General features: G+C 36.9%; 50 protein-coding genes (2 of these 50 running past the window's edge). 24 read left to right on the forward strand and 26 right to left on the reverse strand.

Translation table 11 applies throughout. From position 1 onward, the window contains the following. On the forward strand, positions 1-1,381 hold the 3' portion of the coding sequence (locus ACFOOI_RS00385) for a thioredoxin-like domain-containing protein (protein WP_379833655.1). It extends 62 nt beyond the left edge of the window; 1,381 of the gene's 1,443 nt are visible here — the last part of the coding sequence; the start codon falls outside the window, past its left edge; its stop codon occupies positions 1,379-1,381. A 47-nt stretch (positions 1,382-1,428) separates the two neighbouring features. Here ACFOOI_RS00385 and aroQ read toward each other — a convergent pair whose 3' ends face one another. Beyond that, positions 1,429-1,845 (reverse strand): type II 3-dehydroquinate dehydratase, encoded by a 417-nt coding sequence (gene aroQ, locus ACFOOI_RS00390; protein ID WP_379833658.1) that lies wholly within the window; start codon positions 1,843-1,845, stop codon positions 1,429-1,431. Positions 1,846-2,023: 178 nt separating this feature from the next. Here aroQ and hemN point away from each other — a divergent pair, with 178 nt between their 5' ends. Then, a complete protein-coding gene (gene hemN, locus ACFOOI_RS00395) occupies positions 2,024-3,397 on the forward strand; it encodes an oxygen-independent coproporphyrinogen III oxidase (protein ID WP_379833661.1) in 1,374 nt (457 codons plus the stop codon). A gap of 1 nt (position 3,398) precedes the next feature. Here the strand turns inward: hemN and ACFOOI_RS00400 are convergent, their stop codons facing one another. Then, on the reverse strand, positions 3,399-3,713 hold the full coding sequence (locus tag ACFOOI_RS00400) for a hypothetical protein (RefSeq protein ID WP_379833664.1): 315 nt from the start codon (positions 3,711-3,713) through the stop codon (positions 3,399-3,401). Positions 3,714-3,767: 54 nt separating this feature from the next. Further along, positions 3,768-4,394 carry a hypothetical protein gene (locus ACFOOI_RS00405; RefSeq protein ID WP_379833667.1) on the reverse strand — a complete coding sequence of 209 codons (627 nt, stop codon included), beginning with the start codon at positions 4,392-4,394 and terminating at the stop codon, positions 3,768-3,770. Positions 4,395-4,639: 245 nt separating this feature from the next. Between ACFOOI_RS00405 and ACFOOI_RS00410 the strand changes: the two genes are divergently transcribed. Further along, positions 4,640-5,260 carry an ABC transporter ATP-binding protein gene (locus ACFOOI_RS00410; protein ID WP_379833670.1) on the forward strand — a complete coding sequence of 207 codons (621 nt, stop codon included), beginning with the start codon at positions 4,640-4,642 and terminating at the stop codon, positions 5,258-5,260. Further along, the gene (locus ACFOOI_RS00415; RefSeq protein WP_379833673.1) at positions 5,257-6,348 is read left to right on the forward strand and encodes a hypothetical protein; all 1,092 of its coding nucleotides are present in this window, start codon (positions 5,257-5,259) and stop codon (positions 6,346-6,348) included. Before ACFOOI_RS00410 ends, ACFOOI_RS00415 begins: the two co-directional genes overlap by 4 nt. 53 nt (positions 6,349-6,401) lie before the next feature. Here ACFOOI_RS00415 and ACFOOI_RS00420 read toward each other — a convergent pair whose 3' ends face one another. After that, a complete protein-coding gene (locus tag ACFOOI_RS00420; protein ID WP_379833676.1) occupies positions 6,402-7,025 on the reverse strand; it encodes a porin family protein in 624 nt (207 codons plus the stop codon). Positions 7,026-7,105: 80 nt separating this feature from the next. On the opposite strand from ACFOOI_RS00420, the gene radA reads away from it, so the two are divergent. The 5 genes from radA (at position 7,106) to ACFOOI_RS00445 (ending at position 10,436) form a co-directional block, all read left to right on the forward strand. Next, complete coding sequence (gene radA / locus ACFOOI_RS00425; protein WP_379833679.1) at positions 7,106-8,485, forward strand: DNA repair protein RadA; 1,380 nt, start codon at positions 7,106-7,108, stop codon at positions 8,483-8,485. Positions 8,486-8,518: 33 nt separating this feature from the next. Continuing rightward, positions 8,519-8,983, forward strand: coding sequence for an Lrp/AsnC family transcriptional regulator (locus ACFOOI_RS00430; protein ID WP_379833682.1), 465 nt, complete (start codon positions 8,519-8,521; stop codon positions 8,981-8,983). Positions 8,984-9,048: 65 nt separating this feature from the next. Then, positions 9,049-9,216: a DUF5522 domain-containing protein gene (locus tag ACFOOI_RS00435; protein ID WP_379833684.1), complete on the forward strand. Its 168-nt coding sequence runs from the start codon at positions 9,049-9,051 to the stop codon at positions 9,214-9,216. A gap of 94 nt (positions 9,217-9,310) precedes the next feature. Beyond that, on the forward strand, positions 9,311-9,550 hold the full coding sequence (gene rpmB, locus ACFOOI_RS00440) for a 50S ribosomal protein L28 (protein ID WP_379833687.1): 240 nt from the start codon (positions 9,311-9,313) through the stop codon (positions 9,548-9,550). Between the two features lie 73 nt (positions 9,551-9,623). Then, entirely contained in the window at positions 9,624-10,436 is an 813-nt protein-coding gene (locus tag ACFOOI_RS00445; protein ID WP_379833690.1) for a purine-nucleoside phosphorylase, read from the forward strand. A gap of 35 nt (positions 10,437-10,471) precedes the next feature. Here ACFOOI_RS00445 and ACFOOI_RS00450 read toward each other — a convergent pair whose 3' ends face one another. Further along, on the reverse strand, positions 10,472-10,897 hold the full coding sequence (locus tag ACFOOI_RS00450) for a GtrA family protein (protein ID WP_379840162.1): 426 nt from the start codon (positions 10,895-10,897) through the stop codon (positions 10,472-10,474). 402 nt (positions 10,898-11,299) lie between these two features. On the opposite strand from ACFOOI_RS00450, the gene ACFOOI_RS00455 reads away from it, so the two are divergent. Then, entirely contained in the window at positions 11,300-12,172 is an 873-nt protein-coding gene (locus ACFOOI_RS00455; RefSeq protein ID WP_379833693.1) for a M23 family metallopeptidase, read from the forward strand. A 4-nt stretch (positions 12,173-12,176) separates the two neighbouring features. Here the strand turns inward: ACFOOI_RS00455 and pssA are convergent, their stop codons facing one another. The 3 genes from pssA to ACFOOI_RS00470 all read right to left on the reverse strand — a co-directional run bounded on the left by pssA (position 12,177) and on the right by ACFOOI_RS00470 (position 17,302). After that, positions 12,177-12,869: a CDP-diacylglycerol--serine O-phosphatidyltransferase gene (gene pssA / locus ACFOOI_RS00460; protein WP_379833696.1), complete on the reverse strand. Its 693-nt coding sequence runs from the start codon at positions 12,867-12,869 to the stop codon at positions 12,177-12,179. Beyond that, positions 12,866-13,504: an MBL fold metallo-hydrolase gene (locus ACFOOI_RS00465; RefSeq protein WP_379833699.1), complete on the reverse strand. Its 639-nt coding sequence runs from the start codon at positions 13,502-13,504 to the stop codon at positions 12,866-12,868. Before ACFOOI_RS00465 ends, pssA begins: the two co-directional genes overlap by 4 nt. A gap of 81 nt (positions 13,505-13,585) precedes the next feature. Then, positions 13,586-17,302: a sensor histidine kinase gene (locus ACFOOI_RS00470; RefSeq protein ID WP_379833702.1), complete on the reverse strand. Its 3,717-nt coding sequence runs from the start codon at positions 17,300-17,302 to the stop codon at positions 13,586-13,588. Between the two features lie 303 nt (positions 17,303-17,605). Between ACFOOI_RS00470 and ACFOOI_RS00475 the strand changes: the two genes are divergently transcribed. The 8 genes from ACFOOI_RS00475 (at position 17,606) to ACFOOI_RS00510 (ending at position 25,831) form a co-directional block, all read left to right on the forward strand. Next, positions 17,606-18,100 carry a DUF7935 family protein gene (locus tag ACFOOI_RS00475; protein WP_379833705.1) on the forward strand — a complete coding sequence of 165 codons (495 nt, stop codon included), beginning with the start codon at positions 17,606-17,608 and terminating at the stop codon, positions 18,098-18,100. A gap of 21 nt (positions 18,101-18,121) precedes the next feature. Continuing rightward, positions 18,122-18,472 carry a YtxH domain-containing protein gene (locus ACFOOI_RS00480; RefSeq protein WP_379833708.1) on the forward strand — a complete coding sequence of 117 codons (351 nt, stop codon included), beginning with the start codon at positions 18,122-18,124 and terminating at the stop codon, positions 18,470-18,472. Between the two features lie 159 nt (positions 18,473-18,631). After that, positions 18,632-19,537: a dihydrodipicolinate synthase family protein gene (locus tag ACFOOI_RS00485; protein WP_379833710.1), complete on the forward strand. Its 906-nt coding sequence runs from the start codon at positions 18,632-18,634 to the stop codon at positions 19,535-19,537. Between the two features lie 9 nt (positions 19,538-19,546). After that, positions 19,547-20,554 (forward strand): 4-hydroxyproline epimerase, encoded by a 1,008-nt coding sequence (locus ACFOOI_RS00490; RefSeq protein ID WP_379833713.1) that lies wholly within the window; start codon positions 19,547-19,549, stop codon positions 20,552-20,554. Positions 20,555-20,566: 12 nt separating this feature from the next. Next, positions 20,567-21,841: an NAD(P)/FAD-dependent oxidoreductase gene (locus ACFOOI_RS00495; RefSeq protein WP_379833716.1), complete on the forward strand. Its 1,275-nt coding sequence runs from the start codon at positions 20,567-20,569 to the stop codon at positions 21,839-21,841. 263 nt (positions 21,842-22,104) lie between these two features. Beyond that, entirely contained in the window at positions 22,105-23,706 is a 1,602-nt protein-coding gene (locus ACFOOI_RS00500) for a TrkH family potassium uptake protein (RefSeq protein WP_379833719.1), read from the forward strand. Between the two features lie 27 nt (positions 23,707-23,733). Further along, positions 23,734-24,429, forward strand: a complete 696-nt coding sequence (locus tag ACFOOI_RS00505) for a potassium channel family protein (RefSeq protein ID WP_379833722.1) — start codon at positions 23,734-23,736, stop codon at positions 24,427-24,429. 88 nt (positions 24,430-24,517) lie between these two features. Then, positions 24,518-25,831 carry an OmpA family protein gene (locus ACFOOI_RS00510; protein ID WP_379833725.1) on the forward strand — a complete coding sequence of 438 codons (1,314 nt, stop codon included), beginning with the start codon at positions 24,518-24,520 and terminating at the stop codon, positions 25,829-25,831. Between the two features lie 71 nt (positions 25,832-25,902). Here the strand turns inward: ACFOOI_RS00510 and ACFOOI_RS00515 are convergent, their stop codons facing one another. From ACFOOI_RS00515 to ACFOOI_RS00530, 4 genes are all read right to left on the reverse strand, one after another. Beyond that, positions 25,903-27,426 carry a SusD/RagB family nutrient-binding outer membrane lipoprotein gene (locus tag ACFOOI_RS00515; protein ID WP_379833727.1) on the reverse strand — a complete coding sequence of 508 codons (1,524 nt, stop codon included), beginning with the start codon at positions 27,424-27,426 and terminating at the stop codon, positions 25,903-25,905. A 60-nt stretch (positions 27,427-27,486) separates the two neighbouring features. Next, a complete protein-coding gene (locus ACFOOI_RS00520) occupies positions 27,487-30,717 on the reverse strand; it encodes a SusC/RagA family TonB-linked outer membrane protein (RefSeq protein ID WP_379833730.1) in 3,231 nt (1,076 codons plus the stop codon). Positions 30,718-31,228: 511 nt separating this feature from the next. Next, a complete protein-coding gene (locus ACFOOI_RS00525; protein WP_379833733.1) occupies positions 31,229-31,741 on the reverse strand; it encodes a hypothetical protein in 513 nt (170 codons plus the stop codon). A 199-nt stretch (positions 31,742-31,940) separates the two neighbouring features. Further along, positions 31,941-35,186, reverse strand: a complete 3,246-nt coding sequence (locus tag ACFOOI_RS00530) for a glycoside hydrolase family 3 N-terminal domain-containing protein (protein WP_379833736.1) — start codon at positions 35,184-35,186, stop codon at positions 31,941-31,943. A 268-nt stretch (positions 35,187-35,454) separates the two neighbouring features. On the opposite strand from ACFOOI_RS00530, the gene ACFOOI_RS00535 reads away from it, so the two are divergent. Then, positions 35,455-37,299, forward strand: a complete 1,845-nt coding sequence (locus ACFOOI_RS00535) for a gamma-glutamyltransferase family protein (RefSeq protein ID WP_379833739.1) — start codon at positions 35,455-35,457, stop codon at positions 37,297-37,299. A 306-nt stretch (positions 37,300-37,605) separates the two neighbouring features. Here the strand turns inward: ACFOOI_RS00535 and ACFOOI_RS00540 are convergent, their stop codons facing one another. From ACFOOI_RS00540 to ychF, 10 genes are all read right to left on the reverse strand, one after another. Then, on the reverse strand, positions 37,606-37,896 hold the full coding sequence (locus tag ACFOOI_RS00540) for a hypothetical protein (protein WP_379833742.1): 291 nt from the start codon (positions 37,894-37,896) through the stop codon (positions 37,606-37,608). Beyond that, the gene (locus ACFOOI_RS00545) at positions 37,883-39,364 is read right to left on the reverse strand and encodes a cryptochrome/photolyase family protein (protein WP_379833744.1); all 1,482 of its coding nucleotides are present in this window, start codon (positions 39,362-39,364) and stop codon (positions 37,883-37,885) included. The genes ACFOOI_RS00540 and ACFOOI_RS00545 overlap by 14 nt, the downstream gene beginning before the upstream one ends. 76 nt (positions 39,365-39,440) lie before the next feature. After that, on the reverse strand, positions 39,441-39,617 hold the full coding sequence (locus ACFOOI_RS00550; protein WP_379833746.1) for a DUF2256 domain-containing protein: 177 nt from the start codon (positions 39,615-39,617) through the stop codon (positions 39,441-39,443). Continuing rightward, complete coding sequence (locus ACFOOI_RS00555) at positions 39,583-40,230, reverse strand: flavin reductase family protein (protein WP_379833748.1); 648 nt, start codon at positions 40,228-40,230, stop codon at positions 39,583-39,585. The genes ACFOOI_RS00550 and ACFOOI_RS00555 overlap by 35 nt, the downstream gene beginning before the upstream one ends. Beyond that, positions 40,202-41,671 carry a cryptochrome/deoxyribodipyrimidine photo-lyase family protein gene (locus ACFOOI_RS00560; RefSeq protein WP_379833751.1) on the reverse strand — a complete coding sequence of 490 codons (1,470 nt, stop codon included), beginning with the start codon at positions 41,669-41,671 and terminating at the stop codon, positions 40,202-40,204. The genes ACFOOI_RS00555 and ACFOOI_RS00560 overlap by 29 nt, the downstream gene beginning before the upstream one ends. Positions 41,672-41,674: 3 nt before the next feature. Continuing rightward, positions 41,675-42,370 carry an SDR family NAD(P)-dependent oxidoreductase gene (locus ACFOOI_RS00565; RefSeq protein ID WP_379833754.1) on the reverse strand — a complete coding sequence of 232 codons (696 nt, stop codon included), beginning with the start codon at positions 42,368-42,370 and terminating at the stop codon, positions 41,675-41,677. 49 nt (positions 42,371-42,419) lie between these two features. Next, entirely contained in the window at positions 42,420-43,406 is a 987-nt protein-coding gene (locus tag ACFOOI_RS00570; RefSeq protein WP_379833757.1) for an alpha/beta hydrolase, read from the reverse strand. A 23-nt stretch (positions 43,407-43,429) separates the two neighbouring features. Next, complete coding sequence (locus ACFOOI_RS00575; RefSeq protein WP_379833760.1) at positions 43,430-45,445, reverse strand: ComEA family DNA-binding protein; 2,016 nt, start codon at positions 45,443-45,445, stop codon at positions 43,430-43,432. Next, positions 45,438-46,199 (reverse strand): hypothetical protein, encoded by a 762-nt coding sequence (locus tag ACFOOI_RS00580; RefSeq protein WP_379833763.1) that lies wholly within the window; start codon positions 46,197-46,199, stop codon positions 45,438-45,440. The genes ACFOOI_RS00575 and ACFOOI_RS00580 overlap by 8 nt, the downstream gene beginning before the upstream one ends. 155 nt (positions 46,200-46,354) lie before the next feature. Next, positions 46,355-47,458 carry a redox-regulated ATPase YchF gene (gene ychF, locus ACFOOI_RS00585; protein ID WP_379833765.1) on the reverse strand — a complete coding sequence of 368 codons (1,104 nt, stop codon included), beginning with the start codon at positions 47,456-47,458 and terminating at the stop codon, positions 46,355-46,357. 117 nt (positions 47,459-47,575) lie between these two features. Here ychF and ACFOOI_RS00590 point away from each other — a divergent pair, with 117 nt between their 5' ends. Beyond that, positions 47,576-48,490 carry a serine hydrolase gene (locus ACFOOI_RS00590; RefSeq protein ID WP_379833768.1) on the forward strand — a complete coding sequence of 305 codons (915 nt, stop codon included), beginning with the start codon at positions 47,576-47,578 and terminating at the stop codon, positions 48,488-48,490. Between the two features lie 69 nt (positions 48,491-48,559). Here ACFOOI_RS00590 and ACFOOI_RS00595 read toward each other — a convergent pair whose 3' ends face one another. Beyond that, positions 48,560-48,832: an RNA recognition motif domain-containing protein gene (locus ACFOOI_RS00595; RefSeq protein ID WP_379833771.1), complete on the reverse strand. Its 273-nt coding sequence runs from the start codon at positions 48,830-48,832 to the stop codon at positions 48,560-48,562. A 401-nt stretch (positions 48,833-49,233) separates the two neighbouring features. Here ACFOOI_RS00595 and ACFOOI_RS00600 point away from each other — a divergent pair, with 401 nt between their 5' ends. The 3 genes from ACFOOI_RS00600 to ACFOOI_RS00610 all read left to right on the forward strand — a co-directional run bounded on the left by ACFOOI_RS00600 (position 49,234) and on the right by ACFOOI_RS00610 (position 53,382). Further along, complete coding sequence (locus ACFOOI_RS00600; RefSeq protein ID WP_379833773.1) at positions 49,234-51,288, forward strand: OmpA family protein; 2,055 nt, start codon at positions 49,234-49,236, stop codon at positions 51,286-51,288. Positions 51,289-51,330: 42 nt separating this feature from the next. Next, positions 51,331-52,248, forward strand: coding sequence for an alpha/beta hydrolase (locus ACFOOI_RS00605; RefSeq protein ID WP_379833775.1), 918 nt, complete (start codon positions 51,331-51,333; stop codon positions 52,246-52,248). Positions 52,249-52,353: 105 nt separating this feature from the next. Continuing rightward, a complete protein-coding gene (locus ACFOOI_RS00610; RefSeq protein WP_379833778.1) occupies positions 52,354-53,382 on the forward strand; it encodes a hypothetical protein in 1,029 nt (342 codons plus the stop codon). 57 nt (positions 53,383-53,439) lie between these two features. On the opposite strand, the gene ACFOOI_RS00615 is transcribed toward ACFOOI_RS00610, so the two are convergent. Genes ACFOOI_RS00615 through ACFOOI_RS00625 form a run of 3 tightly spaced genes read right to left on the reverse strand, consistent with a single transcriptional unit; the run spans position 53,440 to position 56,566 of the window. After that, the gene (locus tag ACFOOI_RS00615; RefSeq protein WP_379833781.1) at positions 53,440-54,510 is read right to left on the reverse strand and encodes a phosphotransferase family protein; all 1,071 of its coding nucleotides are present in this window, start codon (positions 54,508-54,510) and stop codon (positions 53,440-53,442) included. Next, positions 54,507-55,712: an acyl-CoA dehydrogenase family protein gene (locus ACFOOI_RS00620; RefSeq protein WP_379833784.1), complete on the reverse strand. Its 1,206-nt coding sequence runs from the start codon at positions 55,710-55,712 to the stop codon at positions 54,507-54,509. The genes ACFOOI_RS00615 and ACFOOI_RS00620 overlap by 4 nt, the downstream gene beginning before the upstream one ends. Positions 55,713-55,741: 29 nt before the next feature. Further along, positions 55,742-56,566, reverse strand: a complete 825-nt coding sequence (locus ACFOOI_RS00625) for an amidohydrolase family protein (protein ID WP_379833786.1) — start codon at positions 56,564-56,566, stop codon at positions 55,742-55,744. Between the two features lie 197 nt (positions 56,567-56,763). Here ACFOOI_RS00625 and mgrA point away from each other — a divergent pair, with 197 nt between their 5' ends. Beyond that, a protein-coding gene (gene mgrA / locus ACFOOI_RS00630) for an L-glyceraldehyde 3-phosphate reductase (protein ID WP_379833789.1) crosses the window boundary here: on the forward strand, positions 56,764-57,671 show its 5' portion. 88 nt of this gene lie beyond the right edge of the window; the window shows 908 of its 996 coding nt (coding positions 1-908); it begins with the start codon at positions 56,764-56,766; its stop codon lies beyond the right edge, outside the window.

Here is a 57,671-nt window from a genome sequence, read left to right on the forward strand (position 1 = left end):
AACTCCCACTAAAGGTTACGATTACAAAATAAAACTAAAAGGAGTAGATTCTGACAAATACATACATTTGGCCCATTATTTTGGTTATAATCAGTATATAAAGGTCGATTCTGCGAAATCTGAAAATGGCGTATTTAACTTTAAAGGTACCGAGCCACTAAAAGGCGGTATTTATCTGATTGTGTTAAATGCCAACAAATACTACGATTTTGTGGTAAGTGGCACCGAGAATAATATAACTATAGAAGCTGATACCTCAGACTTTGTAGGCACTGTGAAGTTTACGGGTAGTAAAGAAAACGATGTTTTGTTCTCATATCGTAAGTTTTTGAACGACAAGAGCCAAGAAGCCATGGAGTTGCAGAAAATACTTAAAACAAGTACTGATGCTGCCGAAAAAGAAAAAAGCAGAGCCAAACTAGGCGGTTTGCAGCAAGAAGTGGAGGCGTATATGAAAAACACCACAGATGTAAACAAAAATATGTTTGCTGGTAAAATCATTAAGGCAAATATGGAACCGGAGCTACCAAAAGAAGCTCCAACATTGCCAAACGGAAAAAAAGATTCTACGTATTTATTTAATTTATACAAAAAGAAGTTTTTTGAAAATTTAGATTTCAATGACGAGCGTTTTATTCGTACGCCATTTATTCAGTCTAAAGTAGAGAAATATTTCAAAGACTTGGTATATCAGGTTTCGGACTCAGTTATTGTTGATGCTGATAGAGTTTTGTCTCAAGTAAAGAAAAATAAAGAAACCTATAAATATGTACTTTGGTTAATTACCTCTAAATACGAAAACATTGAAATAGTAGGGCTAGACGGCGTATTCGTTCATTTGGCTGAAAATTATTACTTAAAAGATGCAGATTGGTTAGATAGCACACAGCGAGCTAAATTTAAGGAGCGTGTTACTATTTTGAAGCCAATTCAAACAGGTTTTGTGATGCCTACCTTGATTCTTTCAGACACGCTTGGATTTGAGAAAAACCTTAAAGACATAAAAGCCAAGTACACCATTGTGTATTTTTATAGCCCTGATTGTGGCCACTGCCAAGACCATGCACCTGAGCTAGTTAAGTATTACGACGAAAACAAAAGCAAAGGCATAGAGGTAGTAAATGTGGCGATTGACTATGAAATTGACAAAATAAAGAAGTTTATTAAGAAGTATAAAACCGGTAATATGATAAACCTTTGGGATTCTAAAGGGAAATATTATTTCCGTAATAACTTCGATATATATTCTACACCTACGTCTTATATCTTAGATAGTAACAAAAGGATTTTAGGTAAAAGAATTCCGATTGATGAGTTTAATAAGTTTATCGAATTCCATGAGAAAAAAGAAGAGGCTAAAAAAGCAGCTGTTGGGAAGTAAATAATAATGAAGAAATTTATGGAAGGAGCGAGAGGTCGCTCCTTTTTTTATTTTAAAAACCACTGAACTGCAAGTTCGTAGCCTTTTAGTCCGAGGCCGCAAATCATCCCTTTACACTTTGGAGTCAAAAACGAATGCTTTCTGAACTCTTCGCGTGCATGTATATTAGATATATGAACCTCTACCGCCGGGGTGGTAACGCCACCAAGAGCATCCGCTAGCGATACCGAAGTGTGGGTTAAGCCACCTGCATTGATGATTATGCCATCATAAGAAAAACCTACTTCGTGTATTTTATCAATAAGTGCTCCTTCAAAATTTGATTGAAAATAACTAAGCTCTACTTCTAGGAACTTGCCTTTTAATAGTTCGAAATATTCCTCAAAACTCTGCGAACCGTATATTTCAGGCTCTCTTTTTCCCAGCAGATTAAGATTAGGCCCATTTATTATTAATAACTGCATTTTCTTTTGTTTAAATAGATTGTATTAAGTTTTCAAAAGTATAAAAAAAATAGGAAATGCGTGTTTAAAAGCGTGAGCGGTTTTCAATTTAAGTCATTTTAAATCCTGACTATGCTCATATTTATGCCTTTTGTGGAGGTATAGTTTTGCATTTGAAATAAAAGATTGGAATATAAACATGAGAGAAACTGCCACTTTAATAGCCAAATACAATACGCCGGGACCGCGATACACCAGTTATCCTACTGTGCCGCATTGGAACTTGCTTGACTTTAGTGCCGACAGATGGAAAACTTCAATTGCTGTTAAAGAAAACTCTTGGATAGCCGCAGACGGTGTCAGTGTGTATATTCATTTGCCATATTGTGAGAGTTTATGTACTTTTTGTGCGTGTCACAAAAGAATCACTAAAAATCATTTGGTTGAGGAGTCTTATATAGACGCTTTGATATTAGAATGGGACATGTATGTGTCACTTTTAGGTTTTTTGCCAAGACTAAAAGAGATTCACTTGGGCGGTGGCACACCAAGTTTTTTTTCGGCAAAAAACCTAGGTCGCTTGATTGAGCATATTCAAAAAAACGCAATTGTAGATGCTGAACCTGCTTTTAGCTTCGAAGGTCACCCAAATAATACCTCAGAAGAGCATTTACAAACTTTGTATGACTTAGGTTTCAGGCGTGTAAGTTTTGGGGTGCAAGACTATGATCCGGTGGTTCAGAAAGCCATTCACCGTATTCAGCCGTTCGAAAACGTAGCTTATGTAACTGAAGCGGCCCGAAAGATAGGATATACATCTCTCAGTCACGATTTGGTTTTTGGTTTGCCTTTTCAGACTATTAATTCGATAGAAAATACGATTCAAAAAACATTGGAATTAAAACCGGAGCGTATCGCTTTCTACTCGTACGCACACGTGCCTTGGATAAAAGGAACCGGTCAGCGAGGGTTCGACGAGAATGATTTACCTTCAGGAAACGAAAAAAGAGCTTTATATGAGCGTGGCTTAGAACTGTTTCAGTTAGGTGGATATGAAGAAGTAGGTATGGATCACTTTGCTTTGCCCAATGACGAGCTCTTTGAAGCCAAGCAAAACAAAACCCTGCATCGTAATTTTATGGGCTACACTACCCAAAGCACCAAGGCCATGATAGGTTTGGGGGCGTCGTCTATTAGTGACGTTTGGGGTGCATTTGGTCAAAATATCAAAGATGTGGAAGCGTATAAAAATGCGATTTTTTCTGGTGAACTACCCATAGAAAAAGGACACATATTGTCAGAAAAGGATTTGTTTATCCGTAAACAGATTTTGAATATCATGTGCAATATGGAAACCACTTGGTCGCTTAAAGAAATTTTGAATGTGGACCAAGAAAAACTTTTTTCTAAACTGCAAGATTTTCAAGATGATGGTCTTTTAACTTTTGATGTAAACGGTTTACAAGTTTTGGAAACAGGTAGGCCATTTTTGAGAAATATTTGTATGGCTTTTGATCAATATTTATTAGAAGAAGGGGCTTCAAAAGGAAGGTTGTTTTCCCAGACAATTTGATTTATAGATACTTTAAAAAACTCCAGAAGCCTCTATTTTTTAGGTAGTTAAAGTCTTTTTCGTTTTTGTAAGCTTCTTTCTCAAAAGAAATAGAAAGGTACGCTGCATTGAAGTTTCGTAATGCAATAAAACGCACGGCCCATTCAAGTATATACCAAATATAAAAAGGAATAACCAACATTTCTACCTGCTGCCTGAGGTGAATCTTTTCGTGGTTAATTATGGTTTTACCCGGCATTTTGGTTTTTACGATAATAAAAGGCCAAATGGCGATGCCGGTGATTTTGGGTAGCTTTATTCCTTTTATTATAAACACGCGTGCTTTTTTTTCTTCAAATTTAATAAAAAAGAAATAATAACTGAAAGTACGTTACGGTTGTGGGGTAAATTCGAATGTTCGCTCGCAGGTTTTATTTGAAACCGAAAGCAAAACTTTTGAATTCGCTTCTTTTTTGACGGTCATAGTCTCACTCCGTCCGATAATTTCTTCGAGGCTATTTTTCCATTTAATAATCAAATCGGGCTCTTCGTTGGTGTCAGTGGTTATTTTTAAAAACTTTGAAGACTCAAACATGGTGCATTTTACATTCGGTTTGGCGTGGATATTCAGTTCCACAAAACCTCCAATGGTTTGGTTTGGTCGTTTTATTTGTAAATAATATTTTCCTGCATTTTCCTCTTGCACATTTTCTAAAACCACCCGAGGCAAATTAGACCTAAAGCCATCTGGCCCTTCCCAAAAATATAGGGCACTCTCAAAAATCAAGGGTGATTCTAAGTACACGCGAGCACCTTCACATACCTCCAGTTTCTCATTTAGGGGTGTGTCTGGACTTATTTGGTATTCCACGGTTTTGTTTTGTTCAAAAGAAAAATAAAACGCCCGCGAAGTATCTGCTTCGCATGCGGGCGTTTCTAAAATCCTTCCGAAACAGTAGGAGGTAGTTAAAACAAATAAAAACGTTCTACTGATTTCTTTCAGGTAAATTTTTAGCATAGATTCACTTTAAGCATCTAATTGATTCGAAATTGAATATTTTAGCTCAAATATTAAGCCATTGAGCGGTGCCAAAAGGAGTGATTAAAAATGAAATTTTATTTTTTTGTGGAAAAATATAAGCAATGCCTTCCGAAGCTGATTTTAAGGGCCTTTTATCACATTTGTCTTTCATATGAAAATGCCTTTGCCTAATTTTCAAACTGTATTCAAAATATGTTGCACGAAATTTGTAATAAGCCGCTATGCTCGAAATAAAGGATTTTTCTAAATCGTATAAGTCTCAAAAAGTATTACAAATATCTGATCTTCAAATTCCTGCAGGCATTTACTGGTTTGTAGGAGCAAACGGCTCCGGTAAATCCACTTTTTTTAGGTCTGTGGCGGGTATGTTGCCTTTTGAAGGTCATCTGAAATTTGAAGGTATCGATTCTTCTTCAAATACTTATCGATTCAAAATCAACTATTCGGAGGCCGAACCGCAGTATCCAGACTTTTTGAGTGGACAAGAGATTTTAGCATATATAGCGGAAGTAAAAAAAGCTAAAAGTGGGCAATTACAAAAGCTCGTGGATCAATTTGGTGTTGGAGGTTTTTGGAAACAAAATATCGGGACTTATTCCAGCGGAATGCTCAAAAAAATCGCTTTGATTTCAGGTTTCCTTGGCGATCCTTCACTCATTATTCTGGATGAACCTTTTATCTTGATTGACCACGCTACGGTAGATTTATTGTATACCCTCATAGTAGAATATGCCGCTCAAGGCAAAAGTTTCTTTCTTTCCTCACATCAAGACTTAGCACCCGAAATGCTTACTATAGATGGGGTTTTTAAAGTAGTCAATAATACCGTCACCAAGTTATGAGAGCTACAAGACTTGTTTTTTTTAAATGTTTAGTACTTGAATATTATAAGCAAAACGCCCTATTCTTACTTGGGGTATTCTTATTGTGTTTCGGTTTTTTAAAAAGCAGCGAGCACATTGCCATCATACAGAGTGCATTGAGTTCCTATTATTTGCTGGGAGTCGTATTTGTTTTGTGGTTGTTTTATGCCTTAAAAGTAACCTTGTTTGTTACGCAGTCACTCAGTTTGCCGTATATGTCGTTTTTGAGTTTGGTCAAAATGCTGCCAAAGCCTCAACGTTTTTTGCTTTGGGCGGGTGTTCAGTTCTTAAACCTACAGCTTACTTTTTTATATGCCATTTTTATGGTTGCAGTTGCACTTCCTCAAGGCAAAGTGATTTCCGTAATTTTAATATTGGGCGTCCATCTATTTTTTGTGATCATAGGCGTGTTGTTTTTTGAAAATAAACTGAAGCAAAAAGTAAGTATACTTGATAAACTCATTCCTGACTTTAAGTTATTTAAATTTCCAATACCGCAGTTTTTATTTTATTTCAAATACCTTTTCGTTCGGCAAACTGCTCTCGTTTTGATTTCCAAAATTGGAGGGGTTTTGATCGTTTCGTTTTTCTGTTGGCTTTTCCCTACAGATGATTACGACTGGCGATTGTTTGGTTTTTGTGGAGTTTTTCTTGGAGTGGCTACTTATAATTTTTCACAGCAATGGCTTTTTTATCAAAGACAATATTTGCTTTTTGACCGAAATATGCCAGTTTCGTTAATTAAAAGATATGGAAGACTCGTGCTTACTTTTTTACTAATCCTCGTGCCAGAGGTTTTGGCTTTGGCTGTTAAGCTGCCCGAAACGCTTTCTTACCTATTTATCGCGGAGTTTTTGTTTTTTGTAATTAGCTTTTCTTTGGCTATACATTTGATGTTTTATTTATTCCCTGATTATGATCAAGAACAGTCACTCAAAGCCTTGTTTTGGTTTGCATTAGCTATTGTGTTTTTGATTTTGTTTAAAATGCCTTTATATTTTCTCAGTTCGGTTTTGATTCTGGGTTCTTGGTTTTTGTACAAAAAAAAGTATTACAATTTTGAATAAAAAAAAAGCCACTTTTTAGGTGGCTCCAATTGTATTAGATATTTGTTTTTTTTTTACAGAATTTTATGTCCTAAAGTCAGCTGCCAACCTTTTTGAGTTTGGTTAAATCTTGTGTCAGCACCAAATTGAGATTCAGAAAGGTCGCCTAAGCTTCCGATGTTTCTTAAGTCAAGATCAAAACCTAAAAGTTTTACGCCTACACCTACCTGATAACCATAAGTGGCTTTTGCAAACGCCTCGTTTACATTGCTACCTATTTTTTTGAGTTCGCTTACAAATTCTCCGTCTTCACTTAGTTTTATTGTGGCCATTGGTCCGCCTTGAATTCTAATTCGATTAAAAAGTTTAAATCCCACCAAAACAGGGATGTCAATATTGTTTGTTTTGATGTCAATCAAAACTGGCGAACCACCCCCAGTTGGTACAAATTCTACTTTGCCTCCTTTGGTAGAGAATAAAACTTCTGGTTGAAGGAAAAAATTGTTACCAATTCTACTGTAAAGACCAAAAGCATAACCAGTTTGGGTTTCTTTGCTTTCTTTGATGTTGTTTCCAAATGATCCGGCGTTAGTCACCAAGTTTGAAAAATTAAGGCCACCTTTTACTCCCAATGTAAACTGACCGTACGAAACTTGGCTGATAATGCACGCTACAATCAATAATCCGACTTTTTTCATATAATTTTAATTGATTTTAAATTCGTATTCTTAAACGTATATTGCGAAATATTAGTACAATATTAACGAGACTTTAACAAATGGCTAAGCTAAAATCAGCTTATTTCTGTCAAAACTGCGGTTATAATTCACCAAAATGGTTGGGTCGCTGCCCTTCATGTAGCGAATGGAACACCCTCGTAGAGGAAGTTATAGCAAAAGACGAACCAGAAAAAGGGAATTGGAGATTTTCTACCTCCGGAGGGCCTCGACCTACCTCAAAGCCAAAGCTGATCTCTGAAATAGATAAAACCGAAAAGTACAGGATAATCACCGAGGATCATGAGTTAAATCGGGTTTTGGGTGGTGGTTTGGTGCCGGGTTCATTGACGCTTATTGGCGGTGAGCCGGGCATAGGCAAGTCCACGCTTATGCTGCAGATTGCCCTCAGTCTGAAAGATTACATTGTGTTATATGTATCGGGCGAAGAAAGTGAGCAACAAATAAAAATGCGGGCAGAACGAATTCCGTTTGAAAATCCAAGGTGTTACGTACTTACAGAAACCGCTACGGATCAGATTTTTAAACAAATAGAGCTCATTGAGCCTGACATTGTGGTGATTGACTCTATTCAAACTTTGGTGTCTCCGCTGATAGAGAGTGGGGCAGGGAGTGTTTCGCAGGTGAAAGAATGTGCCGCCGAAATAATGCGTTTTGCCAAAGAGTCTGATGTGCCTGTAGTAATGATTGGCCATATAACAAAAGACGGTAGCCTTGCTGGACCTAAAGTACTCGAGCATATGGTAGACACGGTGCTGCAGTTTGAGGGCGATCAGTTTATGACGTATCGGATTCTTAGAACAACCAAAAATCGATTCGGTAATGCCTCTGAACTGGGTATATATGAAATGCTCAGCAATGGTTTACGGCAAGTGAGTAATCCGTCAGAGATATTGATTTCGGAGCGAAATGTGCACCTCAGCGGTATTGCGATTGCGGCCATGATAGAAGGCAATAGACCTTTGCAAATTGAGATTCAATCATTGGTGAGTACGGCAAATTATGGTACACCACAAAGAAGTAGTAACGGTTTTGACCCACGAAGGTTACAAATGCTTTTGGCTGTACTAGAAAAACGCGGAGGTTTTAGACTTGGAACTCAAGATGTTTTTTTAAATGTGGCAGGTGGCCTTAAAGTAGAGGATCCGGCGATTGACCTAGCGGTTTGTGTGTCTGTGGCTTCATCTTATGAAGACTTGCCAGTCAATAAAGCGTACTGTTTTTGTGCTGAATGTGGTCTTGGAGGTGAAATAAGAGCTGTAAATAGGATAGAAGCCCGAATTTCGGAAGCGGCTAAACTTGGTTTCGAGAAAATTTTCATCGCCAAAAATAATTTAAAAGGCATTAATCCTAAAGATTTCAAAATTGAAATAGTAGCTCTCAATAAACTAGAGGAGGTATTTTCTGAGCTTTTTGGATAAAATAAAAATTTACAGTTTTTTTCGAGAAAAGATATGGTTGGTTTAGATGATATAGATAAGAAAATATTAAAGGCTTTTCAGAAAAATAGCAGAACTACTACCAAAGAGTTATCGGTAGACTTGAAGCTGTCTTCGACGCCCATTTACGAGCGAATTAAAAGGCTGGAGCGAGAAGGTTATATCAAAGACTACGTAGCCCTTTTAGACAGAGACAAAATAGGAAAGCCCATGCTGGCGTATTGCAATGTTTTGTTAAAAGAACATGCAAAGCCGTTTTTGGAGAAATTCGAAAAAGATGTAGTGAAATTTTCGGAAGTGGTAGAGTGTTATTATATCGCCGGAAGTTATGATTATCTGCTTCGTGTAGTGGTGAAGGATATTGCCGAATATCAAAATTTTTTAGTAAACAAATTGGCCGCTTTAGACAATATCCAAAATGCCCAATCTATGTTTGTAATGACAGAAGTGAAATGGTCAACCAGCTTGCCGATAGATTAATATTCGAATTTTAAACATTTTCTTGTCCTTTTAGTTTAGGTTTCCAGTACATAATCCCAAATAAATTGGAAAAAGCTGAAAAAAAAATAATAAATAATAAAAAATCAAATCCTGATTTTTACTTTAATAATCAGGGTTTTATGGTCTTTACAAGGGAATATCACCTCAAGAGAGGGTATTGTTGCAAAAATAAATGTCTAAACTGCCCATTTGATTCCGAAAATATCAAATAGTATTTTGGTATTAAATAAATAATTCAGATATTTGCAGCCCAATTAGGTGAGTCGTTTCGTGAAAACGAATTTTAAAACATAACAGATAACAATCATGTCAAAGGTTTGTCAAATTAGCGGTAAGAGAACAAGAACAGGTAACAACGTATCGCATGCTAATAATAAAGTGAAGCGTAAATTTTACCCGAACATCAAGACTAAGAAATTTTTCTTAGAATCTGAAGGTGTATGGGTAGAGCTAAAAGTGGCTACTAGTACTATCAGAACTATCAACAAAAAAGGATTAGAAGCTACTATCCTTGATGCTGCTCGTAAAGGTACATTGTCTCTATAAAAATCATTATTTTTAATAAATTGGATTGAATTCTAGGCTATCTTAGCTTAAAATTCAATCCTTTTTTATTTTTATGCTAGATCAAATTAAAGAAACATACGATTTCCTTAGAAATCAAATTGGTGATTTTCAGCCAGCCGTAGGTATAGTACTAGGCACAGGCCTTGGAAAGTTAGTAGACGATATTGAAATCCAATATGAGGTTTCGTATGAAGATATTCCAAATTTTGTAAAACCAACCGTCGAGTTTCACTCAGGTAGGCTGCTTTTTGGTATTCTAGGAGACAAGAAAGTAGTGTGTATGCAAGGTCGTTTTCATTTTTATGAAGGCTACACCATGAAGGAAATAACTTTTCCTGTCAGAGTAATGAAACAGTTGGGCATAGAAACCCTCGTGATATCAAATGCCGCAGGAGGTTTAAATCCTGAGTTCAATGTAAGTGACATCATGATTATCGAAGATCATATTTCTTTATTATTGCCTTCAAATCCGCTTTTGGGTGAAAACATAATGGGGGATAGATTTCCGGATATGAGCGAGCCTTATACAAAAGGAATGATTACAAGGGCTTTTGAAATAGCGAAAGAGCATAATCTGAAAGGAATAGTAAAAGGTACATACGTAAGTGTGACAGGGCCGCAGCTAGAAACCAAGGCCGAATACAAGATGCTACGTAACTTTGGAGCAGACGCCGTAGGAATGAGCACGGTGCCTGAAGTGATAGTGGCCAGACAAATGAATATTCCAGTATTTGGTATTTCGGTTATTACTGACTTGTGTGATCCCGAAAATCTTGAAGTGGCAGATATAAACAAAATAATAGCAGCTGCCGGAAAAGCAGAACCTACCATGACGTTTTTGATTAAAGAAATAGTGAAAGGCTAAATTCTTAGAAAATATTATCTTTCAATAAAAAGCATTTAAGTATTCTTAAGTGCTTTTATTTTGTTAAAAATTCCCGTTTCTACAAAAGTGAATTTTTTGTGTGTGAAGAAATTGAAAACAAAGCTAAAACCCATGCCGGCGAAGTGGCTGATAGTTCCCACAGGTGAGAACGTGTGATTTACGATGGGTAAAGTATACTTAAAGTCGCCAAATAAGTAAGTCAATGCATCATACGTCAGCACAGCTCCTTTTACGGTTATTAAACCCGAAATTACAATAACCATCATAAACTTTATAAGCTCACGGCGGGTATTGCCCGATTGCTTTGCTGCAAATGCAAAAACTTTCGATAGGATAAAGCCAATAGGGAATGAGATAATGAAACCAAGAGCAACACCAGTTTCTAAAGAAGTGCCAAAATAACGGATGCAAATAATAGAACCGACGATATATTGGATGATAACCCCGTGCCTGCAGCAAAGAAATAGCCGAAAAAGGCTTTGTAACGTTTTATTAAATTAATCAAAGGGGGCTACTGTCATTTTTGTGGTACAAATATCTAAAATAAATCTGCTTTTGCCAAAAGGTTATGAATCAAAGTCCCAAGTAATACTAGGATATTTATACACATGCGACTTTTTCATTAATTATTACGTAAAAACGCTTTAAATATTACGTATTCTTTTTTTTAATTTGAACTATAAATATAAGTTTTTATACTATTTGCTTCATAAAGTGTTTGTGCTCATCCTCTTTAGTAAACTTAAGTCCGGTATTTTTGAATCCGACATTTTATGATAGTATCTTTGTAAGTTCCGTATACTAAATAATCTACTTTATTTTTTTACACTATTAAAAAGTTCATGTTTTTAAATATTTTGATGATTTTAAGTTCAGTATTTTTTCTAAATACCGATCAGTCAAATCCTTTTGCCTTTCAATTAGATAAAGATGTTTTTGTAAGATTTAAAGCCTTACTTGTGAATGTCAGAGAACAAAGAGTAAGTCCCCAAGAGGCGGAGGATTCTTTCAAGCAAATCATGCACGAGTTAAGAGAAATTTATCCAAACCAAAAAGATACAATACAAGACTCACAGATGTATTTTCCGCTTACCAAAAGCAATATTTCGGCTGTTGGGGGCAAAGGCGGGAATGGTTTTTATGTTCGGAGGTTTAACTTGTTTGACCATTCAGTAAGTGGCAGTCATCCGGCCCATGATATATTTATTTATGACAGAAACAGAGATTGTGTAGACGATCGCAAAGGCGAATATGTAGACATAGTTTCGGTTGGTGATGGTATAGTATTGGCTTCTGAAAAAAACTGGACGGATACTTCAAGTTACAAAGGAGGAAACTACGTTTGGGTATATGATATAGAAAGGGGAGGGCTTTGGTATTATGCTCACCATCGAAAAGTAGTGGTAGATGCCGGTCAAATTGTAAAAGGAGGCGACAAATTGGGCGAGGTAGGCAGAAGCGGTTTCAATGCTCTTAATCCAAGGTCTGACACGCACTTACACCTTATGTTTTTGAGTTTGGATGATGAATATTCTCCACATCCAGTTAATTATTACAGTTGGTTAAAAGACGCTTTGGTCGTCAATGAGTCTACAAATGCAAGGCCGTTACGTAAGGATTTTGAAAATGTGGAGGCCTTGGTTACCAAAAAACTTAAACCCTTAAAAACAAAGTACAGCGACTTAAATCTCAATAAAAAAATTAAGAAAAAGTAGAAGGTTAGGCTTTCAAAACTTTGAAATGAAGTAGTACAGAGAAAACCAAATACAACACAATAATGAACGGGACAGCAGCAAACTGAAAAAACGCCAATAAGCCGGCTGAAAGTGCTAAGAAAATGAATTTTACTTTGTTTTTTGCCCACGAATAATCTTTAAATTTTAAAGCAAAGAGTGGTAGCTCCATAATTAGTAAATAGCTAAAAACTACCACATAGCTTATCCAAAACCATTCGGTGCTAAGGGTTTTATTCCAAAAGTCTGAGTTATCTATCAAAAAAGGAAAAGTGGCGATTAGAATTCCATTTGCAGGTGTGGGTAAACCAATGAATGAGTCAGATTGACGCGTATCTATGTTAAATTTGGCAAGTCTCAAAGCTGAAAACATGGCCAAAAGAAAAGCACCATATTTCATATATTCATTTTCTGAAAAAGTCTCTAAGTTTTTGAATACAATAAAACTAGGCAAAACTCCAAAAGATACCACGTCGGCAAGTGAGTCTAATTGTTTACCTATTTCTGAACTAGAATGGAGCAATCTCGCTACAAAACCATCTGCAAAATCTAATAGTAGAGCAACAAATATAAAAATAGAGGCTTTTTTTAAGTCTCCTTCAAAAACCGAAATTAATCCCAAACATCCGCAAAGTAAGTTGCCTAGGGTAATAAAGTTTGGAATGGTAAAAATCTTCATTTTAGGAATGGATTATGTAATTTTTCTTCGCCAATAGTGGTGGCTTGCATGTGGCCTGCATATACCACATAATGGTCAGGAAGTGTAAAAAACTTAGTTTTTATGCTGTTTGATAATTCTTCGAAGCTACAAAATGGAAAGTCCGTACGGCCTATGCTCCTGTGGAAAAGGCAGTCGCCGCCTATAATAAAACTATGCTCATGACAAATAAACGCTACATGGCCAGGTGCATGCCCTGGTACGTGTACCACATCAAAAGTGGTGTTTCCAAATGTAAATTTATCGCCTTCGTTGAGTTCCTTGTCTGATGTTACGGGTACGTAGCCCGGTATTCCCCAAGTTTTACATCTCATTTCTACGTCGGCCAATATTACTTCGTCTGCTTTGTGTAGGTACATGTCTACGCCATAAGTTCTCTTCACAAACGCCGAACCAAACACGTGGTCAAGGTGGGCGTGAGTTTGTAGCAAAGCTTTAACCTGAAGTTTATTTTCGGTTATATAATCTTTTAGTTGATTTTTTTCTTCTTGAGCCAAACAACCCGGGTCTATAATAACGGCCTCGAGCGTGTCGTCAGATATTACGTAGGTATTTTCGGAGAAAGGAGAAAAAGTAAATGACTTTATATTGATCATGAATTCAATTTATTGTTGCACAAATATACATACAAAAACACAACTCAAATATTCAGACTTAAAAGCTAATTCATTTTTAGGTTATGAAATAGGTAAATCTACAAAAAACGTAGTTCCTACACCTTCCTCGGTTTCAAACCAAATGTTGCCTCCTGCGTGTTCTATTCCTCTTTTAGCCATGGCCAAGCCAAGTCCTGAGCCACCCACTTTAGTGCTAAAGTTAGGGATAAATACCTTTTTTCTGACCTCTTCTGCTATTCCTGATCCGTTATCTTTTATTTCTATGATGCCGTAGTTTTCTTCTTCGTTTTTATAGATTTTCACCTTAATCTGTGGCTGACGAATAGGAGGTACTGACTGAATACCGTTTAATATTAAATTAGTAATAACTCTACTCACCAATAGTCTGTCGCCATTTACAAAGACTTCTTTGTCTGAAGTGTCAAAGTCAATTTTTATATTGTTGTTTTGGGAGTATAAGTCTGTAGTTTTTTGAGAAACAGAAACCAAGTCAAAACGTTCATTTCTAGGCACAGGCATTTTGGCAAATTCCGAAAACGAATTGGCGATTTCACTGATATTGTCAATTTGCTCTGTAAGTGAGTTTAAGGCACGCTGAATCCTGTCTCTTGACTTTGGGTCATCCATTGGCAAAGTACGCTGCAGCTGCTGAATAGACAGTTTCATTGGTGTCAACGGATTTTTAATCTCATGGGCAACCTGCTTGGCCATTTCTCTCCATGCGGTTTGTTTCTCACTTTGCGAAAGAGCTATTTTACTTTCATCGAGTTTTTTTAGCATGTTGTTATATGACTTTGTCAATAGTCCAATCTCATCGTCAGATTTCCAACTTAGAGACTCGTCTAACTTATCCAAATTGGTCTTTTTTAGCTTTTGAGCGATCAGTTTTAAAGGGTGGGTTAACTGATTACTAGCAAAATACGAAAGCACCAAAAGCAATAAAAACATAAACAAGAAGATGATAAGAATGATGGTAACCACCTCTTTTACTTGCATGTCAAGCAAAGTTTTGGCATCGAAAAACGGTATGCCTACAATTCCGAAATTGTTAAGCCCGTTGCCTTTTACTGACAGATAAACAGTCTTGTAGTTTAAGGTACCCAAAGACTCATTGGTCAATATTTCGTTCTCTTTTTCTTCTATAATTTTATTGTACGCCTCAGGGTTTAGGTGCTCCGAAAGTAGTTTGTATTGATAGACCAAAGGACGAGTTGAAAACCACAATTTGCCGTCTTTGCCAAACAGATTTATGTCTACTTTGGTGTTTCTAGCTAGGTTATTTATTTCGTTTTCAAAAAACGCCTTACTTGTTTTGCCGTCTTGATAATTTTCTAAGTGAATCTGTAACGTGCTTGCAATGTTTTTTGTGTTGTCTAAAAATGATTTCTCTTGAATGGAAATCAAGGTTGTTCTTACTACACTCAAAGTAAGTATGATGATGATAATTAGCGGCAATAAAAATGCAGCATTGAGATAAAGCTGGATTTTAGTTGAGAAATTCATCGAAAACTTACCCATTCCGTATATCATTCCGAATGCAAAAAGCAATATAGAGATGCCTAAGATGGAAAGTAAAAACAAAAACGAGAAGTTAGAAAGTATCGTTTTATAATACTTTTCTTCTTGCGAAACCACTATGGTTCTGCCGTTCTGACCTTTTAATGCTAAGTGAAAGAAGTCATTGTAAGAAACCCCATCATTGTAAATCTGCTCATCGCTCAGCATTTCTTTTGGAAAGTTCATCATGTAGTTGAAACTTCCTGAGCTGTAAATAATCTTATTGTTTTTATCGAAAATACCGTAGCTGTAGTTTTTTGACTCCGGATTCTGAACAAATTTCTTGTCTAACAGTAACTCCGGATAAACACTTTCTGAATGTTCATCTTTAAGTTTTAAGTCCAAAACTATCGTTCCTACTTTCGTATTTCCTTCCGAGATATCGTTAAATGAAATATATTCTTTTATGAAATCCTTACCGGTTTCATTGAGGAAAAATACATTTTTTAGTGTTGTGCTATATTTTGGAAGTGCGTAGGTGTTTTTGTAAAATTCGAGGTTCTTTTCCTTTTCCTCATCGTTGAGATTTTGGCCAGTAGCGTCAAATGCCAAAACGCCGATGTCATATTTATCAAAATACAAATCGAGGTGATTGTCTTTAACCAGGTGCTTTAATGATTCCAAAGCCAAGGTGTTTCTTCTAAATGAGCCTACTATTTCGGGGTCATATTTTACTGAATTGGCAAATTTGTCTAAAAGTCCTTCGCCTAAAAGGTCATTGTCAGCCAAATATCTATTTGCAAAAGTCTGCTTGTCAAATATGCTTTTCTTATGTTCTTCCTTTTCTATTATTTCAATAGAAATCAATGAAAAACAGAAACAGGCTAAAATGAAATACATGAGAGTTTGGAACCTCAGTGTATAAAAATAACGTGATAGTTTAAAGTAATAAACAATCAAAAAATATAGGCCAGCCACTAAATAGGCGTATTTAGGAGTGCCTATAAATAGTATAATAATGAAACCCAAAAGGATTCCATATAGCCAATGGAAAAAGCCTGAGCGGGTGTTTCGTTGAATTCTTAAGAATATATTTATCGCTAAGTGAGTAGTGATAAAGAAAATACCTAAAATCAGGAAATAGAATAAAAATGTAAGCAGTTTTAGGTTATTTAAGCTTAAGCTCAGTGAAAGCCCCAATTGATACATGGAGTTGGAATAAATGGCGGTTATTTTTTGTGAACAAAGTGCCGTAAATAACAATACCAACAAGACCATCAAAACCGAGATAATGCTTTTCACGATTGCCGATGATTTCAGCAGGTGTAAGAAAATTCGTGATCTGAAATAATAAATGGCTACAAAAAACAAGAAAATCAACCAAAATAAGGCATTCAATATGGTGTCACCCAATGTTGGAGACCAGAAACTGCCAGAGAAAAATGAGGGATTGAAAAGCTCTTTTTTAGTAAACAAAAACGGAATGCCGGTAAAAAGCATTACCAGTCTCAGCGATAAACCAAATAATAATAAGGTAAGAAATGCAAGTCCAAATTTATGCTGTCTAAGCAGTTTTTTGAGCAATGTGAAAAGTTGGAATACCAACAATAATATACCCAAGCTGACTATTCCAAGGGTGGTTTTGGGAATAGCAGAGTTTAGTATTTTTTCATTTCCGGGTAATTGGAAATACAAAATCGGCTTTTTGTCGGCATTTAAAATCTCCTTTGAGCTTTCAAATGGCTTGTCTGAAATCTTTTTTGGAGGAAGAAAGAATATGTCGGAATTAAAGCCTGATTGTAAATAGTCGTTCTCGTTTTTGTAATGTTTGAATAAATTTATAACCGAAACCACCGTGAGGGTATCGTTTTTGAAATTGAATTTTTTTACATTAAATATTCCGTACTGTTGGTTGTACTTTTTTATTTCGCTCGAGGATATATCTTTAATGTTTTGATATTGAGGTACATAAATATTGTCTGACCAATAAAACAGCTTCGAGTTTTTGAAAATATAATAAGGAAAGTTTGATTTCGATTTTATTTGATTAAAGCTCTTCGGATTTAACGAATTGTATAAATCGACTACTTTTTTGAGGTCATCATTTGATTTATCTATCTGAAGGTTAATGTTTTTTTGAAGGCTTTGCTGATAATAACCGTCTATATTTTGAGGGCTATTTCTTTCAAAAAAGGCATAATATACTCCCGCAGCTATAAAAACTATTATAGCCAATATTAAGAAGGTAAATCTTTTAAGAAAGGATATACTTTTTTGCATTATTGATTTTTAAAACCCTTCACGAAGTTAATGATTATTCAATTATTTGAAATTTTCATCGTCAAAAGGGATTCTAATTGATTTATTGTTAAAAATCATGCCAAATAGTATCAATTAAACTATTGTTTCTCACTTCTTGAATTAAAAACTAAGTCCTGAATTTTTTGTATTCAGATAATAAAATTCAATTATTCAAATACTTACTTTAGTTTTTTGGTTAAATATGTACGCTAAAAAGTTTTAGAAAGATTAAAGAACTATACTTTTGCAGAACTTTAAATTTATATAATTACTTTTAACAGAATGAACGACAGTTTAATGATTATTTGGCCGCTTTTGTTTTTGGGCGTTATCGCATTTTTTTGGTTTAACAAAAACCAAAGTAATGAAAAACCGGATAATTCGCAGAAAGATGTCACACTACCGTTGAGGCTTCAGGCATACGAACGGATGACCCTTTTTTTAGAAAGGCTTAAGTTAGAAAACCTCGTGATGAGACAGCCAATAGATGCTCTCAGCATAATGGAGTTTCAAGGTGCTATTTTGAGCGACATAAGAAGTGAGCTAAATCATAATATTGCTCAGCAGATTTACATTTCGCATGATACTTGGGAGTTGATTACACATGCTACCAATATCACAATGGCAGAGATTAATACTGCTTTCGGTGCAAGTAAGGACTTGGGCTCAGCAAGAGAAGTAGCTAAATTTGTATTACAAAACCAAGGCGGAGAAAGTGCCAAAGCGATAAGCTTAGCCTTGGAACAATTAAAAAAAGAGGCACAGAAATTATTTTAAAACTAAAAAAAAAAGAACATTATGAGCGTAACATCAAAACACTTAGCCACATTTATATTAGGTGCAGCCGCAGGAGTTGCTTTAAACAAGTTTATCCAAACCGAAGAAGGGGAGAAACTAATGGAAAACCTAAAAACTAAGGGAAACGAACTAAAAGACGAGGCTGAGTCAGCTTTAGACAAAGCCCCTGAGTATTTCGAGGAACTTAAGTCTGGTGCTAGTTTAAAACTTTCTGAAGTGGTTTCGGGACTAAAAGAAAAGTTTCCTGAAGCTGAAAATATGATAAATGAGCTTTTCTCTACTTTAATGAACCCTAAAAAGCCTAACACTCCAAATGTTACGGATGTTACGGATGTTACGGAAGTGAAGTAAGTTAAGCGTACTATTTGTATTTAAGAGATACTTTTTTGTTTTAATATCCTTAGAGTTGTTTTATTCTTTGGGTTTTGGATAAGAAAGTATCTTTTTTTATTAATTACTATGTTTTTTTGCCAAAAGCATCTTTCTAAATTTGTAAAAAAACAAAACGATATGAAACCAAATTGGACAGGAGTTTATCCCGCAGTAACAACTAATTTTTTTGAAGACCAATCATTAGATATTCCAACTTTTGAACTAAACATCAAAGCTCAGCTTGATGCCGGCGTTCATGGAGTTATTATTTGTGGTTCTTTGGGCGAAAATGGCGTATTGTCAAAAGACGAAAAGTTGCAGCTACTAGAATCCGCTAAAAATACAATCGCAGGCAGAGTGCCAGTAATTATGACTGTGGCCGAATGTGTTACCGCAGAAGCTATATCTTTTGTAAAAGCTTGTGCAAGTGCCGGTGCCGACGGTTTTATGACTTTGCCTCCAATGAGATACCCTTCAGACGATAGAGAAACTTTGCATTACTTGCATAAAGTAGCCGATGCCACTGATTTGCCAGTTATGGCATATAACAATCCTCTGGCCTATCGTACTTTTGTGAGCATCGAAATGTTTAAAAGCCTAGCAGATAATCCGCATTTTGAAGCTATGAAAGAGTCAACAGGAGATATCAGATATATGACCGATATCATCAATACTTTTGGTGGCAGATTTAAGATACTTAGCGGTGTGGACGACCTAGCTTTTGAAAGTTTGGTAATGGGAGCTGACGGCTGGGTGGCTGGTTTGGTGGATGCCTTTCCGAGGGAAACGGTGGTTATTTATGAACTAGTGAAACAAGGAAGAATAGCAGAAGCAAGAGAAATCTACAGATGGTTTTTCCCATTGTTACATTTAGATGTGAGCACCAAGTTTGTTCAAAATATTAAATTGGCAGAAGTGGCTACAGGAATTGGAACCGAATGGGTGCGTGAGCCAAGACTTCCTTTGGTAGGCGAAGAAAGAGCCAATGTGCTTAAAGTAATAGAAGACGCTCTAAAAGTAAGACCAGTTTTACCTCAATTATAAGATATTAATATGTCCGAAGTTTCGGTTTTTCATTGTTTTGATGCCCATACTTGTGGCAATCCGGTTCGTTTGGTGGCTAAAGGTGGCCCAGAGCTAGTGGGCAAAAACATGTCAGAGAAAAGGCAGCATTTCCTGGCTGAATTTGATTGGATCAGAAAAGGGTTGATGTTTGAGCCAAGAGGCCATGATATGATGTCAGGGAGTATTTTGTACCCACCAGCAGACCCTCAAAATGACGTAGGCGTGCTATTTATAGAAACCAGCGGCTGCTTGCCCATGTGCGGTCATGGCACTATAGGTACCATTACTTTGGGAATAGAAAAAGGATATATTGTGCCCAAACAAAAAGGAAAAGTCAGAATGGAAGCTCCAGCGGGTTTGGTAGAAATATCATATACCGAAGAAGCAGGGAAGGTAAAAACCGTAAAACTAAAAAACATAGCCTCATATTTAGCTGCGGAAAACGTGCCGGTGCACAGCAGTGTGTTGGGTGACTTAAAAGTTGATGTGTCATACGGCGGGAATTTCTATGCGATCGTAGATGTGCAAGAAAATTTTCCGGGTTTGGAACATTTCACAGCGGAGCAATTGGTGGCGATGGCGAGAGAAATCAGGGCGACTTTAAATAAGACGCATGCATTTGTGCATCCCGAAAATCCGACCATATCGGGTCTTAGTCATGTATTATGGACGGGTGCTGTTTTGGATGAAAATTCAACTGCCCGAAACGCCGTTTTTTATGGCGATAAAGCCATTGACAGGTCACCTTGTGGCACAGGTACTTCGGCTAGGATGGCTCAGTGGGCAGCCAAAGGCAAACTAAAAGAAGGGGATGAGTTTGTGCATGAAAGTATCATTGGAAGTAAGTTTGTGGGTAGGATAGAAGGCAGAACCAAAGTAGGGGATTTCAATGCCATTTATCCAAGTATAGAAGGCTGGGCGAGAATCTATGGAGAAAATATTATCAGTATTGACCCCGACGATGATCCGTATGCGTATGGTTTTCAAGTTATTTAAAAGTTAAGAATTGTGAAAGAAGAAAAACCTATAATAGTGGTGGGTGCTGGTATAATAGGTCTTTTTACGGCCTATTATTTACTTCAAGAAGGTGAAAAGGTGCTTGTGTTAGACAAAGGTACAGGCCAAGACGGTTGCTCTTTTGGCAATGCAGGCATGGTTGTACCCAGCCACTTTATACCATTAGCCGCACCCGGAATGATAGAAAAAGGCATAAAATGGATGTTTGACAGCGAAAGTCCTTTTTATATTAAACCGCGTATGTCGCTATCGCTTATGAAATGGGGTTTTTCTTTTTACAAAGCCGCCAACCAAAAAAAAGTAGATAATGCTATTCCGGTTTTGCGAGATATCGGATTGTTGAGCAAAAAGCTATATCAAGACTTAAATCACAAGAAATTGTTTGATTTTTCTTTTGAAGAAAAAGGCTTATTGATGCTTTGCAAATCAGAAGAAGCACTACACGAAGAAACTGAAGTGGCAGCATTGGCAAACAAAATAGGCATAGAAGCCAGAGTTTTAACCAAACAAGAAGTTTGTGATTTAGAACCTGAGATAAAACCCGATGTTAGCGGTGGTGTGTTTTTTACGGGCGACACTCATTTGTATCCCAATCAATTGGTTGCCGAACTTCGTAAATATTTGATTGCTGCTGGCGTAGAAATAAAATTTGATACCGAGTTAATTGATATTGAATGTAACTCCACAGCAGTAGAACGCCTAAAAGTTAGGGAGTCAAATGGAGAGCCCTATTTATTAGAAGCCAAAAAAGTGGTGTTGGCGACTGGTTCGTGGTCAGAGCAAGTTGGCAAACAAATAAACCTCAATATACCGGTGCAAGCAGGAAAAGGATATAGCCTAACGAATCCCCAAGTAGCTGGCAAAGAGCTATTTACACCTAGTATTTTTGTAGAAGCACGCGTGGCCATTACACCTATGCTGGATCAAATTAGGTTTGGAGGCACAATGGAAATAGGCGGAATTAACGCTGAAATTAACAAAAATAGAGTCAACGGGATACTGAAAGCCATTCCGAAATATTTCCCAGAATATGAAGTGCCTTATCCGGCAGAAAATAAGATTTGGTCGGGGCTAAGGCCTTGCTCACCAGACGGAATGCCATACATAGGCCAACATCAAAGATACAAGAATTTATACTTCAATACGGGTCATGCCATGATGGGCATTAGTCTCGCTACAGGTTCAGGTAAGCTAATTTCGGAACTTGTGACAAATAAAAAATTAAGTATGAGCACCCAAGACTTTAGTATACATAGGTTTGATTAGTAAAATCTCTTTGCTACATTTGTTGTCGCTTTTGTGGATTTCTATACTGAAAAGGAGCAATTTTGAGACTTAAAGACCATTGGGTGGATTATGCTGATAAGCTAACCACAATACAAGAATCAATAATAAAACGACTCAATAGGGGTATTTTCTTAACTCTTCTATTCGGGTTTTTATTGGTTATTTATCAAATCGGCTTCCCTAAGGAGCCTTATGTTGTAAACTGGGTAAATAGTCTTTTGAGACAAATACCACGTCTACTCATGATACTATTTCTATCGAAATGGTTTATCAAATTTTTTATAAAAAGAGGAAAACTTATTTTAGACCGGAAATACATTACGGATCTTATCATTTTCGTATTGTTATTTTTGTTTAATGTGCTCAAAAACCTAAACGACGGATTTAAGTCAGAGTGGTTTTTGTACATTCTTATAAGTGTGTTTTTTGTTATAAGATTTATGGCAGTTTCTGCTCAGGTCAAAAACACCCTTTTAAACCCTTCTTTGCTGTTTTCAATCAGTTTTATCATGTTGATTTTAGGTGGCACAGCCATGCTGCTAATTCCTGGAGCCACTAACGGAAACCTTACGTTTATAGATTCCTTATTTACGGCCACTTCTGCGGTTTGTGTTACAGGCCTATCTACGGTAGATGTCCCTTCTAAATTTACAGACCTCGGCAAAGATATTTTAATAGTTTTGATTCAAATTGGTGGATTAGGTTTAATGACCTTTACTAACTTTTTTGCAATCTTATTTAGAGGAGGGATGTCGCTTCGTAATCACCTTATATTGAGTAATTTAATTGAGACAGATAAGCCTAATACACTATTTTCTATTTTAAAGAAAATATTGTTTTATACCGTTTTTATAGAAGTGATGGGAGCCGTGTTGATTTATCTTTTCACGCACACTACCTATACTACCAATGCTTACGACGGTTGGATGTTCTCTTTCTTTCATTCGATTTCAGCTTTTTGTAACGCAGGTTTTTCTACTGTGCCTGACGGCTTGTTTAATTTTAAACTTAGGTACAATTACAGTTTTCAGTTGGTTATATGCTTCTTAATTATATTTGGAGGTATAGGTTTTCCGGTTGTCATAGATGTGTATCATAGTTTTAAAAACTTCCTTAATTCAGCATTAAGAACTTTGTTTTTTGGGGATAGATTTGGTTTTCAAGCTAGAAACCTAACAGTTCATAGTCAGTTGGTTTTAAGTTCAACTTTTATATTGTTGGTTTCCGGCACTTTGGTTTATTATGGTCTTGAGCAAGATAATGTTTTGCGAGAGCACCCCACCACTTACGGCAAATTGGTTCAGTCTTTCTTTGGGTCAGTTACACCACGGACGGCGGGTTTTAACACAGTAGATATCAGTAAACTTACCCAAGGTACAGTTTTGGTGTATCTATTATTGATGTGGATTGGAGCCGCTCCAAGCTCTACCGGTGGTGGTATCAAAGTTACCACTTTCGTTATGGCCATATCAAATGTAGTGGCATTAGCAAGAGGAAAAGATAGGGTAGAATTGTTTAAAAGAGAGATTTCTCAGAGTTCATCATTGAGAGCATTTGCTATTATTTTTCTATCATTAATGATACTGGGTATTTCCATATTTTTAGTTTCTGTATTTAACCCTACACTTCCACTAGATAGTATAGCTTTTGAATGTTTCTCGGCGTATGGTACGGTGGGTTTAAGTAAAAACTTAACCGGATTATTATCTGATAATAGTAAAATAGTGCTTATTGTTACCATGTTTTTAGGTAGAATTGGTATGTTTACAGTTATATTTGGATTGTTTAAAAAGGTAGACTGTCAGTCGTATAGATACCCGAAAGAAAGTGTTCAAGTACTTTAATTTTCAAAAAAAGCATTTTATAAATAAATGAAATACATTGTTGTTGGATTAGGTAATTTTGGCTCCACATTGGCTGTAAGACTTACGCAGTTAGGTCATGAGGTTTTTGGAGTAGACAGTAGGTTTGAAGTGGTAGAACAGTTTAAAGATAGAATTACTCATGTGATTTGTCTTGACTCTTCGAAAGCCAAGTCTTTTTCGTCGCTTCCGATTAAAGATGTGGACATTGCGGTTATCGCTATTGGCGAAGACGTAGGTGCTTCCATAATCACTACTGCCCTAATGAAACAGCACGATGCCAAACAGATTATCGGAAGATCTATCAATCCGGTTCACCGAACGGTGTTGGAGTCAATTGGTATCGAAACTATATTTAATCCTGAGGAAATAGCTGCCGAAATGTTTGCAAAGCAATTAGAAATGCAGGGTGTAGTAGAATCTTTTGACCTTTCAGACGATTGCTCCATTATAGAAATAGAAGTGCCAGAACGATACCTTGGCCGCTATGTAGGCAGTATAGATTTTCAGGTTAAATATGACTTGAAGCTAATCGCTATCAAAAGATTTGTGGAGCGTAAAAACTTTTTGGGAATGGTTAGCCAAAAATCTACAGTTGATATGAACGTAAAAGAAGACCACATGCTGACCAATAAAGATATATTGGTGATGATGGGCGAAGTTAAAAACTTTGAAAACATGATTGGAAAGGAATTGAGAGATTAACATCGCTTAACACTTTTTAACAAAACAATATAAACTTTTAGAAAGACTGTTTCGTTTTAAAATCAGAATAACCGCTGAATTTTAAAATATGAGACAGTCTTTTTTATTTATCCTTTTATTTTCATTTTTTAGCGTATCTGCACAAGTTACGCCCAATCCATCCATTCGGAAAAAATCTACCTCTGATGTTTATATCAACAAGTTAGAGATTACAGATACCGAAACGATAGTATCCATGCAGTATGTTTCTAAGTCTGCCGAAGAAGAGCTTAAAGAATACTTTAAGAAAAATCCAGATGAAAAAGATCAGTTTAGAAGCCTAAGTCCGATGGTTCAAAAGATGCTTCTTCAAGAGTTTATGCTTCAAGGAAAAAGTAGTACCATTAGTTTTCAGCCGGGTTCATTTATAAGAACAAACGATGGGCAGAAATATAAGTTTTTGAGGGCTGTAAGTATCCCAACCGCTCCAAATAGAAAAGATGTGGAGCCAGGTAAGAAATATTTCTTTAAAGTATATTTTGAAAAAATAGCTCCTGGCTATGAGGAGGTAGATTTGGTAGAAAGCTCAAAGGAATCAGATAATAATCTTACGTATTGGAATTTTTATGGCATAAAAATAAACAATCCGAAGGACGGTAATAAGCGTGCGTTGGCAGCAAAGCCAAATGTAAAAGAAGAGATTGTAGAAGAAGAAGCACTTTCACAAGAATTTAGATTTTATGGTAGAGTAAAAGATATTGATACACAGCAAGCCATTCAGGCAAAAGTGCTTTGTATTGACCCCAAAACAAACGAGGTAATAGATTCTGTGATTACCTCTCGTTCGGGTTCATTTGAGTTTTTGGTTCCACAGTCTGATTTAGTATTTCAAGTGATTTCGGATGGATATAATGAAATGGAGGAGGCTGTTGCATCATCAGTTTTAAAGTCTAAATCTGAATACCAAAAAGATTTTTATTTAGAACAAATTTACGAAAAACCAGTTGTTAAAGTAGAAGAAAATCTAACTGATGAAAATGCGGAAAAGCCTATTAAAAAAGAAATAGGGGAGCAGTTAACCGAAGATGCTTTTAAGTTAGATAAAGTATATTTTGATTTGGGAGACGCCCGAGTTTTGCCAGAATCATACGAGCAGTTAGACAATTTGGCGGAGCATTTAAAAGAAAATCCAGAATTACAAATTCAGATTGAAGGACACACTGATAACCAAGGTGATCCAAAGGCTAATAAAAGGTTGTCATACGATAGGGCTTTTAATGTAAGAGAGTATTTAATTAAAAAAGGTATTGCAGGTGATCGAATCAAATTTATCGGTTTGGGAGATACCCAGCCAGTGGCCAAAAACAATGACGAAGAAAGTCGTCAGAAAAATAGGAGAGTAGAATATAAGATTTTAAAATAGGGTTTAGGGTTAATAGAAAACAAAAAAGAGGAGTTTTGCTCCTCTTTTTTATGTTTAATATTTAATAAATATCAATCTACATCCCAGAATAACTTCGAAGTAAATACGTTGATTTTTCCTTGTGCATTTACATTTTCAGCGTTTGATCCTGACTCTGTATTTGGGTAATATAACCTTACAGGGCGAGTTTCGTCTACTACTTGCACACTTTGAGGTGTTACCGGGTAATTGTTTCTTCTGTACTCCGTCCAAGCTTCTAAACCGTTAAAATTACATAAAGCAATCCATTTTTGGTAAGCAATAGCCTTTAGTTTATCTGAAGAAGCTTTGTAGTCGTAGTTTTGAATTCCGCTACCTATGTAGGCCGCTGCTTTGTCAGAACTTGCTCCCAAAGCTCTGTACGATTGGGTAATTCCAGCTTTGAAAAAATCTTCGGCTGTTCCACCAAACGAAACGTCAGCATATCTTTGAGAAGCTTCTGCTAAAAGTAAATTTACTTCCGCAGCAGTCATTAACACGAAAGGTCTATTGTATTCTCCTTTTACCAAAAGGCTTGGTCCCAATGAGGAGCTACCTGCTGGTAAGAAACCAGAGCTTTTTCCGAAAGGTACTCCGATATAGTTAGCTGCAACTTCAGCTTTTGTACTTACGCCAGCAGTTGCACTTTCGCCTCCAATTGCATATCCCAAACGCTTTAATCTCAAAGTATCACCGCTAGCTTTTAGGTTATTTACTAAAAACTCGGTAAGTCTAGGGTAGTTATTTAAGGCTCTTTTTGCACCGTTTGCATCGTATCCCCATCTGTCGTAAATCGGGTTTAGTTTGCCCGCAGTGGCTAAGTAGAAACCAGAACCGCCAACGCCAACTTCTTCAGTTTTAAGGAAACCAGAACCTTCAGCCGCAATTTTTGATAATTCTGTTTTTATGTATGCATCTCTACCCGAAATTTTCGCCTGATGAATTAATATTCTTAATTTTAAAGCATTTGCAAATTGAGCCCATTTGGCAGTATTTCCTTTAAAAACAATATCAGAGCCTGTAAACGCACTTGCAAAGTTATTGGCTTTAATATCTACCAAAGCTTCGTCAAGTAATTTTATCAATCCTTCATAAACTGTTTTTTGGTCATCAAATTTTGGAGCAAGCGAACCTACGCCTTTTAGTGCATTGGTATATGGGATATTTCCATACATATCTACCAACTGTTGGTAAACCAAAGCCTTCATCACTTTTGCTGGTCCTTTCAAAAATTTCTGATTGTAAGAATCTGAATTATTAATTACAAATTCGTAATCGTTAAGATTGTCATAAGCTCCATCCCAATAGTTAAAGTCACCGTTGGTAAAGTTATAAGCAAAAATGGTAGTACTTATGATGTAACCATTTGATTGAGACCATTGACCGGCCCAATATTGACCGGTTTCGTTTGAACCCAACATGTTGGTTGAGGTTGTATTTAACGCATTGGTAAATACATAGTTAGGCGAGGCAGTAGGGAGCGTGTTTGGGTTTGTGTTTATATCCAAAAAACTCTCCTTGCAGGCGGTACTTGATAGAGCCAATACTGCTAGAATTATTATCGATTTTATTTTCATTTTTTCAGTCTAATTAAAAATATTACACTATTTTTTTATAATTAAATTTCACTTTAGTGATTAAAAAGTAAAGTTTAAGTTTACACCATATTGACGTACTGGAGGGGTGTTGGTGGTGTTGTTAATACCAATGCCAACTGCTGATGAGCCACTTGGTGTAGAAATAGAACCAGGGGCAGGATTTCCTTGGTAACTAAATTCAGGGTCAGTGTAGTAGTTCTTTTTGTCTACTATAGTCAAAAGGTTTCTACCGTATAGTGAAATACTAGCTGCTGAAAATACTTTAGTTCTTTCTAAGAGACCTTTTGGTACATTATACGCCAAATTGATATCACGAAGTTTGATGAACCAACCTGGAGTTACAAAGTTTTCAGAAATCAAACGATAGTTATTTACCCATAGAGCATATTCTGGCTCACGAACTTGTACAGTTGTATTTGGTGTAACTGTGACACCATCAGCTCCAAGAATTGCAGAGTTAGGGTATATTTGTGGACTACGATTTGAAGTCCAACCACCAGCACCAGTAAATGTCATTTGACGTCCAAGGTCACTGTACATTGTGTTTCCACCTCTATATTCGAAGTTAAATGTAAAGCCAAAGTTACCTGCAGTCAGTTTAGAACCTAAACCTATTATGTGGCGAGGAAGTGTACCACCTCTAGTAGACAACGTAGTTTGTCTCAATGGATATCCGGTAGTTCCGTTAACCAAAACCATTCCTGATCCATCTGGGGCATATTGATATCCATCAGTTTTTAACATTGGGAATCTTTGACCTTTAATAACGTTGGTATTTGCATACGAATAGCCACCATATTGGAACTCATCAACTCCTGGATAAAGGTTTAATACTTTGTTGTCATTGTAAGAGTATCTCACACTGAAATCCCAACTTGTTTTTTCTTTTCTAAAAATCAGATACTTTAACTCACCTTCATATCCCCAGTTTTTAGTTTCCCCGATGTTTATTAATAGATTACTAAAACCTGTAGAGTTAGGTATTTTTGCAGTTACAACTTGACCTTTTGAAGTTTGCGTATATGCCGAAACATCTAAGTTTAATCTGTTATTAAACATTTGGAATTCGCCACCAATTTCATAAGAATACACAAGCTCGGGCTTAAGGTTAGCATCTGGCAATGTATTTCCAACGGTTAAGCCTACTGTATTTCCATAAGGGAAAGATGTTCCATTCAAGTATTGAAGATCTAAACCATAAAGTGGAATATTGTCGTTCGCATTTTTATTAGCACTTGCACGAATTTTGGCAAAGTTTAAAACGTTGCTCTTTAGGTTTGGAAATGCATCTGTGGCGATAAATGATAATGCAGCACCATAATATGGATATGAATATGCACTTTTTACACGTTCTGCTTTATAGAATCTAGAGGTCGCATCGTGTCTGTAAGTTGCATTAAAAATCAACCAGTTTTTATAGTTTGATGTCAAATCGGCATAATAGCCATATCTACGCTCCTGGGTAGTGGTTTCGCCTCCTGTTAATTCGCCTTGTCTGTTAGAAACATTGTAAACTTCCGGTACCACAATAGAGCTTGAGCCAATGGCCATTCCTTTTGTATATCTTTGGTACACGCTACTTCCTAATATTAACTTATTTGAAACTGGCCCTAAGTCTTTTGATAATTGAGCTTGGAATTCGTTATTGATTACATTTTCAGTAGAAGAATAGTCTAAAACGCTACCAAGTATGTCAGTTATAGCTCGGTAGATTCCATCATAGTCATCGTCGTGCGTCCACGGAGCCACTATGTTTGCACTTTTCTTTGCCCAGTCAGAGTATAAAAATTTACCAGTTGTATTTTTTCCAGTTCTAGAATTGTTCATAATTCCGGCTCTTTCAGTAAACTGCAACCAGCTAGCTGCTTTGTAGATAAAGCTCACATTTCCAGAAACATTAGAATCTTTATATTTCATTCTATTATTATCCGCGTTGAAATACGGGTTGTTATAATAGTCATTGTAATATCCATTTGGATTTGCAAATTCGTTGGTTTGCCAGTCTCTGTATTGGTACAAAGGAAGGTTAGCCGGTTGGTTCAATACATCATTATAAAAATCTGAAGATGTTCTGTCGTAATTGGCTTGTGTATAGTTTACATTAAAACCAGAAGTTAGTTTTCCGTAAACTTTTTCAGCTGACAATCTGATACCCGTTCTCTCACTTTTATCGTGAGGAACCACACCGTTTATTTTTTGATTTTCGAGTGACAGATAAAACTTACTTGTTTCGTCTCCGCCAGCTATGTTTACTTGATTGTTTACAGATATACCGGTGTCAAAACTTTTTCTTCTTACGTTATCTATTGCCGAATAGGGTAAAACCTGCTTGTTACCACTTTCAGCAACACGACCAATAAGCCTAGAAGTGCCATCAAATGCATCTCCATATTGTTGGTTTTCATACGGTCTCCAGTTTGCTGCTGATCTAACTTTGTAATCCGAACTATAGCCGGCTTGTCCATAAGAATACGGATAATATTGTGAACCTGATCCATATTGATTTTGAAAATCTGGTAAGAAACTAATGTTTTCAAAATTGGTACTGTTTGAATACGATACCTTTGTTTTGCCTTTAACACCACCTTTTGTGGTAATTACAATGGCACCATTGATACCAGCAGAACCATACAAAGTAGCAGCTTGTCCTCCTTTAAGGATAGTCACACTTTCGATGTCATTTGGGTTGATTAAAGCCAATACCGTAGAGGTAGTCTGCATTCCGTTTAATACAACCAATGCCTCGTTGTTGCCTGTCAATGATCTAAATCCACGTAAAACTACTTTTACGGCAGGGTCTACTGAGTTATTGACATTGTAAACCGCTAAACCTGTAACTTTACCAGATAGTGCTTGGGCTAGTTGTGGAGAACGTCCAACAGTTACGTCTTCTGTTACCACTTTCGAATACGCGTACCCAATTTCTCTGGTGCTTTTACGGATTCCCTGAGCAGTAACCACTACTTCTTCTAATTGGGAAGCATCAGCCTTTAAAGCTACGTTGATAACTTTTTCGCTTCCTACAACAACACTTTGGTTTGTAAAACCAATAAAACTAAATAACAATACATCTCCTTTTGAGGCGGTAATTTTATAATTACCTTCTCCATCAGAAGTAACACCTTTTGATGTGCCTTTTATGGCAACACTAACACCTGGAAGATCAGATTTGTCGTCGCTAGATGTAATACGACCTGAAACATTAATAGACTGGGCATAGGCTTGCCCAATCCAAATCACCAGTAAACTGACGAGTAGAGTTTTTTTCATAAAGTCTGTTATTAAAGTTTTTTAAAAATTAAAAACGAAATTTATTCTCAAATTCTAATCAGATTTTAATTTTTGTATTAAAATTTAAATAATGTTAATAAATTGTTAATTTTATTCAATTGATTGTTGGAGAAATAATAAATTAGAGAATTGGTATTTTTTTTAGGTTTAAAATATTTGTATTATATTTTATAAATTCGGATTATTCAAAATAATATTTTACAAAATAAGTAATGACTTAAATATTATTTAGTCATTATGGATATGGCATTTTTTAGGGAGAAAGTGCAATTTGGACTTAAAAGAATGATGGGATATTAAGGAACTTCAAAAGAATAGTGCCTTTCCTGGTGAAGGTCAAAATTTGCATATATGAAAAAAAAGTTCTATAAACTTTTAGTTGCTTTTTGTGAAAGTATGCTGTTTTATTATGAAAATATACGTTTTAAAAAACTCTTGTAAATAAAAATGGTCGCCCTTTTAAGTGAGCAACCATTTCTATTATTTCTTCTTAACTCTTAAAGTGCTGATCGGTATCTCTAAACAAGATATTGAAAGTGGTCATAGAGCCATAGCACCTCGAAATGTATTGCTGTAGGTCTACTTTGGTTTGGTCGTCGAGTTCTGAGGAGTTTATTTTTTGTTCCATTACGCGAAGTCGGTCACGTAGCATTACTATTTTATGGAAGAATGTCTCCACAGGTATTTCTTTTGAAGAGAGTCCCGTTTTTCCGGGCTCTAGTATCATTTTTCCGCCTTTCCATTTGTCTGCTATCGGAACTATTTCGGTAGCATCCATCCATTTTTGAAGTATTTTAGTAATCGACCGCTCCATGTCAAATATGCTCACTTTATCCGACTCAAAACCCGCATTTTCAATTACTTCAAACGCGGCATCTAATTTTACTATACGTATGCCGTCTTCTACAAACGTGACTTCGTAGCCATCTGATTTTATGTTAATTACCACACCCATGCCGTGTGTGTCGTGCTTAATTCGCGATCCAATTCCTAATAATTCCATTCTGATTTAGTTTTTACTTTTTTTAAAGAAGATTTCAAAACCTATGCCAAAGCCCACCGATTGATAATAAAATGACATTAAAGTTGTGTTTTGTTGATTATTCTATTTTTTAAATTTCTAAACAAAAAAGGTTTTACATAAAAAAAGAGAAACCGAATTGATGTTCAGTTTCTCTTAAATTGTAAATAAAAATAATCGTTTACTTTCCTTTTAAAGTTTTAAAAATCTGGTTGCCTACTTCTGTTCTAATGTTTAACGTCGATATTTTGTTATTATCCCTAGTCGGGTAAACTCGGTTACACAAGAATACATAAACTAAGTCAAATTTTGGATCAATCCATGTAAATGTGCCTGTGTAGCCCGAATGTCCAAAACTCCTTTCAGATGCCTCTTGAGGGCCATTGCTTATGTTTTTATTGAAGTCTAGTTTGTCAAAAGCGATGGCTCTGCGGTTTCCTTCATACGGGAATTGGTAGTCCGTGCATTCAGCCAAAACCTCAGGTTTGATATATTCTTTTCCACCAAAAGAACCTTTTTGAAGATACATTTGCATCAGTTTTAAGAGATCGTTTGCAGTTCCAAACAATCCAGCATGACCAGAAATTCCTTGAAGCATTCCGGCACCTTCGTCATGTACACGTCCGTGAATTTGCGTTTTTCTAAAAAGTGTATCTTTTTCGGTAGGCACTATTCTGTCTAAATCATAAAACCTTCTTGGATTGTAAGTCAATGTGCTCGCCCCAAGTGATTTATAAGTGGTTTTTAGATAAGTCTCCCAGTCTTTTCCAGTAATGAGAGGTACAAACTGTGGGTAGGTGTAATAGTGCAAATCGCTATACACATAGCCCTGTGATTTGTTTACCGGCGATTCTTTTATTTGATTCATGATAAAGGCCATTCTGTCTTTATTCATAAATAGCGTGTCAGCCACTTCTACACTATATTGCTCTGATTTTGTAGAAGAGAAAATTCCCTTTTTCCAGGTGATTGTTTTAGTGTTTAGACATTTGTTCCAAATGCTGAGGTCTTTTTTGTCTAAGGCAGCACTATAGTTTAAGGTGTATTTTGGTTCCTTTTTAAATAGTTTTTGGAAGAAATTTTGTTTTAAATATACCTTTTCAAAATTAGATGCTAAACTCGGATTTAAAGAAACCGCTTTTTGTAAAGTAGCCACACTATCTATGCAGTCCATCCAAAACGGAATCCAAGCTTTTAGACCCGATCGGTGCGTAAGCATATCTCTAAACTTCAGGTCGCCTTTGTTGCTGTCTTTAAACTCCGGATAGTAGTCTGCAAATGTTTTGTCTAAGTCAAAATGGCCTTCGCTCATGAGTTGCATAACTGCCAAAGCCGAGGTACTTACTTTGGTAACGGAGGCCATGTCGTATAGGTCGGTCATTCTCACCTCTCCTTTTTGGTAAGTTTCGGCGGTGTTAGTTTTTATGAATCCTTCGTCGTAGTTGGTGCGGTTGTCCATTACGTCAGACTTATTTCCAGTTTCGAAGTTTTGCTTCGTGTTTAGTCTTTTACGACCCTCTTTGGCTTCTTCAAAGGTTTGGTAGCCAAACGCTCTCTGATAAATCACCCTGCCGCTTTGGGCCACTTCCATTACGCCTCCCGGATATGCTTTTTCTTTTAAACCCAAGTTTATAACCGAGTCAATTCGTGTATTTAGCACGCGGGAGTCAAGACCGACCATTTCAGGTATTCCATACGAAAGTCTTTGTAGGTTTTGGGTGTTTTCTCCTGCACCAATTACATAGGTAGCATTTACCGTTACGGGGAGTTTTCCGTTGGTGTTTATTCCTCCAAAAACGGCCATAGCGGCGGCTTCTTCGGTATATTTGGTTAGCTGATTGGCCAATACAATGGCTTTGGCCTTATCTAGATTTTCGATTTTATCTAAAACATACGGATTTCCGAAAATTACAACAGTGGCAGTGTAATTGGCCAAAATCAGGTTGAGGATATTTTTGTTGGTTTCGTTGTATCCATAATTGGCTCCTGGCCTCACATTCTGCAAATGCAGCCCTACTATTAAGTTATCTGCTCCTTTAAGTTTTTGAATTCCCGCTACTATTTCCTCTCCAGTGGCTTTGGTCGAGAAGTTCACATTTTCGGTTTCGGTGTAGTTGGCGGCCATTTTCTGGAAACTACTTTCCGTTTCAGAATCGATAGAAACCACAACGGTTCTTTTGCTTAAATCTTTGATTGGTAAAATTTGCTCTTCGTTTTTAAGCGTAATCAAGGTTTTCTCGGCAAAAGTTCTGTTCAGGAAATCAGATTCAATGGTGTTTAAGTCCTCCACCAAATGCTCAATTTCTATCGGTTTGTAATTGTTTAAGCCCGCCCAAGCCTTTGCTTTCAGTATTTTTCTAACGCGAGCGTTTATTAATTCTATCGGAAGGGTTTTCTTGTTTATAGCATCTTTTATGGCGGCAACTGCTAGCGGCACATCCTCAAAAGTCTCCAATATATCATTTCCAGCAGCTAGAGCTTTTACCAGTGCTTCGCCATTGGGAAAGTTTTTGACCGCACCTTGCATATCCATGGCGTCAGTAAAAGTCAAGCCTTCAAAACCCATTTCTTTACAAAGTAACTCTGAGACTATTTTTTCTGAAAATGTAGAAGCCAGGTTTGGTGTGCTCTCTAAAGAGGGAATACTCAAATGTGCTGTCATGATGCCGCTAAGTCCGTTTTGGATCAAAAATCTATATGGATATAACTCATTTTCGGTTAAATGTTCTTTGCTATGCGTGATTACGGGCAAGTCATAATGTGAATCTACGCCAGTGTCTCCATGTCCTGGAAAATGCTTGGCAGTAGCCAAAATATGCTCGCTTTGGAGGCCATTCATATACGCAAAAGCCTTGTTTGTAACGGCTAATTTATCCTCTCCAAATGACCTGAAGTTTATTACCGGATTTTTGGGGTTATTGTTGATGTCTACCACAGGGGCGTAATTGACATGTATGCCCATTCTTTTGGAATGACGGCCAATCTCTTTTCCCATTCTATATATTAAATCATCGCCGCCTTGCATGGCTCCCAATGCCATTTGATAAGGAAACCTCACGGTGCTATCTAGTCGCATCGCCATGCCCCATTCCATGTCCATTCCTATCAGCATGGGCACTTTGCTCATGGCTTGCAGGTCGTTTACTATTTGGGCCTGCACAGTAGGTTGGCCTGCAAAAAACACCAATCCGCCAAGTTTGTAATCTCTCACCCAAGTTTTTAATTTTTCGGCATCGTAGCCTTTGCCAGAGGTATTTCCTCGGGGCATTATCAGCTGTCCTATTTTTTCCTCAAGTGTTAGGCTTTTCAGTGTGTTTTCTACCCAAAGCGAATCATAATGAACTAAAAAGTCAGTTTTTTTTTGGGAAAAAGCCTCTTTTGAAAAGAATAGTGTTAAAACTAAGATGAAACTAAGTGTATATTTCATTGGTAAGGTATTGGTTCAATGTTTCTCAAAGCTAAGAATTAAGTCATAAATAGGGAAATTTTAAAAGAAATATGAAGACAAAAGCCCCGTATTTTGCCTATAAAACGTAAGTTTTCTATATAATAATTAAAATATTTTAAAAATATGTTTCTAAATCTATTAATGCGGGCTATTTTTTTTGAAAAAACCTGTAATAAAAGAGTCCTGTTTTTAATTAAAACCCAAGAAAATTTCACATATTTGTTATAAAACTAACCTTCTAAACTTCATGAAAAAACTAAGTATACTTTTTACTTTTTTAACCATAAATTCCTTTGGACAGTCTTTCAATACATTTCCTGTTCAAACCCAAAAACCACCTTTACACGGTAAAAACTGGATGGCCATTACCGGGAAACCATTGGCTGCTACTGCCGGAGCTATGATATTTACCAAAGGCGGAAACGCAATAGATGCTTCATGTGCTATGTTGGCCGCCACTTGTACCATGTGGGATGTGCTCAGTTGGGGCGGCGAAACACAAGCTTTAATCTATAATCCGAAAACAAAAAAAGTGATTGCTATAAATGCACTCGGTGTGGCTCCTACGGGTGCTACGGCAGATTTTTATAAGTCAAAAGGATATAAATATCCCCCACAATATGGACCATTGGCGGCAGTTACCCCTGGTACCCCAGGTGGCCTTTTGACCATGCTGGCCGAATACGGCACCATGAGTTTAAAAGAAGTATTGGCACCTGCCATGGAACTTGCACAAGGCTACCCAATAGAAGGCCAAACTGCCAATGCCATAGAAAAAGGCAAAGACCAAATTAAGCAATGGCCGTATTCTAAAAAAGTATTTTTGCCGCACTTGGGCGAAGGCCGCGAGGCACCTGAGGCTGGGGAGATATTTGTGCAAAAAGAATTGTACGAAACCCTAAAAAAGTTAGTAGAAACCGAGCAGGCGGCATTGAAGAGTGGAAAGTCACGCAAGGATGCCATCTATGCGGCATACGACAGGTTTTACAAAGGAGATATAGCCAAAGAAATAGCCCGAGGCACGCAAGAGCAGGGCGGTTTAATTACCGAGCAGGACTTAGCCACATGGAAAGTGAAAATAGAAGAGCCGATGTCTACCAATTATAAAGGAATAGAAGTGTTTAAACTGCAGCAGTGGACACAAGGGCCAGTTATGTTACAGGCTTTAAATATGCTCGAAAACTTTGACTTGAAAAGTATGGGGTACAATTCTACGCGATATATTCATACACTTTATCAAACCATGAACTTGGCTTTTGCTGACCGGGATTTTTATTATGGTGACCCCGCTTTTGAACCCGAAGAGCCCATGAAAGGGTTGATGTCAAAGCAATACGCAAAGGATAGATTAAAACTAATCAATTGGGATAAAAACGACCCCAACGTAAAACCCGGCGACCCGTATCCTTACGAAAATAAAGTGAATCCGTATTTGGATCAAATTAAAGGTGAGAAGGTAGGGAAGATAAATGAAGGGCCTGTGGGCGGACAGTTTTTAGAAGATTTTACTGCCGGAACCACTTCGGTTATTTCGGCCGACAAAGAAGGTTGGGTGGTATCTATAACGCCGAGTGGCGGTTGGGTGCCGGCCTGTATAGCCGGAAACACGGGCGTGGGACTTAGCCAACGCATGCAATCGTTTGTGCTTGATGCTGCCGAAAATCCATTTAATGTGGTAGAGCCGGGCAAAAGGCCACGGGTAACTTTAACGCCAAGTATAGCACTTAAAGACGGAAAGCCTTTCTTGGCTTTTGCCAAACAAGCGGGCGATGAGCAAGACCAGCTATTGCTTCAGTTTTTCTTGAATATGGTGGAGTTTAACATGACCGTGCAAGAGGCCTGTGAGGCACCGAGCTTTAAAACTTATCAGATGTATTCGTCTTTTGGTGACCACGAAAAGAAACCTGGCTCATTGATGCTAAACGAGCAAATGCCACCTTGGATACGTAACGATTTATTAAATATGGGGTATAAATTAGAATACCAGCCCCGTACAAGTGGACCAATAAACGCTATATTTTTAGACTGGAAACACGGCACACTTTGGGGCGGGTCAAGTAACCACGGCGAAGACTACGGCCTAGGCTGGTAACTCGGTTTGGGAAGAAAACATATTTAACTCATAATATTGGCTCTGCGGCATTTGATTGTTGTGGAGCCAATTATTTTAAAAAGTATTCGGAAGATTTTTTATGAGAAGGAACAATGCCTTCTTTTTAAATTTCCTTTTATGAATGGAGGAGTATAGGCTCTTTTAAGGGTTTAGAGGTTTTTTTATGTTGAATATTTTACATTTCCCATAGAATAAAAAATGAGAATTATATTTGAGTTTCTAAGGAGTTTGGAAAAGAAAAAATAATTTAAAAAGAATTTAGTTATACCTTTTTGAACCAAATTCTTAATTTTTTGCATACCAAAATGGAATGGTGACATAGCTTGTCCATATTTTTTTAGGTAAACTATCTACTTCTAAGGCTTTAATGTGAATTAGGTTGCGGCCAATTTTGCAATTTTCCGAGCTGACATATGCACTTAAACCTTTAGATTTGGTAACTCCATGCTCAGTAAAATAGAACTCTACCGATTTTAAGGTAGAATCATTTATTGCTATTTTAAAGTAAGTATTAAAACAATCGGTGCGTGTTTTGTCTTTTAACGATCGGTTTGTCTTAACGTTATTTAACCTCATCCAAGCTCTCCAAATACTCGCCTGCTCGCTCTAAAAGGCGGGTTCTTTTCTCTTCAGGCATTTTGTCAAAACTACTTACTAACATTTTTAGTCTCGGGTTTTTATTAAAAAACGCCCTTTGTTTGTCCATAAAATGCCAGAAAAGAGCATCCCAAGTCTCAGTCCATGGAGCTTTTTTGTAATTACTCATTTTCAAAATGTAATTGCTGCCACTGATGTAAGGCTTGGTGGCCAAAAGTCCTCCATCGGCAAACTGACTCATGGCATACACATTGGGTACCATCACCCAGTCGTAGGCATCTATAAACAACTCCATAAACCAGCGGTACACTTCGTCAGGGTCAAATTCGCAGAGAATCATGAAGTTGCCTAAAATCATGAGACGCTCTATGTGATGGCAGTAGCCTGTTTTTAGTATTTTCTTTATAGTGTCATCTATGGGCTCTATGCCGGTAGTACCCTCATAAAATGCTTTGGGTATTTTCCTTTTGAAACCCCAAAAGTTCTTTGTTCGAGACTCCACACCTTTTAATTCATAAAATGCTCTGACAAATTCTCTCCAACCAATGAGTTGCCTTACGAGCCCTTCTGTGTCGTTTAATGGAGCATTTACATCTTCCGAATATCTTATTATTTGATTTATTACGTCATTAATTTCTAAAAGCCCCACATTTAATAAGGGCGACAATAAGCTGTGATGCAGCAGTATTTCCTCTTTGTGTATGGCGTCTTCATAGGTGCCAAAATCGGAAAATCTCTTTTCTAAAAAATCACTAAACCATTCTTTGGCTTCTTGGTGGGTACTTGGGTAGGTCCAAAAAGTATTTAGCTGGCCTAGGTTGTGTTCGAAGTATGTTTTGGTATAAGTTACAGCTTCGTTTAAATAAATATTTTGTAATGGAAAATTTACTGAAGGAGGTGTTTTTTGGGTAGGATACTTCTTTCTGTTTTCGTCGTCAAAGCTCCATTTGCCACCTTTAGGTTCGTTATTGGGTTCTAAAAGTATATTCCTTTGTTTGCGTTGGTTGATGTAAAACTCGGTTTGGAAAAAACGTTTTTTAGTCTTGAAATATGCAGTTAACTCTGATACGGAATTTAAAAATAGGGGAGACTCTTCAATCGTAATTTTGATCCTACTTTCGAAATATAACATTCGTTTTTTTAAGTAAAAGTCACTTGGGTCAAAGCAGTGTATTACAGAAGTGCCGACTTCTATCAAATGAGGCATTAGTTTCCTTATATCTGACAGCTCATTTTGACTTTCCACATAGGTGGTTTTATTAGGAAACTTACTAGTGATTAGGTTTTCGTAATACTTCATAGAGGCTCTATGAAATGCTATTTTAGCTTTATGAAAACTATATTGCTTAAAAAACAAGTATTCTTCTATAATATAAATAGAATCGTAATCACCCAGAAAATCAATGTCTTCAAACAAGTGATGTGGAAAAATAAGCCGAACTTTCATATGATTTTATAAAAAAAACAACCCCAATTTTGTAAAAAAAACTAATCTTAATTTCCAAATGGAAAAAAAATAAACATTATCCCTTTTGTCTCCTACATCGCTCGCTGCAGTACTTCACTTCCTCCCAGTTTTTCTCCCATTTCTTACGCCAGCTAAACTTTAGTCCACACACTGGGCAGGTTTTTTCTGGTAAATTTGCTTTAAGAACCCGTTTCATTTTAGATTTCAGTAGGCCATTTATCGGGCTTTGCATAACTAAGTCGCGAAAGTCGCTCGGTTTTATGATAGCTGTCTAAGCCACTAACGGTGAGACTTCCTGCCAGTTCAATATCTATAAATCCGTCGGTTTGAATGCACTTTTCAGGCACTTCTATTTTTACTATTTTACCGATAATCAGGCTAGTGCCATTTAGTTCAATATCTATTCTTTGCTGAAATTCACAACCAAGTTTAACTTCGCTCTCAGCCACAAAAGGTGCAAAGAAGTCATCCAAATAGCTAGTTTTCAGTTTTACGGCATCAAATTCAGAAATCTCTCTTGGGTATCTGGCGGAGGTTTGGTGGGCATTTTTATAGATACTCTCGTTGAGGTGATTGATGGTATAAAAACCCGTTTCCAATATGTTTTCTAAGGTATGACGAGGCGAAACATCAGGCCTAACGATAAAGGCACAGAGTGCCGGATTGGCTCCTATGTGAATAAACGAGTTAAAAATGGCAAGGTTAGTTTCTTTTTGTTTGTTTTGGGTTCCAACCAATATTACGCTCTTAAACCCGCCAAGTGAATTAATAAAAGACGCCCGATATCGCGTTTCCATTTGAAGTAAATCTTCGGTATCAAATACTTTTTTTTCGTGGTCTTGCATGTTTTTCTACTATTGAAGGGTTGTTTATTTTTACTGATTTGGTCTTTCTAAAGGCCCAAATCTTGTCTCTATTGTTCTTTATTTCTTTTTCAGGTTCGATTATCGGGGCCGGATATTCTGTACCTATTCTCACATTGGCGAGCTCTTGCTCCATCAGCGGCATTTTCCATGGTTCATGTATGTACTTATCGGGTACATTTTGCAGCTCAGGAATCCATTTTTTAATAAAAACACCATTTGGGTCATGCTCTTGTGATTGTTTGATTGGGTTGTAAATCCGAATCAAATTTATGCCTGTAGTGCCCGCCTGCATCTGAAACTGCGAATAGTGAATGCCCGGTTCGTAGTCTAAAAAAAGATTTGCCAAATGATAAACTCCTGACCGCCAGTCTAAAAACAAATGGTGGCATAAAAATGAAACCACCATGGCCCGCATTCTGAAATTTATCCAGCCGGTTTGCCAAAGTGCTCGCATGCAAGCATCTATGAGTGGTATACCTGTTTTTCCTTCTTTCCATGCCTGCAGAGCCTCATCGTTTTTATTCCAAACCACTTGATTGTAGGCTGCATTTAAAAAACGAGTTTCGTATTCACATTCGGTCTCGAATTTTTGAATGAAATGGCAGTGCCAGTGCAGTCTTGTGATGGCATTATCAATTGGCCGTTTGTACTTACCTGAGTTTTTTGCAGACTCCAACGCTTGATAAACCTGCTTGATTGATAAGTTTCCCCAAGCTAAATACGGAGAAAGCCTAGAGCACGATGTTCTGCTTTCTAGTGGTTTTGAAATATGCCTAGAATAATTCGCAGCTCTATGGTTAGTAAAAGTTTGGAGGTATTTTTGGCCGAAATCTTCGCCAGCAGGCTGATATTCTCTGGGGTACTTATTTAGTTCTTGTTCAAATTCGCCTGCAAGTGGAAATGGATTTACAAATTCAATAGATTTGCTTTCCGAAAATATATTTTTAAACTGCTCCGAGTGTGCCATTTGGTACCAAGCCTTATCCCAACCCGTTCTGTTTTTAATTCCTCTCAAAATTCCATCTCTCTGGAATTCTGTCCAAATTATATTATTTTCTTTTAGGAAAATTTTAACTGCCAAATCTCTATTGAAAGTAAGCTTTATACCGCTTTCTTGGTAACTAAATACTTTTTGGATCTCAAAATGTTCATTAAGATACGTAAAAGCATTTATTGCCTCGGCATACAATATATGCACTTTTTGGTTCGCAGCTTCTAATTTGCTTTGCATCTGCAAAATGCTATGATACTGAAATTGTAAATGCCTTAATGAAGTGTCAGGATAAGAAATGATAGTTGGTTCTATCAAATAGATAATGAGATATGGGGTTACCTCATATTCTGCCGCATACAATGCCGCATGGTCTTGGGTTCTCAAATCTCTTTTTAACCAAACGATATTTATTTTTTTTCTCTCCAAAACTTACATTTTGATACTCGACATACCACCGTCTACGTGCAAAATTTGTCCAGTTATCCAGCTGGACTTATCAGAGAGTAAAAAAGCCACCATTTCGGCTATGTCTTCTGGTGAGCCTATTTTCTTCAGCGGGTGGCGTTGGGCGTTGGCTTCTATTTTTTCTGGGGAGTTTAGCAGCGTTCCTGCTAAAGGTGTCTGTGTTATGGAAGGAGCGATAGCATTTACACGGATACTTGGAGCAAATTCCGCAGCCAAGGCTTTTGTAAGTCCTTCTAAGGCACCTTTTGAGGCTGCCACCAAACTATGGAAGTTAAAGCCAGACTGCACCGCAACTGTAGAAAAAAGTACGATAGAAGCTGCACCCGACTTTTTAAGTTTTGGCAAAACGGCTTGGATGATTTTGACCGCTCCTAAGACTTGTACTTCGTAATCTTCAATAAAGTCAGCTGATTTAAACCTTGTAAATGGTTTTAGATTAATTCTGCCAGGGGCATAAACAACGCCATCGAGGGTTTCCGGTAAAAAGCTCAAGTCTAAACTTTCGGCCGTTACATCTAAATGATGGTAATTTATGCTTTCTGCATCTGTTTTTTGGGAGTTAAAATAGGTTGCAAAAACCTGATTGCCGTTTTCTGCTAAAATCTTTACGGTAGCTGCTCCAATCCCCGAAGAGCCACCCACTATTAGGTAATTTTTCATATGGGGTAAACTTCCATAAAAGTGGAATTGTTTTACCCCATAGTCAAGTTTATTTTATGTATTTACTTAAGAAAAATATAGACTCTTTTTCTACTGTTTGGTAATCTTTTGAATGCACATAAGAAGCCATTACATGGTTTCCAGTATTTGGGAATGCCATTTTCTCTTTATTTTTACTGCCTAGTGTATCATACATTTTGAGTATGGCGGGTACTGACACCACCTTGTCTTGGTTTTCTTCGTCTTTGTAGTAGTAACCAACAAATACCGGTATATCTATTTTTTCAAACGTGGCAGGTACCATAAAAGTAGAAAGGAAGTTTTGGAGTTGAACCACGGCCTCTAATCTGTAGTGCATCGACCAATATTTAGGTTGAATTTCGTTTACTTTGGTGATATCGTTAAAGTTTTCGCCTTTCACCAATTTCGCTATTTGGTGTCCCCACGGTTTATCCAATAGTTTAGCGGAAGGGTCTGCTATCTCTATGCATGGGGAATATAAAGTTATTGTAGAAATTTCTGGGTGTTTTGAAGCCAAGTATAATGTTAAAGCCCCACCAAATGATGTCCCCACAATATGCACCTTTTTCCCAAGTTTTTGGGTGATTGCTAATGCCTTTTCTACTGATTCTATTGCTTTTTCGGCCGTAAAGTCAGACATGGTTTCATCTCCTAGGTCTATTCCGTGGCCTATTAGTCTGTTAAGATATAAGTTTCCTCCAAAATGCTTGGCAATATCTTGAATCACAGGGTCACCTTCCTCTTGACTAGCAGAAAATCCATGTAAATACAAAAAAGCGTTTTCAGTCATTTCTTTTTTGCTTGTGTCAGCCCAAATTATTCGAGCTTGGTTGTCAGGTTTAAGCCCCGGAGTCGATAACTCACTTTGGTTTATTAGGTCTTCTAGTTCTTGAGAAGCATCCGGTAAGTCAAACTTATACTCTTTTGTTGAAATTGAATTTGGTCTTGGCCCGAAAGCATAAATTACTCCGCCAACAACCAGGGTTGAAAGAATTATTAGAGTAGTTTTTTTCATTTTATGGTTAAAATAGGTTTGTTTTAAAAGCGATATCTGAGTTGTAATTTCATATCAGTTTTATTGTTTCCCGGCAACTGATCATTTCCGCTGCCAATATATGGCCTTTCGTTTACATTTGTATGCGAAAGTCGTATCCAAGCATCAATTTTATTGTTTATTGGCAATTTGCTAACCAAATAAAAACGCCAACCTCTACCATAATATGCCGGGAAAGAAACCGCATAAAGTACGTCATTTTCATAAGCATATATTCGACTGTTGTAATCATCTGTGTTAAAATAGGCCACTCTTGTTTTTATTTGAATTCGATTGACTTTGGCTTCAATGTCTTGGATTACAGCAAAGCCATTTGATTTTGCTCCGATTTTAAACCCGTTATATTGTATTTTGTTTTGAAGCGTTAAAAATCCCCGAAGAGTTTTGGAAGTTCCAAGCACAAGGTTGTTTCTGTATGTATCTATTAAAGTATTATAAGGTAACTCATTTTGTGGGTCGTTTCTTTGTTTTACCTCATGATGGAAAGCCAAAAATTGTGTAAAAGTTCGGTTCGGCTGTCTTGATATCCGTAGCTGATAATCATATCCTGAAGATGGGGCATCAATGCCGAATTTGAGCCAAGGGAACGTGAATTGGTCATAAAATCCAGTTAAAACCAATCCTTTTTTAGGTGTAAATTTTATGCCCGTATAAATCCCCTTTTCGTTGTTTGTTTGACTTCCTTCAGAAAAAGCCGAACCATAAAAACTGTGAAAGTTTTTTTGATAGTTTCGTGTGTTTATGGCCCATTCTATTTTTGAACTAAGGGCCGCCACTGCTCCAAGTACATATCCATACCCACCTGAACTAGACTTGGCGGCTTCGCCAAATATGTTAAAGTTTTGCCAGTTAATAGAAAAATTTGGCCCTAAAATAAAGTTAGAAGTTCCTTTAAATTGGAAATTATTGTAGGGTAAGTCTCTTTTTTGAAAATAATTGTCAAAGTTTGTTTTTAATGCAGAAAAGCCAAGTTGAATATGATCTACTCTGTACAAAACATTGGCTCCAACATTAGTTTCTGAAACAGTTTTTCTATTCGCTATTTCAGTTTCTGTTCGGTGAAAACCGCTACTCAAAATACTGCTAAAAAAAGTTTGCTCGTCTTCAGTATCAGGGTCTAGGCCAGATGCGTCTCTTTTGTTGTGGGAAACCATGGTGGTAAGTTCTACATTTCCCTTTTTTAGGGTTACTGCTCCTCCTCTCATGTTGAGGTTTTCTACCACTGAATTATATGGTTTTATGCCTAAGTTGCTTCTTCTTGTGGTATATATTGGCTCAGATCCTTTACCGGCAGCAAAACCAGCTGAAAAAATCAACCCTTGACCAAACTGGGTAAGGTAGTCGCCCAAAACTGCATTTTTTATGATTCCTTTGTTTTGTACTTGGATATGGAAATTAAAATAATCGAGCAAGTTGGTTTCTCCGGGGTCTTTTTCAGAAACAAAACCAAGACTAAAATCCTTGGAGTGGCTCATTCTAAGTCTGGTATATACCCGTTGGGGCGAACCCAAATATTTATTTTCGGTATAAGCTTTAGATTTTTGTAAAGTTTGGTCCATTCTCAAGACCAAATAGCTATCTGTAGCTCGCATTTTCAGGTTTCTAATATTTGGCGTTTTAAAAGTTGGGTTAACCACCACGAAGGGTAATAACTGGCGAATGGTTTCCATAGAAAGTCCCTCAACGGCTTGTAACTCATATATACTTAGAAAGTCTCCAAATTTCTGTCTGTGGGTCAAAATTGCATTAGTCTCTGATTCTGACAAAATAAATAAACTTTGGAGTTGATTGATGTCCGCCTTGTTTAGGTTTATCGGGTTTTGTACCAAGGTAAAAAGATTCTCATAGATATCTTCGTAGTCTACATCTTCGGTTTGAAAAGGGGTGAGTTTTAGAATGTATTCATTTAAATCAATCTCTGGTCGTTGAAAATTTTGAGCATTTGTTATTCGAGAAATACAAAAAACTAGACATATATGAAGTAAAAGTTTTTTATTCATTTGGCTTCAAAAATTGGAGTGAAACATTATTTGAAAGTCCAAAGTTTGGGTGTGTGTTTGTAGCATAATCAAATTTGAATTTTTGGAGGTTTATTCCAATTCCAAAATGAATAGAACGGACATTAGGGTCTACTCCGGAGCTGATACTCAAGTTTGGCCGAATTGTATAGCACATTCCCAGCCTGATGTTTGGTTTTTGGCTAACTGGATATATAAGTTGAGAGGTAAAATTCACTTTTTCAGAAGGCATCCAGCTTAAGCCTACGTTTATCACTGTCGGTAGTACTTGGCTGTCATAAAGTGCAGCTCTTGTTAGGTTTATTACGTGCAAACCCACATTTAATTGGCTGTTTAGTGCAGTTAAAATTCCAAATTCGCTTAATAGGGTTTGTTTGCTACTGAGTCCTTCTATTCCATTATTTAGATAGGATGCTTTTATGCCTAGAGCTATTCGGTCTATTTTTTTCGAAAACGCCATCCCGATTTGAGATTCATGATAAAGTTCATCTCCAAATTTATCGGCAGAAATTCCTATGGTTCCAACTTTTAGTGTGTATTGTCCCCACAGTCCAACAGTTTGAAATCCCGCTACAGGCAATATTTTTTGAAATCCTACCCCAATTCCATCCACTTTAAGGAAAGACATTGCCGCTGGATTAGTATAAACAGAAGCTAAACTTGGTTTGGCCACGGCGGAATTTGCCTGCCCCCAAACGTCAGCCGTTTGATAGGAATATTGAGCAGAAGTGGTCAATATTGAATGGGAAAAAAGTAGAAAGAAGTAGAGTTTCTTCAAATTGTGCTTGTGCTTATTTATGGTTTAATTTCTAAATTAATAAAAAACTCAGAATTTTAAAACAAAAAAAAGCCGATTTTTTCAAATCGGCTTTTAAATAAATACCTTGATAACTAGACGTTAAATCTAAAATGCATTACGTCGCCGTCGTTTACTATATATTCTTTTCCTTCTATTCTTAGTCTGCCGGCTTCTTTACATGCCGCTTCAGTTACATATTTAATTCTATCATCAAACGAGATAACCTCAGCTTTGATAAATCCTTTTTCAAAGTCAGTGTGAATCACACTTGCTGCTTGAGGTGCTTTCCAGCCTTTTTCTATGGTCCATGCTCTTACTTCTTGCACACCAGCTGTAAAATATGTAGCAAGATTAAGAAGTTTGTAAGCCGATCTTAATAGTCTATTTAAACCAGGTTCGGTCATTTTGTATTCTTCCATAAACATGGCTTTGTCGTCAGCGTCTTCAAGTTCAGCTATTTGTGCTTCTATTGAGTTATTTAAAATAATCATTTCAGCTCCTTCCTCATCTGCTACTTTTTGTAACATTTCTGAGTATTTATTACCCGTGTGCATCGAAGGCTCGTCTACATTGGCAACATATAGCGTTGGTTTGATGGTAAGCAAAAACAAATCAGCAATAGCCGGAAGTTCTTCTTTAACCAAACCAAGCTGTCTTACGTTTTTACCTTGCTCTAACCAAGACTTTACTCTTTCAAGTATGTCTAATTCTATTTTTGCTAAAGGATCTCCGCCTACTCTTGCTTGTTTGGCTATTTTTTGTATTTTCTTTTCAACACTTTCTAAGTCTTTCAACTGTAGTTCAGTGTCAATTATTTCTTTGTCAGATACCGGATTAATAGCTCCTTCTTCTCTCAAAACATTTTCGTCTTCGAAACATCTAACTACATGTATGATTGCATCTACTTCTCTGATGTTACCTAGAAATTTATTACCAAGGCCCTCACCTTTACTAGCTCCTTTTACTAAACCAGCAATGTCTACAATCTCAATTTGAGTAGGCACCACCTTGTTTGGTTTTACAATTTCAGCTAATTGATATAAACGGTTGTCTGGAACATCCACTAGGCCCGTGTTTGGGTCTATCGTACAAAATCTGTAATTGCTCGCTTGTGCTTTTGCACTTGTAGAAACTGCATTAAACAAAGTAGATTTTCCTACATTTGGCAATCCCACTATTCCTGTCTTAAGGGCCATATATTCTTAAATTTTCCGCAAAATTACGTCAAATTAAGTTATCCTCAAAATTAGCTGCTTGAACATGCACCGCTTTTGTAGTTTTATTTCTTAAATTAAGGTTTAAATATATCTAAAATGAAGAATAGACTGTTTTTAGCTTTTGCCGTTACTTTAATATTTATTTCAAATTCCGTGGTTTTTGGACAAAAAAGGGATCTGAAACTACAAGAGAAATTAGAATTATTAACTGCGAGCTTCGAGGGAGAAGTGGGTATTTATGTGATCAACTTAAAAACTAATCGAGTTGCTTCCATTAATCAGAAAGAAACATTCCCAACAGCAAGTATGGTCAAAGTGCCGATTATGGTAGGGGTTTTTGAAAAAATAACAAAGGGGGAATTAAAATATGATTCCGTTTTGACTTACTCGGAAGCTATCAAATACGATGATGGAATAACGGGGTCGCTGAAAGACGGCTCAAAGGTTCCGCTTGCAGAAGTGATTTGGCTTATGGAAACTTTGAGTGATAACACAGCAAGCCTCTGGTTACAAGGAATAGTAGGTGGCGAAAATATTAATAATTTGATGGATAGCTTAAACTTGAATAGCATTAAGGTAAATAGCAGAACTCCGGGCAGGAAATCCGATTGGGAAAAATACGGATGGGGGCAAACCAATCCAGAAGATATGGCAATGTTATTAGTGAAAATCAGAAATCAGGGAATGTTTTCTAAAGCTGCATCAAATAGAATGTATAGAACGCTGGGGAATCAGTTTTGGGACGGTGAAGGTTTATCTCAAATACCAGAAAGTGTAAAGTTTGCATGTAAAACTGGAGCAGTGGATGCCTCTCGCTCAGAAGTCGCTCTTATTCATGCACCTCATGGTGAATATGCCTATTGTGTGGTAACTAAAAATCAAAAAGATATTTCTTGGGAAAGGGGAAACGCTGGCTATGAATTAATCAGAAATGTAGCCGCTGTGCTTTGGAGGCATTTTGAGCCGAAGTCAGCTTGGAAACCAACGAAAGATTATGATAAATGGTACTAAACAGAAATGCTTATAAACAAAGAAAGCCTCCGTAGGAGGCTTTCTTTTGAAATATTCTTCAAAAGGAAATTAATATCTTTCTCTTCTTTGAGGTCTTTCGCCTTTAGGCTCAGCAACTTTAACAACAATTGTACGTCCGTCTAATTCGGTTTCGTTCAAAGTGTTGATTGCATTTTTCGCTTCGTCGTCATTTGGCATTTCAACAAAACCGAAACCTTTAGAACGGCCTGTGAATTTGTCAATGATAACTTTGGCTGAATCTACAGTTCCAAATTCTTCAAATGCACCTAATAAAGTGTCATCAGAAGTGTCGTAATTTAATTTTGCTACGAAAATGTTCATAAAATAAATAAATAAAAAATTAATACTAGAGCTAAAACATCGAAGCAAAATCAAAGGGAATCTGTAAATACCAAAGAGTGCAAGCGAAATAAGAACTCGAAAACGTTTCAAAGGTAACAGTTTTAATTTAATCTGCAAGCCTTTATCTAAAAATATTTAGTTTATTTTCAAAAATGTTTATTTAAAGGTCAAAGTCAATCAAAATCCTTATCTTTTACGAACTTATATTGGTTGGCTACAGACAAAACTTCCATATTTTTAAACTTTCAGATATGAAGTACTGTCTTTAATAAGTTTCGATTTTTATTTCAAATAAATATTTTTCACAACAATAAAATGCCCAAGTCGTTTTATATTTGTTTTTAGCAAAAGTTAAATTGCCTTTAATGAAACCCAATAGCATGAGTCAGAATAAAAAAGTAGTAATTAATCAAATAAAATTTTTCAGTTTTTTGATTCTTTTTTTTGTGTCGTGCCCATCATTTGCTCAAATAAAAAATTATAAGAGGGGACTAAATAGTTTTCAAAATGGATATTACGATATCGCAATCCAAGAATTTTTAAAGGTAAAAGAATTAGACACACCTCAATTGGTTGACCTCAATCTCAAAATTGCAGACGCCTACAGATTAACCAATAGGTGGATTGAAACCATACCTTACTACGAAAAAGCATTCACATTAGGTAGTACGGATGCCGATGCCATATTTAACTATGCATATGCACTTAAAGCCAACGAAGAATACACAAAAGCCAAAGCTAAATTTGAAGAATATATTGCACTAAAGCCAGATAATAAAGTATATCTAGAAAGAGCACTGAGAGAAACAAATACCCTTCAAATGATTGAAGATATTAAATCTAAGAAGACCGATTTGGAATTTAAAAACCTTACCAGCTTAAATTCGGAAGGAATTGAGTTCTCTGGAATTGTGCAGGGTGGTTATTTGGTTTATTCGGCTTCCAAAAAAGACAAAATCTATGCAAACGGACTTCCTTATTTAGGAATTTATAAATCAAAGGTGGATCCAAATTTAGAGACATTTGGCCCAGCGGAGCCATTTAGTAAAAACATAATGGATCCTGAGCGAAATGAAGGTACACCTACTTTTACGCCAGATGGCAAAACTATGGTTTTTGCTAGAGGAAATTCAGGCAAAAGAAAAGATATTTCGCCTGATGTAGACTTATATATCAGTAGATTAGTTCCTAACGAAGGTTGGACAGAACCCAAGCTAGTGAGTGCCTCTGATTCTTTGGCTTGGGACGGCTCTCCTGCATTTTCAAGAGATGGTAAAACACTTTATTTTTCTTCAAATAGAAGCGACGGTATCGGTGGGCTAGATATATATAGGGTTAACATGGATGCTTCAGGCAGATTCGGTAATCCGGTAAATATGGGCAAAGCTATTAATACTGCGGGAGATGAAATGTTTCCATTTGTAACCTCAGACGGTAAGTTATATTTTGCTTCTGATGGTCACCCTGGTTTGGGAAAGTTAGATCTTTTTGTAGCCGAAAGAAAAGCAGGAAAGATATCTGTAGACAATATGGGCCTGCCGTTTAACTCTTCAATGGATGACTTTGGTTTATCTATTGACGAAGTCGGAAATATATTTTTTACATCTAACAGGACTGGAGGAAAGGGAAACGATGATATTTATTACTACCAAGCTCCAAAAGCCCCTAAGGATGAAACTTCAGAAGCGGAGCCTTCGAATCCTTTAGCATCTATCAATGATAATCCACAAAGCGGGGACTTGAAAGTGGTTAATTACTATTTAGAAGGAGAAGTGGCCGCATTGATAAAAGACAAAAAACAACTTTTAGATTCTGCTAGAGTGAGGATTTTTAAGTTTGAAGGTGGCATAGAGGAGTTAGTTGCTCAGTTTGAAACTCAAAATGGAAAATTTGGCCCCCAAAAATTAGAAGAAGACACAGATTATATTGTATTAGTGGACAAAGCAAAATATTTAACCAAACGCGAGAACTTCTCCATGTATGGAAGGAATATCCCGCAAGCACTACTTAAAAAGCCAGTTACAGATACCACCTATCACACTAACATTAACTTAGAGCAAGTATTTATTGGTAAAACCTTTAGGCTTGAAAATATTTATTACGATCTAGATAAGTTCGACATTAGAGACGATGCTGCCAAAGAACTGGATAAACTCGTCCAGATTTTGAGAGACAATCCGAGTATAAAAATTGAGTTAGGCTCACATACTGATAGTAGAGGTACTGATATTTATAACATCAGGCTTTCTCAAAAAAGAGCGGAATCCGTTATTAATTATTTATCAATAAAAGGTATCAGCAAAGAGCGGCTATCGGCCAAAGGTTACGGTGAAACGGAGCTGATTGTTCAAAATGCCAAAACAGAAGAAGAACACCAAGTAAACAGAAGAACTGAGTTTAAAGTATTGGAGATAGACCAAACTTCAGAGATGTAGTATTAGCTCGTTTTTTATTCAACCTTTTTATATAAACCATTCATGAAACTAATTTTTAGCTTACTCATCAGTATGTTGGCCTTTGAAACTTTTGCTCAAACTGTCATTCCTTTATATTCTGATGGAGTGCCAGGTTTAAAACCGAATCTCTCTATTTCGGAAGAAAGTATTACGAATCCGAAGGATGGAATTACTCGAAAGAGACAAATTACAGAACCTTCGCTTACTGTTTTTAAACCCAAAAATAATCCTTCAAAAGCTTCTGTGATTATTTGTCCAGGAGGTGGGTATCATATTTTGGCATGGGATCATGAGGGCACTTCCGTAGGAGAGTGGTTTGCCCAGCGTGGAGTTACAGCTTTTGTTTTAAAATATAGATTGCCAGATGACGAAATGTATGAAAACGCCGAAATAAGGCCTTTGCAAGACGCCCAGCAAGCAATAGTATATGTAAGAAAAAACGCGACTAAATATGGTTTAGATGAATCAAAAGTGGGGATAATGGGTTTTTCTGCCGGTGGGCATTTAGCTTCAACTGCAGCCACGCATTTTAATACTCAAGTAGGAGAACTTACAGATGATAAAATAAGTGTGCGTCCTGATTTTACTATTTTGATGTACCCCGTAATTTCACTTTCAGACAGATATGCTCACATGGGCTCTAGAAATAATTTGATTGGAGAAAATCCGAGTATCGAGAAAATAGAATTTTATTCCAATGAACTTCAGGTTTCGGCTGAAACGCCTCCTGCTTTTTTGGTACATGCTTTTGATGATGGCGTAAGGGTAGAAAACAGTATTGAATATTACAAAGCTTTGAAAAAGTTTAATGTGCCTTCTGAAATGCACCTTTATGATGCCGGAGGGCATGGGTTTTCTATGAAAAAATCAAATAAAGGTCCAGTGGCTACTTGGCCAAATAGGCTTGAGGACTGGATGAAGGCACATAAATGGATGTGATGGCTTTTTTTGGTCAACCATTTAATAAAAAAGGGGTTTGATATTTTTATTATTATCTACTAAAGAGTAATTTTATATCAAGAAAAAAACGAAAACAACAATATTATGAAAAAAGCAATACTTACTTTAGGAATGGCCGTAGCTGTATCTTCTAGTTTTGCTCAGGTGGTAAACTCTACCAAAATCCATATCAGCGAAGGAGCATTAGTTAGTTTTGGCTCTGAGGTTGTAAACAATGGAGAAATCTCAAACAACGGTAAAGTTCACTTAAGAGGAGACTTAAAAAACAATGCTTCGTTAATCTCAAAAGGTTCTGTAGTAATAGACGGCCAAGGTGCTCAGACTATTTCTGGAACTGAAAAAGTTGAGTTTTCGAAAGTAGAAATAAACAATGATGTTAATCTTCAAACGCCAATTAAAGTAAACGAAGAGGCAGTTTTCCAAAAGGGAATAGTTTCGTCGTATAACAATTCGGGTGTTGAGTTTTCTGCTGATGCTACACATTCTGGAGCGTCTGATTATTCTCACGTAGCTGCACCAGTTTCTAAAACTGGAAATGGCTCGTTTGATTTTCCAGTTGGTGATGGAGCTTCTTACAGATCATTTAATGCATCAAACTTAAAAGGAAATACTGTAGAAGCAAGGTATGTAGCAAACAATCCTTTGGATGTTAATAACACACTTGACTACAATGTGGAAGAAATTAGCCAAACTGAATACTGGGTTTTAAAATCATCTTCTGATGAGGCAGTTAACGTGAACCTGAAAAATGGTGACGGTATAGCACACATTAAAAATGGTGTTTGGGTAAAAGACAATAATTCTTTAAAAGGCACAAAAGATGGCTCTATTTTTACTTCAGGTAAAAGTAAGGATTTTGTGAAAGAGATTGGAGTTTGGCCTAACCCTACAAAAGGTGAGTTTAACTTAAAACTAACTGGAATGAGAGATACTGACAAGATAATGGTTGATATCACAAATCAAGACGGTAGAGTGATTATGAAAATGAATGGCTCGGTAAAAGAATTGAGAAAAGCATATACTCTTCCAGCAGGAATGGTTACAACTAACCTTACTGTTAGGGTAATAAATGGAACTGAGGCAATGACTCAAAATTTGATTTTGAATAGATAATCTAGGCCAAAATTAAAATATATAAAAAGGGAGTAGCTTAAAAGTTACTCCCTTTTTTTATTTCATTTCCTTAGACAAAATCGATTGATTCGCTTTTTCTGAGAGTCTTAATACTCCGAGGTTTAAATGTTCAAACCGAGGGTCGTTTGTTAAGCCCTTTTTGTATCGGGCGTATATTTGTTGAATGATAACCGCATTTTTAAACAAGCCAAAAACATAGAAAAATAAGATATCTTTCAGGTCAATTGGGTTTATCTTTTGGTATTCGGCAATGTACTCTGTCCTTTTTAGGTTTCCAGGTAGCCAAGTTAGGTTAAAATTCTTTTCGAAAGGCTGATCGCCAGATTCTGCCCAATACGAAAGTGTAGTTCCGAGGTCCATTCTTGGGTCGCCTATGGTGGTCATTTCCCAGTCCAAAATAGCAAGTATTGCTTCCTTTTCTAAATTCAACACTACATTGTCATACTTGTAGTCGTTGTGAATCAGTGAGGGCTTTATTTCTTCTGGAATATTATGCGAAAGCCACTCATAAACACTTTCCATGTTTTGGACTTCATCTGTTTTTGAGTTAAGATATCGCTCGTGCCAGCCGTTTACTTGTCTTTTGATATACCCTTCGGGTTTCCCTAGCTGATCTAATTTTGATGCAAAAATGTCTATTTTGTGAAGTTCAGCCTGAGCTTTGCATAACTCTATTGAAAGGTTATGCATTCGGTTTTCTGACAATTCATCTTTGATGTTTTTTAGTTGAGAAGTTCTTAAAATACTTCCCACTACTTTTTCCATGATGTAAAATTCAGATCCAACTATACTTTCGTCCTCACAAAAGTGAATGGGAGTAGGAATTTGTTTAAAATTGGCATTTTTAAGTGCATCTAAGATTCCAAACTCACGTTTCATGTTATGCCCGCCCTTTATTGCCGCTGCACCAGCAGGAGCCTTTCTAAGTACATACTCCTTTTGAGGAGTTTTGATAAGGTAGGTAAGGTTTGAATAGCCACCAGCAAATTGCTTTATTTCTAAAATTTCAGATAGCTCAGTAACATTATTTTTAAAGTACTGCTTCAGTTTTTCTTGGTCTAACTCTTCTCCTTTTCTCACCTCTGAAGCTTGATCTAGGTTTTTCATGATTCAGATACAAAATTTTTAAGAATATTTTTTGCCAAAGCACTTTTATGAACCTCGTCTGCACCATCATATATACGTGATGCACGCTCGTGGGCATACCAATACGACAACAAAACGTCGCTTGTTATGCCTAGTGCTCCGTGGGTTTGAATGGCTCTGTCTACAACACGAAGCATCATATTGGCAGTAGAAAACTTGATGGCCGATATTTCGTCGCGACAAGCCGAAGCACCTAGTGCATCAATATTGTTTGCGGTATTGAGTACCAACAGTCTTGCAGCATCTATTTCAGCCTTGCTTTCAGCTATAAAACCCTGTATGAACTGCATGTCAGAAAGACGCGAGGTAGAATTTAATTCACGCGAAAGGGCATAAGAACACATCAAGTCAAAAGAACGCTGAGCAATACCAATAAAACGCATGCAATGGTGTATCCGACCCGGTCCTAGACGCTCTTGGGCTAGTTTAAATCCAGAACCCTCGGGTCCTACTAAATAGCTCTGAGGAACTCGAACGTTCTCATATTTCACTTCAGCATGACTTGCCCAGCTGTCGCCTTCATGCCCCATAATCGGAATATTTCGGATAAACTTATATCCAGGAGTATCTAACGGAACAATGATTTGGCTGGCCTGTTGATGTCTTGGGTTTTCGGGATTTGTTACGGCCATTACTACAGCAAAAGCCGCTCCGTCTGCTGACGAAGTAAACCATTTGTGCCCATTAATTATGTAATCGTCACCGTCTTTTACAGCGGTGGTGCCCATTCTGGTTGGGTTAGAACCTGCAAATTCTGGTTCTGTCATACTAAAGCAACTCCTTATTTCGCCTTTTTGTAGAGGAGCCAAAAATCTGTCCTTGAGTTCTTTTGACGCATATTTATGTAAAAGTTCACTGTTCCCAATATCGGGTGCTTGGGTGTTAAACACAAAGTGGCCAAAAGGCGAATATGCCAAAACTTCAGAAAGTTGGCCAAACTCACAAAGGGTTAAGCCCAAACCACCTTCGCTTTCGGTCAGTTGAAGGCCAAATAAACCTTGCTTTTTTAGTAAGTCTCTTTTTTGAAGTAGGGTAGGCTCTATCTTTGAAAAGTTTCCATTAATGTTTTCATACGTTTCTAAAGGATAGATGTGCTCTTTTAAAAAAGCCTTTATTTTGGGTATTAGGTTTTTAGTTTTTTCGGTTTCGAAAATATTTCGCATGATTATATGATGAAGTAAGAATTGTAATTTTAAAGGTTGTAAAACTTGACAGCGTTGTCACCAAATATTTTATTTTGTTCGTTTTGGCTTAGTTTCGAAAAATATTCTTGAACTATCCCCAGTTGTTTTTCATAAGTTGCGGCCACCAAACAAACGGGCCAATCTGAACCATACATTAGTCTGTCAATCCCAAATGACTGTAGAGCGGTATCTAAATAGATAAAGAAATCTTCTTTTTCCCAATATTCCCAGTTAGCTTCTGTTACCATTCCTGATAATTTGCAGGTTACATTTGGCATCTCTCCGTATTTCTGCATGTAGTTAGCCCAAGGCAATATTTGACCTGTTTTTACATATGGTTTTGCCATATGGTCAATCACAAAGTTAGTTTCTGGACAAGCTTTCATGAGCTGCTTTGCCTCTTTCATTTGGATTGGGAAAATCAAAACATCATATGTGAAGCCATATTCACTTAGCTTGTTTACACCCTTAATGAATTCTTCCTGAAGCATAAAGCCTTCTGGCTCTCCTTGTAAAATATGTCTAAAACCTTTAACACTTGGAATCTTTTTGTATTCCTGAAGTTTTTCGTCTAATTCTTCCGACATCAAGTCTGTCCAACCTACCACGCCTTTGATAAAATCGTGTTTTTTTGCATGTGCTGCAAAATCTAAGGTTTCTTTTTCGGTCTGGTTCACCTGAACCAATACGCAACCATCAATTTTGTTTTCTACTAAAATAGGAGCGAGGTCCTTTGGTAGGTAGTTTTTTCGAATGGCAGACATTGATTCATCTATCCAATCATAGTTCTCTTCGTCGTAAGTCCAAAAATGCTGGTGTGCGTCTATTTTCATTATTTTAAGGTTTTATTTAATTTTCAATATAATGGAAAAACCGATACTTTTTATAGGAAATCAAGGAAACTTTTAAATTAATGATAAAACAGATGTCAAGGCTTTAAATTCCTAATTTGTATTTAGATTAAAAATGAGAAAGAAAAAGAGTGTATTTTTGTAAAATAAAAATTAGTCAACCTTATAAAGTATAAATTATGGTCTATAAAGCAAGTGAGTCGAGATATGACAAAATGGAGTACAGAAGATGTGGGAAAAGTGGTTTAAAACTGCCTGCTATATCGTTGGGCCTTTGGCATAACTTTGGTAATATCGATAATATTGAAACCTCGAGAGAGATTTTAAGAACTGCATTTGATAACGGCATCACACATTTCGATTTGGCCAATAACTATGGACCGCCTGCTGGAACTGCCGAAGAGAACTTTGGGTATTTGTTTAAGCAAGACTTTAAGGCTTATAGAGACGAGCTAATTATTTCCTCGAAAGCCGGTTATGGTATGTGGCCCGGTCCTTATGGTGATTTTGGTTCAAAAAAGTATTTGGTAGCCAGTTTAGACCAAAGTTTAAAAAGAATGGGGCTCGATTACGTAGATATTTTTTATCATCATAGACCAGATCCCGAAACGCCTTTGGAAGAGACTATGGGTGCTCTAGATTTGATGGTAAGGCAAGGAAAAGCTTTGTATGTGGGCATATCGAGCTACAGTGCCGAAGAGTCTACAGCGGCGTTTAAAATTCTGAAAGAACTTGGCACTCCATGTTTAATTCATCAGCCGAAATACTCGATGTTTGAAAGATGGGTAGAAGGTGGCCTCATGGATGTTTTGGGTGACAATGGCGTTGGCTGTATTCCTTTTTCTCCTTTGGCCCAGGGCTTACTAACCAATAAGTACCTGAAGGGGATTCCGCAAGACTCACGTGCGGCGAGTGGTAGAGGAAATGGAGCCGTAGAAGGAGATAGAATCACACCCCAAGTATTGGATAAAGTACAAAAACTAAATGCTATAGCAGAAAGTAGAGGTCAAAATCTTGCTCAAATGGCCCTTTCGTGGATTATGAAAGACCCGAGGGTTAGCTCTGTGTTGATAGGTGCAAGTAAGCC

The sequence above is a fragment of the Lacihabitans lacunae genome (assembly GCF_042649125.1).
Lineage (GTDB): Bacteria > Bacteroidota > Bacteroidia > Cytophagales > Spirosomataceae > Leadbetterella > Leadbetterella lacunae.

Coding starts and splice junctions, on each gene's coding strand:
- ACFOOI_RS00575 (WP_379833760.1), bottom strand. CDS start 45,445: ATGAATAAAAAACTTTTACTTCATATATGTCTAGTTTTTTGTATTTCT.
- ACFOOI_RS00565 (WP_379833754.1), bottom strand. CDS start 42,370: ATGAAAAATTACCTAATAGTGGGTGGCTCTTCGGGGATTGGAGCAGCT.
- ACFOOI_RS00430 (WP_379833682.1), top strand. CDS start 8,519: ATGGTTGGTTTAGATGATATAGATAAGAAAATATTAAAGGCTTTTCAG.
- ACFOOI_RS00595 (WP_379833771.1), bottom strand. CDS start 48,832: ATGAACATTTTCGTAGCAAAATTAAATTACGACACTTCTGATGACACT.
- ACFOOI_RS00445 (WP_379833690.1), top strand. CDS start 9,624: ATGCTAGATCAAATTAAAGAAACATACGATTTCCTTAGAAATCAAATT.
- ACFOOI_RS00610 (WP_379833778.1), top strand. CDS start 52,354: ATGAAAAAAGCAATACTTACTTTAGGAATGGCCGTAGCTGTATCTTCT.
- ACFOOI_RS00420 (WP_379833676.1), bottom strand. CDS start 7,025: ATGAAAAAAGTCGGATTATTGATTGTAGCGTGCATTATCAGCCAAGTT.
- ACFOOI_RS00405 (WP_379833667.1), bottom strand. CDS start 4,394: ATGCTAAAAATTTACCTGAAAGAAATCAGTAGAACGTTTTTATTTGTT.
- ACFOOI_RS00540 (WP_379833742.1), bottom strand. CDS start 37,896: ATGAGGTTAAATAACGTTAAGACAAACCGATCGTTAAAAGACAAAACA.
- ACFOOI_RS00535 (WP_379833739.1), top strand. CDS start 35,455: ATGAAAAAACTAAGTATACTTTTTACTTTTTTAACCATAAATTCCTTT.
- ACFOOI_RS00410 (WP_379833670.1), top strand. CDS start 4,640: ATGCTCGAAATAAAGGATTTTTCTAAATCGTATAAGTCTCAAAAAGTA.
- ACFOOI_RS00510 (WP_379833725.1), top strand. CDS start 24,518: ATGAGACAGTCTTTTTTATTTATCCTTTTATTTTCATTTTTTAGCGTA.
- ACFOOI_RS00615 (WP_379833781.1), bottom strand. CDS start 54,510: ATGAAAAACCTAGATCAAGCTTCAGAGGTGAGAAAAGGAGAAGAGTTA.
- ACFOOI_RS00505 (WP_379833722.1), top strand. CDS start 23,734: ATGAAATACATTGTTGTTGGATTAGGTAATTTTGGCTCCACATTGGCT.
- hemN (WP_379833661.1), top strand. CDS start 2,024: ATGAGAGAAACTGCCACTTTAATAGCCAAATACAATACGCCGGGACCG.
- ACFOOI_RS00485 (WP_379833710.1), top strand. CDS start 18,632: ATGAAACCAAATTGGACAGGAGTTTATCCCGCAGTAACAACTAATTTT.
- ACFOOI_RS00605 (WP_379833775.1), top strand. CDS start 51,331: ATGAAACTAATTTTTAGCTTACTCATCAGTATGTTGGCCTTTGAAACT.
- pssA (WP_379833696.1), bottom strand. CDS start 12,869: ATGAAGATTTTTACCATTCCAAACTTTATTACCCTAGGCAACTTACTT.
- ACFOOI_RS00465 (WP_379833699.1), bottom strand. CDS start 13,504: ATGATCAATATAAAGTCATTTACTTTTTCTCCTTTCTCCGAAAATACC.
- ACFOOI_RS00415 (WP_379833673.1), top strand. CDS start 5,257: ATGAGAGCTACAAGACTTGTTTTTTTTAAATGTTTAGTACTTGAATAT.
- ychF (WP_379833765.1), bottom strand. CDS start 47,458: ATGGCCCTTAAGACAGGAATAGTGGGATTGCCAAATGTAGGAAAATCT.
- aroQ (WP_379833658.1), bottom strand. CDS start 1,845: ATGCAGTTATTAATAATAAATGGGCCTAATCTTAATCTGCTGGGAAAA.
- ACFOOI_RS00480 (WP_379833708.1), top strand. CDS start 18,122: ATGAGCGTAACATCAAAACACTTAGCCACATTTATATTAGGTGCAGCC.
- ACFOOI_RS00520 (WP_379833730.1), bottom strand. CDS start 30,717: ATGAAAAAAACTCTACTCGTCAGTTTACTGGTGATTTGGATTGGGCAA.
- ACFOOI_RS00515 (WP_379833727.1), bottom strand. CDS start 27,426: ATGAAAATAAAATCGATAATAATTCTAGCAGTATTGGCTCTATCAAGT.
- ACFOOI_RS00555 (WP_379833748.1), bottom strand. CDS start 40,230: ATGCAAGACCACGAAAAAAAAGTATTTGATACCGAAGATTTACTTCAA.
- ACFOOI_RS00530 (WP_379833736.1), bottom strand. CDS start 35,186: ATGAAATATACACTTAGTTTCATCTTAGTTTTAACACTATTCTTTTCA.
- ACFOOI_RS00500 (WP_379833719.1), top strand. CDS start 22,105: ATGATACTATTTCTATCGAAATGGTTTATCAAATTTTTTATAAAAAGA.
- ACFOOI_RS00475 (WP_379833705.1), top strand. CDS start 17,606: ATGAACGACAGTTTAATGATTATTTGGCCGCTTTTGTTTTTGGGCGTT.
- ACFOOI_RS00490 (WP_379833713.1), top strand. CDS start 19,547: ATGTCCGAAGTTTCGGTTTTTCATTGTTTTGATGCCCATACTTGTGGC.
- ACFOOI_RS00550 (WP_379833746.1), bottom strand. CDS start 39,617: ATGCAAAGCCCGATAAATGGCCTACTGAAATCTAAAATGAAACGGGTT.
- ACFOOI_RS00455 (WP_379833693.1), top strand. CDS start 11,300: ATGTTTTTAAATATTTTGATGATTTTAAGTTCAGTATTTTTTCTAAAT.
- ACFOOI_RS00620 (WP_379833784.1), bottom strand. CDS start 55,712: ATGCGAAATATTTTCGAAACCGAAAAAACTAAAAACCTAATACCCAAA.
- ACFOOI_RS00470 (WP_379833702.1), bottom strand. CDS start 17,302: ATGCAAAAAAGTATATCCTTTCTTAAAAGATTTACCTTCTTAATATTG.
- ACFOOI_RS00525 (WP_379833733.1), bottom strand. CDS start 31,741: ATGGAATTATTAGGAATTGGATCGCGAATTAAGCACGACACACACGGC.
- ACFOOI_RS00625 (WP_379833786.1), bottom strand. CDS start 56,566: ATGAAAATAGACGCACACCAGCATTTTTGGACTTACGACGAAGAGAAC.
- ACFOOI_RS00590 (WP_379833768.1), top strand. CDS start 47,576: ATGAAGAATAGACTGTTTTTAGCTTTTGCCGTTACTTTAATATTTATT.
- rpmB (WP_379833687.1), top strand. CDS start 9,311: ATGTCAAAGGTTTGTCAAATTAGCGGTAAGAGAACAAGAACAGGTAAC.
- ACFOOI_RS00600 (WP_379833773.1), top strand. CDS start 49,234: ATGAGTCAGAATAAAAAAGTAGTAATTAATCAAATAAAATTTTTCAGT.
- radA (WP_379833679.1), top strand. CDS start 7,106: ATGGCTAAGCTAAAATCAGCTTATTTCTGTCAAAACTGCGGTTATAAT.
- ACFOOI_RS00570 (WP_379833757.1), bottom strand. CDS start 43,406: ATGAAAAAAACTACTCTAATAATTCTTTCAACCCTGGTTGTTGGCGGA.
- ACFOOI_RS00545 (WP_379833744.1), bottom strand. CDS start 39,364: ATGAAAGTTCGGCTTATTTTTCCACATCACTTGTTTGAAGACATTGAT.